Below are 57,671 nucleotides of genomic sequence, written 5' to 3'. Positions count from 1 at the left end.
GGTAAAGCCCGTATTGATATCAAGTATAATCACTCGTGGGGTACATTGTCTCACAAGGTTCCACAAGCAAACCGTAAAGAACGTTTGTTGTACGACCAGTATCGTAAAGAGTATTTTGAAACATACGGCGGAGGTAATCCGGATGAAAGTAGTGATATACTGAATGATCCGTTGAACTCTTTCTTTAATGTGGATAACGATTATCTGGACATGATTACAAGCACTGCACAAAAAGATCAGGTGGATATCAGTGTAGGTGGTGGTACAAAGAAACTGAAATATTTCATCAATACCGGTTATTATAATGAGAAAGGTATTATTTCCAATACAGGTTTCCAGAGATTAAATACTCGTATCAACTCCGATTATTCACCGACAGACTGGATGAATATGGGTAGCCGTATTTCTTTGACTTATTCTAAAAAGAAAGGTCTGAATGAAGGTACTTTATTGAGCGCAGTGTTGACTCGTCGTCCTTATTTCAATACTTATTATCCGGATGGCTCTTTGGTCGGAGTGTTTAACGGTCAGAAGAACCCTATTGCGCAGGTCAATTATACCACCGACTTTACTGATTCTTATAAGGCTAACTTCTTCCAGTTCTTTGAAATCAAATTCAACAAGTATTTGAAGTTTAGAGCTAATATTAATGCCAACTTCTATCTGGATAAACGCAAAAAACTCGAACCGAGTCTTATCACCGATGAATGGCAGAAACAGAATAAAGGTTATTCTTATAATTACCTGAACTGGAACTGGATGAATGAAGACATCCTTACTTATGCACGCAAAATAAAAGATCATAATTTTACGGCCATGGTAGGTGTTAGTGCACAGCAGTGGCGTTATGAAAACGAAACATTTGTGGGGATAAACTCGTCTACAGATTTTATCTATACAATGAATGCTTTTGCCGCAAACCTGGATTTGTCATCTACAGGCTCCACATTAAGCAATCACTCTATGGCTTCCATTTTTGCCCGTGTGACTTATGATTATAAAGGAAGATATTTGCTCAATGCCATTATGCGTCGTGACGGTTCTTCTCGTTTTGCCAAAGAGAACAAATGGGGTAATTTCCCTTCCGTATCTGTGGGATGGCGCTTCTCGGATGAGAAATTCATGAAATTTTCGAAAAAGTTTCTCGAAGATGGTAAGATCCGTGCAAGTTTCGGTATCACGGGTAACGAAGCAATCGGCAACTACGACTATATCTACTCTTATTCTCCGAATTCTATTTATGACGGAGTGGGTGGCGTTATTCCGACTCGTATCGGTAAAGACAATCTGAAATGGGAGGAAACTAAACAATTCAACCTTGGTCTGGACTTGAATTTCTGGAATAGCCGTTTGACAGTCACTGCCGATTATTACGATAAATATACAGACGGTTTGCTGGCAAACTACCAATTGCCTAAAGAATCCGGTTTTGCATATATGAAAACCAATGTCGGTGAAATGAGTAACCGAGGCTTTGAAATAGCTGTTACCGGTGATATTATCCGCACGAAGGACTGGAAGTGGAATGCTTCTTTCAATATCTCCAGAAACATCAACCGTATTGAGAAGCTGTCTGAAGGTAAGGCATATATGGAAGGTGATATCTGGTGGATGAAGGAAGGTGGCCGTGTGGGTGACTTCTACGGATTTAAAAGCGCCGGTGTCTTTGCATACGACGAATCGAATGCTTTCACTGATAAATGGGAACAACTGACTCCGGTGTTTGAGAATGGTGTATTCCAGTACAAATATTTGTTGGATGGAAAAGAATATACAGGTAATATTCGTCAGAAGACGTTGCCGAACGGCAAACCGTTCCGTGGTGGAGATTACAACTGGGAAGAACCGGAAGGAACCCGTGATGGTGTGATTGATGATAATGACCGTATGGTGATCGGTAATGCCATGCCTGATGTAACCGGTGGTTTGAATACAACGGTGACTTGGAAGAATTTGAGTTTATACTTAGGATTCTATTATTCATTGGGAGGACAGATTTATAATGCAGCCGAACATAATCGTAATATGTTCAAATACACCGGAACTACTCCTTCACCGGAAGTCATCCATAATATGTGGTTGCATCCGGGTGACCAGGCAATCTATCCGCGTCCGTATAATGATGATTACAACAATGCCCGTATGGGTAACTCGTTCTATCTGGAAGATGCTTCCTTTATTCGTTTGCAGAACATACGTGTAGCATACGATCTTCCTGAAAACTGGATAAAGAAGCTGATGTTGAAGAATATAAATATCTACGCTTTTGTAAACAACGCCTTGACATGGACCAACTATTCGGGATTCGATCCTGAATTCTCTACCAACAATCCTCTGCAGGTAGGTAAAGACTCTTACCGTTATCCGAGAAAGAGAGAATATGGTATTGGTTTTTCTGCAAACTTTTAATTGAAGATATCGTATGAAGAATATAAAATATTTTGTTGGAGCTGTATGCCTGGCTCTATCGTTGAATAGCTGTTCAGACTTTCTGAATGAGGAACCGGTAAGTGAAATTCCGGCAGGTGACATGTGGCAGACTGCCCGTGACGCTAAGGCAGGTATAAATGAAATCTATGGATTGTTACGTTCCACTTTACGGGAGAACTATTTCTATTGGGGGGAGTTCCGTTCGGATAATGTAGCTCCCGGAGCACCGGTAATGGCCGATCAGGCACGTGTTATCAACAACCTAATGTCTACGGATGAGAAATGTGCAAAGTGGACGACTCTGTATCAGATGATTAACCAGGCAAATCTGGCTATTAAATATGTTCCTAATATCAGTATGCCTGATGTGGCAGACCGAAATGACTATCTCGGACAAGCTTATGCATTGCGTGCTTTGGCCTACTTCTATGCTATCCGTGTTTGGGGAGACGTACCTTTGTTTACAGAACCTACTGAAAAGTATTCGGAAGCCATCTACAAAGAGCGTACGGATAAAAACTACATTTTGGAACATGTCATTCTTCCGGACCTGAAGAAAGCGGAAAGCCTGATTAACCGTAACAAGAATTACGAACGCAAACGCATTTCTATCTGTGGCGTATGGGCCATCATGGCGGATGCTTATATGTGGGCTAAAGAATATAATCTGGCCGACCAGACCATCGATAAGATGGCGACTATCGCTTCTAAAAAGGGCGGTCGTTTTGTAGACTTCGAACCTAACATTGCTACTTGGCATACCATGTTTACGGAAGAGCTGACTAATAAACCTTCTGATGATACACCGGAAAATGATGAATATAACTCCAGAGAGTTTATTTTCCTTGTTCATTTCAACATGGATGAAGTCGGCACGAATGGTTACAGTTACATGTATCAATGGTTTTCCGGTTCAGGGAATCGTGCGGCAGTCATGTCTGATAAGTTTATGAGTATCTTTGATGAAAAGGATATGAAAGGTGATTTACGCAAAGATTATACGGTGAAGAATTACCAAAATGGAAATGAATTGCGTAAATATATGGCAGGTGACATCAGTAACTCTTTGAATAAGACATGCGAAGTAGCCTATCCAATCTATCGTTACACAGATATGATGTTGTTGCAAGCTGAAGCTCGTGCTCATCAGGGAAAATGGGGGGAAGCTTTGGATTTAGTAAAAACTGTACGTGACCGTGCCGGATTGAATACACTGACTGAAAATGATTTTGCTTCAGAAGAAGAGGTAGTCAATTATATCTTGCGTGAACGTCAGGTGGAGTTAGCTGGCGAAGGACGCCGTTGGTTTGATTTACTGCGTACCGAAAAGTGGAAGGAAGTGATGAAACCTATTAACGGAATGGAGCAGGATGGCAATGAACTTTTCCCGATCCACTATTCACATATCTTGGAAAATCCGAAGATTGTGCAGAATACGTATTATGGTAATACTAACAACTAAAAAAGGTAGAAGCAATGAAAAAGACAATATTATATAAGACTCTTTTCTTTTGTTGGACAATTTTGGCATTGACCGGTTGTGATCTGGACTTGCAAAAGAACTATGATTATGAGCCTTCGGTGGATGATCCGTATGTAAAAGTGACAGCGTGGGAATATTTTCAGGATCACAAAGATATGTTCTCGGAGTTGATAGCAGCTATTGAATATACAGGCTTAAAGGACTATTATACCCAGACTGATAATAAATATACTTTTCTGGCTTTGAATAATGCCGGTATGCAGCTTTATCGGGAGAATGAATTTGCAGGCGTAGCTTCCATTACAGATTGTGATAAAGAAAAGGTGAAGAATATGTTGCTTTATCATATTGTAGATGGAGAATATAGTTCTTATGGGCAATTGCAGGTAGAACCGATGTTCGTCTTAACTATGCTGAAAGGTGAGACTGGATTGATGACAATGTCTGTTTGGAAAAATCCATGGCAGGCTGCAGTAGGTAAGATTCTGGTGAATCAGACCGGAAGCAACGGAAAATCTCCGCAACGACAAGCTAAGACTAGCAATATTCTGCCGACAAACGGTGTGATTCATATATTTGAGAACTATTGCAAATATTCCAAATAACCACAGTTAATTAAAAAGAGAACTAATTATGATTCGTAAAATATATACCTTATTAATATTAGGACTTTGCTTGGGCTTTGCTGCCTGTGGCGACGATAATGATGGATTGGATCCTAATGCAGCGGCTCCTGTGATTAATTTTCCTATGGAGCAGCTGGACGTTGATTTGAATAAAGTAGACAATCTGCCGGTAGTGGCTGTTATTAAATCACAGGCAGGGCTTCAGAGCGTGACAATGAAATTGCAGACGGTGGAGGGAGTGACAGAATATAAAACTGTAACCGACTTTTTCAATCCCAACTCGTATAGCTTGTCTGAAAACTTGGAGTACAATGCAAATTATGAAGCTTTTATCATTGAAGCTACAGATAAACTGAATCATGTTACGAGTGGGACTTTACCAATTGCTGTTACCGATGTAATGGCACGTCCTGTCATTACATTCGATCCGGAAGAGATTGTATATGATGAGATGGATGAAAATCCGGTAATTCCCCGTACTACTTTCGAAGTTGTTTCGGAAGCCGGCTTGAAGGTTGTGGAAGTGTATTTGGTATCTGCCACCGGACAGGAATCAAAAGGAAGTGTGGAACTGAATGGCAAAAAGGATTTCTCGTATGACGAGATGATTAATTACAAAGAAGGCGATAAAGGTTTCAAAGTAAAAGCAGTGGATATATATGATAATGTGACCATTTCAACTTTACCTGTGGAATATAGAACAGTGCCAATACCTGTATTGACTTTGCCTGAATTGCCTATTTTTGCTACAACAGATGCAAAACAGGGAGTGCCGGTGAAGGTCGAATCTGTACGAGGAGTTCACGAAGTAATTATTTACCGTATTGAAAACGGACAGGAAATCGAAGTCTTACGGGAACAGAAGAATGGTGAGAAACAATTGGATTACACTCCGGAAATTGATTTTACTGAAACTACGTCTCAAATTAAAGTGGTGGTTTCTGATGGGAGAGTGGGAAAAGAAGCTGTCGGAACTGTGAAAGCATATGTAAATATGGATGTTGCCACAGTGAATATATCTAGTAAGACTTTTGCTAATAGTGCGCACGAAAAATATCCGGATGCTTATGGTTTGTTATCTTTCAAAGATTTAAAAACGTATTCTGTTGATTATGCATTAGCTAGTGCGGATAATGCGAAGAATGTTGATTTGAAATTCTATTGTATGGGAAAAGGTAAGGACGTTCCTTCAGAGCCTCGTCTGTATTCTATAAATGCTACAAAAACAAATGAATATACAGGCTCCGGTGGGGTATCTTTGAACACCGCGGCTGTGAAGAATAAGACTATGATAGCTAAACTTTCCGGCTTTGATTATGATAATGCAACAGTTACTTCTATAGCTTCTGAAATATCAGCTAGTTTGATTGTGAAAGAAGAACTGATTCCTATAGCGGAGGGAGATATTATTGCCTTTAAAACAGCATCGACTTCTGCAGCAGGTGGAAACAGAATCGGAGTGATGAAAATCATTAGTATGACACCATCTATTGGTGAAGGTGTACTGAAGCCCGGAGATACAACAGCTCGTGTATTAACTGTTGAAATCAAATTCCCTAAGAAGAAGTAAGCAGGGTAGTATTACCTACCGCCTGAAGTCTTAATAGAAAACTTCTTTTCTATTAAGACTAAACTTCCCTTTCATTAGGAGTAAAGTTGCTCTCTGTCCGATACAAACTATAAATGAAGCTTCCGTTTTTATAAATGCAAGTTGCGTTTATAAAAACAAAACTTGCAATTATAAAAACAAAGCTTGCGTTTATAGTTTATAATAAGGATAAAAGAAGTTTGCAACAAGGGGGAAGGAAGTTCTCTCCTTGTAGAGAATAACTTTTCTATTAATAGCCAACGCGAGAGTTAGTAACAGCTATCCCGGTGAACCGTAGATAGAGTATACGAAAGATGCGACTGATAACAAATACGATGGTTAAGTAATAATGTGCAGTAGCTGAAAGTAATATGAGAAAACATATAATATATAGGTATTTCCTCTTTTTATCTTTGGTCGGACTGATGCAGTTGACGTTTAGCTGTTCCTCCTCTTCCAACGAAATAGAACCTTTGAAACCGGAAGGAGAAGATACTCCTTTGGAAAAAGATGAATATACTTTTATGAATGTAGAATACCGGAAGTGGCAGAACGGAACTTTCCAGGCATGGACAACGGCAGATTCAAGGGAAACACGTACCATTGATAATATGAATTGGTATACTCCCTCTTCGGATTATAGCCGGACTGCATGGGGAGGACGAATCGGTTTACAACCTTCATCTGTGGTTGGAAAAGAAGGCTTTTTCCGAGTGGCTAATTGTGGAGGTCGTTCTTATTTGCTCGATCCGGATAATGGAGCTGTTATCATTCATGGAATTCAGCATGTTCGTCCGGGAGAATCTACTGCTCATAAGAAGGCTTTCGGTACTCGATACGGTAGTGAGGCGCGATGGAGTGAAGAGACTGGCAGACTGTTAGCAGACAATCATATAAACTATATTTCGTATGGCTCGAACCGTATTGAAGTATTTCCTGCTGCAGTACGTGGTAACTTGTTGACCCCTAAGACGCAAAAGATTGCTTATGCAGAGAATCTGTATCTGCTTCGTACCTTTATGTGGGATATGAGTAAGAATTTGGGCTACGCGTTTGATGATGACAAATATAATCGCTTAGTTCTTCTTTTTGAACCCACATTTGCTACGTACATAGATCGTCTCGTACAAGAAAAGTCAGCTTTATTTGCCGGTGACCGGCATTTTATAGGTTTCTATCTTGACAATGAATTGCCATTTGCCAGTTATCAGAATGCTGACCCTTTGCGAGGAATTGATCTGAAACATTTCTTGTCTTTGCCCGAACGCTATAAAGCTGCTCGTGAGTATGCCGAAAAGTTTATGCGGGATAACGGTATAGCTTCTACCGGAGTGATAACCAAGAAAAATCAGGAAGACTTCCGGGGGATGGTTGCTGATTATTATTATCAGTTGACCACCGCTACCGTCAGACGATATGATAAAGAGCATTTGATATTGGGAACACGTCTGCATGATTGGAGTAAATATAATCAGAAAGTGGTGGAAGCGTGTGCTCGTTATTGCGATCTTGTTTCCGTCAACTATTATGCACGTTGGCAACCGGAGGCAGATTTCTTGGCAAACCTGAAAATCTGGTGTGGAGCGAAACCTTTTTTAGTTTCAGAATTCTATATAAAAGCGGAAGATGCCAGTTATCAAGGAACTGGATATGCTAATACTGAAGGAGGTGGCTGGCTGGTGCATACACAAAAAAATAGAGGTGAGTTTTATCAGAACTTCTGTCTTCGTTTGCTTGAAACTCATAACTGTGTGGGCTGGGTACATTTTGAGTATAATGATGGTTACGATTCTAACGGAAAAGCTTCTAATAAAGGAGTGGTTTCCATCGAATACGAACCTTATGAATCTTTTCTGTCGCAGATGCGGCAGTTGAATCTTTCAGTTCATTCATTGATCGATTATTACGATACAAAATCGGTTCAATAGATTGACGGAAACTTTAAATAGACAAATTGAATATTTAGAATTAAAATAGTTATGACCATGAAGAAGTTTAGTTTATTTGCAATCCTTTTAGGATTTAATATAGCTTTGGGAGCATGTTCCGATGATGATGCCGCTCCTGTAGTAAAAAATGAAATCTTTCAACTTCCGGAAAAGGCTTATGTACTGGCGGAACAATCCAGACGGGCTATTGTCATCAGAGATGCGGAGACGCACCGCAATATTTGGAGTTGGGATCCTTATACTGCCTGTGTTCCTGCTGCACAGCAGGGTTGGTTTGTTAATCCGAGTGAAGTAAAACCGGTTTTCAATAGACGCTATATCTTGATGACTGCCTCCGGCGGAGCTGTGGCTTTAATCCGTTTGTCCGATCATAAATTAATGTTCTACGCAAATTGCGGACAGAATCCCCACTCTGCGGAGGTATTGCCCGATGGAAATATCGTGACGGCAGAATCTAAATCCGGTGAAATCAATACCTTTGTGGTTGACACGGTTAAGGTATTGGGAGCAAAAGCTAATACGGTGAAGTTGGGTAATGCGCATAATGTTGTTTGGGATAAGAAAAGATCGTATCTTTATGCTACAGCTACCAAAAAAGAGGGAGTGACTGCATTATTCCGTTTTAAGTACGATGGCAACCGGAGTAATCCCAAGTTAATAAATCAGACTACCCTTTATACATTCAGCAATGAATCGGGTGGGCATGATTTGTTCCCGGTATATGGTGAAGAAGATAAATTATGGCTTACTGCTGCTTCGGCTGTCTATAAGTTTGATTTGACTGGAGTTACCGACGCTACGACTAATGACTCTACTGAACCTACTTGCGAGAAAGTTTACAGCATAGCCGATATAAAAAGCATCTGCAACGGACCGGACGGAATCCTGATGCTGAAACCGACTGAAGAATGGTGGGCAGAAGGACTTGTAAATGAGAAGGGAGAAGAACTTTTCAAAATGGACGGAGCCAAGATTTATAAAGGCCGTTGGATGATAGACAATCTTTTCAGTTATCCGGAAAAGCATGATTTCGTGTTGAGTGAGGACTGATTAAGTATGGTGGAAGATTGATTAAGTACATAAGTTGAATAATTAAGTTTGGAACAATGAGGAAACTTCTTCTTTTTTTATTGGTATCTATCGCATTACCGGCCTTGGCGCAGAATGGAAAGAAAGTGTATGCCGACTTTCACGGAGTGCGCTATACCCGGCAGCATGACGGAAAGCTGGGGCGTTGGGAGATGTATGCCAATACGGAAAAATCAAGTACCGGAAGAAAGTCGCTGTGTTATAATGCCGACCTGATAGACAGCGAAGGACGGCATGAGATAGCGGCAGTGGCTTATCCCCAAGTCGGAATGCAGTCCAATCTCGATCCCGATTATATCGAATATCAGATATTGTCGGCAAAAGCGGCTAAGATAGATGGATTCTTTATCGAATGGGGGTTCAAGCCTCACGAAAATGACATCTTGCTGCGTGAGATGCAGAAAGTGGCAGCAAAGTATGACTTTGAAATCGGCGTAAACTGGTGCGACGGTTGGTTATATTATGACTGGATTACGAAGATTTATCCGGAAGTTAACACCCGTGAGGCAAAGACCGAATACATGGCCAAATGTTACCAATATCTGGTGGATAGCGTCTTTACCGGTCCTACAGCTCCTATGGTGAAGGGAATGCCTGTTTTTTATCATTTCGGTCCCGGAGCGAAAGTGGATGAATATAAGAAAGTATTATCATTGGCGAAGTTACCGCAAGGAATGAAGCAGCCGGTTGCTTTACGCCGTTGGGCAGATTGGGGAAAACTGGAAAATGATAAATATATCCCCGTCACTCGTAGCGATGAAATGGATACCTGGAAAGAAGTGGGAGAAATACCGACTGCATGGCTTCCTGCCCGTGTCCGTACAAGAGATCAGGCACATGCCGAATGGGATAATTACGCCACTCAGGATGATGTTATTGAGTTTATGAAACCTTTCCGTGATTCAATTTGGCATAGTAACAATCCTGCTTATACCATTAAGTCGGGATTTGCCATGCCGGGAATGGATAACCGGGGATGTGCGGGCTGGGGACGTGGACACTTCTATTATATCCCACGTAACAATGGAGAAACTTATCAAAGTATGTGGAAGTTCTGTATGGCAGAGAAGGACAGCCTGGACATGATGTTTATCGCTTCGTGGAGTGACTATACCGAAGGACACGAAATAGAGCCGACCATTGAAAACGGTGACCGTGAACTACATACGACTTTAAAGTATGCGGCGGAATTCAAAGACGAACAGGCGGACGAGCGTGGATTAACCTTACCTTTAATGCTTTTCCGGCTGCGAAAAGAAGCCCGTTTCCTGGAAAAGACGAAGATGGACGTATCCGCTTGTCAACGTTCGCTCGATAAGGCAGCATTGTTGATTAGCCAGGGACGTTATCCGGTGGCAATAGGCTTGTTGTCACAAATAGAAAATGATGTCAAGACGGCAAAATCCGCTTTGGCGGTTGAGATGATGCGTTTGCGTGAGTCGGACATGAAGATTCAGGGAAAGCGAAAATCCGGTGGTTACAGTGCCGAAGAAACTCTCTCTATCTCTTTGCCCAAAGAGCTGGTTTCCAAATTACAAATGAATAACTATGTAGGGTATCTCTATTTTGAATACCTGGACAAGGGAAATGAATCTCTTTTTATACGTTCATCTACACAGCGCGAACCGAAAGAGCCGTTTAAAATTGTGTCCCGGATACGTACCGACAACACGGGTGAATGGAAAAGCGCAAAAGTAGAATTGTATAAGGATAATATCGTGAATGGATTCAATATGCCTACTTTCTATTTAAAAGGAAATGTCGTAGTCCGTAATTTGTCATTGGGCTATACGATCTACACAGTCAAATAAATGCATGGATGAAGAGTTTAAATAATTGGTTATTAGTTTTATCTGTACTATCCTGCTTCGGATGTTCCTCTCCGGTCCATGAAGATGACAGGGGATGTGCTTTCGTATCTGACAGTATTCAATATCGGGTTGAGTTTATGTCGGCGGGGTGCGTGCGGATTCTGTCTTTTCCCGAAGGTGATACACTGGTAACAAGAAGATTGGTGGTCGATTCGGAAAAGCCGGCTTTTAAAGATTATAAATGGGAAGATACGGGACAGAAGCTACTCTTTCGCACCCGTGAACTTTCCGTAGTTTTTGATAAGGCAGATGTGGCTTTCACTTTTCAGGAAACATCCACAGGTAAGTTATTACTAAAAGAGAAAGGGGATAGAAAGGCACGGAACTTCAAACGTTCGGTTGCCGGAGGTGAACAATGTCTCGAAGTCACTCAACGCTTTGTTCCTACCGAGGATGAGGCCATTTACGGACTGGGACAGTATCAGAATGGAATCATGAACTATCGGGGGAAATCTGTACTTCTGTTACAGGCCAATATGGATATTGTCAATCCGTTCCTTATTTCGACCAACGGATATGGTGTCTTATGGGATAATTATTCTTCTACGAAGTTTGAAGATACGAAGGAGGGCTACTCATTTACTTCCGAAGTAGGTGATGCCTCCGACTATTATTTTGTCTATGGTAAGAATATGGACGAAGTCCTTGCCGGTTATCGGGAATTGACGGGGGACGTGCCGATGTTTGGAAAATGGGTGTATGGCTTCTGGCAGTCCAAAGAACGATATAAGTCGTTCGATGAATTGAAGGCAGTCGTTAAAGAATACCGTAAACGGGGAATTCCGTTGGATAACATTGTGCAGGACTGGGAATATTGGGGAGACAAACCTCATTGGAACAGCCTGACCTTCCATCCGGCAAACTTTAATCATCCCCGTCAGGTTATTGATGAACTGCATCAACAGGACCATGTTCATTTTATGCTTTCCGTATGGCCCGGATTCGGACCGGAAACGGCTGTCTATCAGTCTTTGGATTCTATCGGTGCATTGTTTAGTGAACCTACATGGGCAGGTTATAAGGTTTTTGATGCCTACAATCCTGTCGCGAGGGATATTTTCTGGCAATACCTCAAGAAAGGACTCTATGATATGGGTGTGGATGCTTGGTGGATGGATGCAACGGAACCATCTTTCCGGGATGGATTCACACAGTTGAAGCAGGAAGAAAAGACCAAATCGGCAGGTAATACTTATCTGGGTAGCTTCCACCGTTATCTGAACACTTATTCTTTAGAAATGCTAAAGGACTTCTATCAACGCCTGCGCGCCGAGAGCGATCAGAAGCGTATATTTATCCTAACTCGTTCCGCCTTTGCCTCGCAACAGCATTATGGTACAGCCGTATGGTCGGGTGACGTTTCGGCTTCATGGGAGAATATGCACAAACAACTGGTTGCCGGCTTAAACTTGTCTATGTCCGGTATTCCGTATTGGACTTCCGATACGGGAGGATTCTTTGTCACAGAACGGGATGCAAAATATCCCGACGGACTGAAAAGTAATGATTATAAAGAGTTATATTCCCGTTGGTTCCAGTTTAGCGCATTTACTCCTATCTTCCGTGCTCACGGTACGAATGTGCCGCGTGAAATTTGGCAATTCGGTGAAGAGGGGACATTATCTTATGATAATCAAGTGAAGTATATTTATCTGCGTTACCGTCTGTTGCCATACATTTACTCAATGTCCCATCAGGTAACCGCCAATAATTATACCATGTTGAGAGGTTTGGCAATGGATTTCACAACAGATACCCGGACATTTGATATTGATAATGCCTATATGTTCGGTACTTCCTTATTGGTGCGTCCGGTATTTCATCCGCAATCGGAAGAAAAGAACATCTGTATTTATCTGCCGGAACATAGCGGTAAATATTGGTATGACTTCTGGACCGGAGAAGCTTTTGAAGGAGGAAGAGAACAAATGCAGACAAATATCCTCGACATACTTCCGCTCTATGTGAAGGCTGGTTCTATCTTGCCTTTGGCAGAAGTGAAACAATATGCGATGGAATATCCCGATCGTGAACTGGAATTGCGTATCTATGGAGGAGCGGATGCTGCTTTTTTATGGTATGAGGATGAAGGTGATTCCTACCGCTATGAAGAGGGCGTATGTTCGAAAGTGCCGATGCAATGGAAAGATTCGGAACGGACATTGACTATTGGACTGCGTGAGGGAACTTATCCCGGTATGCCGGAACAAATAAAAATGCATGTGAAATTATATCTGCCTGAAGGTGCAGCTCTTGATAGCAAAGAGTGCGTCTACACAGGTAGAGAAGTAAAAATAAAGTTTTAATTATAAGTATATATCGATTATGAAGAAGTTTCTCTATATTTTTATTCTATTGTTTATTGTGGGATGGGCACAGGCGCAACAGCGTGTGGTATACACAATCAACGACGGATGGAAATTTACAAAAGGATCTCCGTTTGAAGCGCAGCTGGCCGGCTGTGACGACTCTTCTTGGGAGACGGTCAATATACCTCATACATGGAATAATAAAGATGCAGACGACGAAACTCCGGGATTTTATCGGGGACCGGCTTGGTACCGGAAACAATTGTTTGTAGATAAAAGCCAGGAGGGACGTCAGGCAGTGATCTATTTTGAAGGAGCCAATCAGGAAGTGCGATTTTATCTGAACGGTCAGTTCGTGGGAGAACACAAAGGAGGGTATACCCGTTTCTGTTTTGACATCACTTCCCATTTGCGTTATGGACAGGAAAACCTGTTTGCCATTTATGTGAACAATGTCTATAATCCGAATATTCCTCCCTTATCTGCCGATTTTACTTTCTTTGGCGGTATCTACCGGGATGTCTATCTGCAGTTTATGAATCCGGTACACATTGCAACGAATGATTATGCTTCGTCAGGAGTTTATATCCGTACACCCGAAGTGAACAACTCCGCAGCCTCGGTAGAAATTACTACATTACTGACGAATAATACACTCCAACCTGCAGAAATCAGGGTGGAAAATATAATCTGCGATGCGGATAGTAAGGAAGTGAAAAAGACTCATGCGGAAATAAAGCTGGCATCCGGTGAAACAAAGACAGACATCTCTAAAAAGATAAAAATAGATTCGCCCCGTTTGTGGGATATAGACGATCCTTATCGGTATATGGTATATACGCGTATTCTCGATAAGAAAAAGGGTACTTTGCTGGATGAAGTGGTGAATCCGTTAGGCTTGCGCTGGTTTAAATTTGATTCGGAAAAGGGCTTTTTCCTGAATGGCAAAGGACGTAAACTAATCGGAACTGCCCGGCATCAGGATTATTTTCAGAAAGGAAATGCCTTGCGCGATGAGTTGCATGTACAAGATGTACTGTTGTTGAAAGAGATGGGAGGGAACTTCCTGCGTGTGTCACATTATCCCCAAGATCCTGTAATCATGGAAATGTGTGATAAACTGGGTATTGTGACTTCGGTTGAAATCCCCGTTGTCAATGCTGTTACGGAAACTGAAGAGTTTTTGCAGAACTCCGTTGAGATGGCTAAAGAAATGGTACGTCAGGATTTCAACCGCCCTTCTGTTATGATTTGGGGGTATATGAATGAGATTTTTCTGCGTCGCCCTTATACCGAAGGCAAGCAATTGGAAGATTACTACCGCTTTACTGAAAAAGTAGCCCGTGCCTTGGAAGCGACCATCCGCGAGGAAGATCCTTCAAGATATACCATGATGGCTTATCATAATATGCCTCAATATTACGAAGATGCCCATCTGACCGAAATTCCGATGATTCAGGGGTGGAACCTGTATCAAGGCTGGTATGAGCCGGATATCAATGAGTTTCAACGTTTGCTCGACCGTGCCCATAAGGTATACAAGGGAAAAGTGTTGATGGTTACGGAATATGGACCGGGAGTAGATCCGGGACTTCATTCCTACCAGCCGGAACGTTTCGACTTCTCACAGGAATATGGTTTGGTGTATCATAAACATTATCTCCGTGAAATGATGAAACGTCCGTTTATTGCCGGTTCCAGTCTGTGGAATCTGAATGATTTTTATTCCGAATCCCGTGTCGATGCTGTTCCTCATGTAAACAATAAAGGAGTTGTCGGATTAAACAGGGAGAAGAAGGATGTTTATTGGTTTTATAAGACAGCTTTGTCGCGTCGTCCGATACTTGTTATAGGTAATCGGGAGTGGAAAAGCCGTGGGGGAGTGGTGAATACTGTACAGAAAGAATGTATTCAGTCTGTTCCTGTATTCTCCAATGCGGAAGAAGTAGAGCTGTTTGTGAACAATAAGAGTCTGGGAAAGAAAAAGGTGGAAGATAATTATGCTTTGTTCGATGTACCGTTCGTTGGTGGGGAGAATCTCCTGGAAGCAGTTGCCGTGGCTGGTGATAGCAAATTGCGGGATATGCTCCGGATTCAGTTCCAGTTGGTAGGCTCACAGTTGAAAGACGAAGCAATTCCATTTACGGAAATAAATGTAATGTTGGGTTCTCCGAGATATTTTGAAGACCGTACAGCAAATGTAGCATGGATTCCCGAGCAGGAGTATAAGCCCGGTAGCTGGGGATTTGTAGGCGGAACTTCTTATCGTCGTAAAACAGGATTCGGCAGTATGCTTGGTTCGGATATTGACATTCTGGGAACGGATATGAATCCAATCTTCCAGACTCAACGTGTTGGAATAAAATCTTTTAAAGCTGATGTACCGAATGGAGAATATTCCGTATATTTGTACTGGGCAGAATTGGAGTCGGACAAAGAGAGGGAAGCGTTGGTTTATAATCTGGGAGCTGACTCGGAACAGACGTTTGCCGGAAACCGTAGCTTCGGAATTTCAATGAATGGAACGACTGTTTTGGATGATTTCAACATAGCTCGTGATTACGGATATGCCCGTGCTGTTATCAAGAAGTTTGTAGTAACGGTGAAGGATGGAAAAGGATTGAGTGTTGACTTTCATAAAAAAGAAGGAGAACCTATTCTGAACGCTATCCGTATTTATAGAAACTATTAATCATAAACACTGTCAATATGCTTAGGTCTATTTATTTACTGTCTTTTCTCCTCCTGCAATCTTTATTTGCTTTTGCCGGGAATGTAAAGGAGAATGTTCCGTCTTCTTTTGACTTGTATGTATGCATCGGACAATCCAACATGGCGGGGCGTGCAACATTAACTCCGGAAGTCATGGATACCCTCCAAAATGTGTATCTATTGAATGATAAGGGGAATTTTGAACCGGCAGTAAATCCTCTCAATCGTTATTCTACAGTTCGGAAAGATTTGTCAATGCAGCGTTTGGGACCGGCTTACGGCTTTGCTAAAGAGATGGCCCGACAAACGAAACGTCCTGTCGGACTGGTAGTAAATGCGCGTGGAGGCTCATCCATCAACTCCTGGCTAAAAGGGAGTAAAGACGGATATTATGAAGAAGCTCTTTCCCGGGTTCGGATTGCAATGAAGCAGGGAGGTGTTTTGAAAGCAATCCTTTGGCATCAGGGAGAAGCCGATTGTTCGAATCCGGAAGCGTATAAACAGAAACTGATTTCTTTGGTGAAAGACTTGCGGGAAGATCTGGGCATGCCGAATCTACCGGTTGTTGTAGGACAGATTTCTCAATGGAACTGGACAAAAAGAGAAGCTGGTACAGTCCCCTTTAATCAGATGATTAAAAAAGTTTCTTCATTTATTCCCTATTCCGATTGGGTATCATCGAAAGGATTGGGATGGTATAAAGATGAGAAAGACCCTCATTTTAATACGGAAGCACAACTGTTATTAGGAAAACGTTATGCGAAAAAGATACTGAAGTTTTATAAACATCAATAGGATACCCTTTTTCGAAGGAACATAAAAGCCGGCTGATCCCTCATGAATCAGCCGGCTTTTGTATGGTGAATAACTAAATACTGCCTTGTTGATAGAAAAGGAGTCTATATGCTTAATTGTCTTGTTATAAGCAAATTAACCTGTTAATAACTTTGTTGATATCCTTGTTGATAACTGAAATTAGGTTGTGAATAAAACCAGTAAAGAAGAGTCGTCATAAAAAAGAAGAACCGCATTTCTGCGATTCTTCTTATCTTTAGTTGCGGAGATCCGACTCGAACGAATGACCTTTGGGTTATGAGCCCAACGAGCTACCAACTGCTCCACTCCGCGATGTTTAACGGGTGCAAAGGTACGGCTTTTTTTGAAACAAACAAATAATTTGCTGAATATTTTTCGAGTAAATCATCATTTTTTTCTTATTTAGTTGAGAATGAATGAAATAATGATGAAACTTTTTCTTAGCACCTATTAATATACAAATGTTAATATTCTCTCTATTTTCTTGTATGGTCTAAAGAAAAGAATTACTTTTGCTCAAAATATTCAGCAATGTGCAATTTGTAACCTATGACCGTATCCAAGACAAAAGCCAAATTAGTAGATGTAGCCCGTCAGCTTTTTGCGAAGATGGGAGTAGAAAACACAACTATGAATGATATCGCTCTTGCTTCTAAAAAAGGTAGACGAACGCTCTATACTTATTTTAAAAGTAAGGATGAAATTTATTTGGCTGTTGTGGAATCGGAATTGGATATTCTGTCGGATATGATGAAGCGGGTGGCCGAGAAAAATATCTCACCGGACGAGAAATTGTTGGAGATGATATATACCCGGTTGGACGCGGTAAAAGAGGTGGTCTATCGAAACGGAACATTGCGTGCTTATTTCTTCCGTGATATATGGCGGGTGGAAAAAGTTCGCAAGAAGTTTGATGCAAAGGAAGTCCAGCTCTTTAAAGCTGTTCTTCTGGAAGGACAGGCAAAAGGAGTTTTCCATATTGACGATGTGGAGATGACTGCCGACTTGATACATTATTGTGTGAAAGGAATTGAAGTTCCTTATATTCGAGGCCATATAGGTGCACATCTGGATGAAGATACAAGAAATAGATATGTGTCCAACATTGTGTTTGGCGCACTGCATAGAACAGAAATTTAATTAAATAACTTTTAGTATGGGATTATTAGACGGAAAAACAGCCATTGTAACCGGTGCTGCTCGCGGTATTGGTAAGGCTATCGCTCTTAAGTTTGCTGCCGAAGGCGCAAACATCGCATTTACTGACCTTGTCATTGACGAAAATGCAGAAAATACAGCTAAAGAATTGGAAGCAATGGGCGTGAAAGCCAAAGGTTACGCTTCTAACGCGGCTAACTTTGAAGATACTGCAAAGGTCGTTGAAGAAATCCACAAGGACTTCGGACGGATCGATATATTGGTAAACAATGCCGGTATCACTCGTGACGGTTTGATGATGCGCATGAGCGAACAGCAATGGGATATGGTAATCAACGTGAACCTGAAGTCTGCATTTAACTTCATCCATGCTTGTACACCTATCATGATGCGTCAAAAAGCTGGTAGCATTATCAATATGGCCTCTGTTGTAGGTGTTCACGGAAATGCAGGGCAGGCTAACTATGCTGCTTCCAAAGCAGGTATGATTGCATTGGCTAAGTCTATCGCACAAGAGTTGGGCTCTCGCGGCATCCGTGCCAACGCTATTGCTCCGGGATTCATCCTGACAGACATGACAGCTGCTCTTTCTGACGAAGTAAGAGCTGAATGGGCAAAGAAAATTCCTTTGCGTCGTGGTGGTACTCCTGAAGATGTGGCAAACATCGCTACCTTCCTGGCTTCTGATATGTCTTCTTATGTATCAGGTCAGGTGATTCAGGTAGATGGTGGTATGAATATGTAATCGAACAGAATGACTGTTGTATACGAAGACAACCATATCATTGTAGTCAACAAGACCGCTTCCGAGATTGTCCAGGCAGACAAGACGGGGGATACGCCGCTTTCGGAGACTGTGAAACAGTATCTGAAAGAGAAGTATCAGAAACCCGGAAATGTTTTCCTCGGTGTGACACACCGGCTGGACCGCCCCGTAAGCGGTCTTGTTATTTTTGCCAAAACGAGTAAGGCATTAACAAGGCTCAACGAAATGTTTCGCACCAGTGAGGTGAAAAAGACTTATTGGGCGGTTGTGAAAAATGCTCCGCAAGAACCGGAAGGTGAACTGGTACATTTTCTTGTACGTAATGAAAAGCAGAACAAAAGTTATGCATACGACAAAGAAGTGCCGAACAGCAAGAAAGCGATCTTGCATTACCGGTTGATCGGTCATTCGGAGAATTACTATTTGCTCGAAGTCGATTTAAAAACCGGACGTCATCATCAGATTCGTTGTCAGCTGGCAAAAATGGGATGCCCTATCAAGGGAGATTTGAAATATGGCTCTCCACGCTCCAATCCGGATGGGAGCATTTGTCTGCATGCCCGGAGAGTACGGTTCATACATCCTGTCTCAAAAGAACTGATAGAGCTTGAAGCTCCTCTTCCCGAAGGGAATTTATGGAAAGGATTCGCCATAGATTAACACGGATTTCCACAGATTCATTTATTATGTTATTTAGTAGACGGTACGCAGTTTTTCTGTGGAAAACCGTGTAAATCTGTGGTTGGAACTTGCCAAAAGAGTAAACCTGCCTGCCATTTTTCTTGTAAACTCTAGCGACAGTTAGTTAATTCCTAAATAGGTAGTATATTTGCATCATTCGCTAACTATAATTTTCAATCATACCAAAGAAAAATACGAATGAAGGCATTTAAACTACTTGCACTTACTTCTTGTGTCTTGCTTGCAGCGGGAAATGGAGTAGCGCAACAGAACTATTCAAAAAGTGAAGGATTATTGCAGTACGTCGATCCGTATATCGGATCCGGTTATCATGGACACGTCTTTGTTGGGACGAGTGTTCCGTATGGAATGGTACAGCTGGGTCCTACCAATATCCATAAAGGTTGGGACTGGTGCTCGGGTTATCATTATTCCGATAGTATTTTAATTGGCTTTTCACATACCCATTTGAGCGGTACGGGCTGTACTGACTTATGTGATATTCTCATCATGCCATTGAATGAGATCCGTACTCCCAGAGGCAATCAGGATGATATACGTGATGGGTATGCTTCCAGATATTCTCATGCGAATGAAATCGCCCGTCCCGAATATTACTCTTTGCTTCTCGACCGTTACAATATCAAAGCCGAGCTGACAGCTACAGATCGTGTAGGCTTCCATCGTTATACTTATCCTGAAGGAAAACCGGCTTCCATATTAATCGACTTACGTGAAGGAAACGGATCGAATGCTTACGACAGCTATATCCGTAAGGTAGATGATTATACAGTAGAGGGTTATCGTTATGTGAGAGGCTGGAGTCCTTCCCGCAAAGTTTATTTTGTGTTGAAAAGTGATAAGAAGATAGAGCAGTTTACTGCCTATGATGATAATACCCCGCAACCTTGGGACCAACTGAAAGTGGCATCGGTGAAGAGTGTCCTCACTTTTGGTAACGTGAAGGAAGTGAAGATAAAAGTCGCCCTTTCTTCTGTCAGCTGTGACAACGCAGCGATGAACCTGCAATCCGAACTTACTCACTGGGATTTTGATAAGGTGGTGGATATGAGTGCCGACCGATGGAATAAGCAACTGGAGAAGATGACAGTAGAGACTGATGATGAGGCTTCCAAACGTGTATTCTATACCGCCCATTATCATACTATGATTGCCCCTACGCTTTTTTGCGATGTGAATGGAGAGTATAGAGGGATGAATGACATGATTTACACAGACCCGAAGAAAGCCAACTATACGACTCTTTCTTTATGGGATACCTACCGTGCATTAAATCCTTTGATGACTATTACTCAACCTGAAATGGTTGACCATGTAGTCAATTCGATGATTTCCATCTATCGTCAGCAGGACAAACTCCCTATCTGGCCTTTGATGAGTGGAGAGACCGATCAGATGCCGGGGTATAGCTCCGTGCCGGTGATTGCCGATGCATATCTGAAAGGATTTACCGGGTTCGATGCGGAAGAAGCATTGCAAGCAATGATAGCTACAGCTACTTATGAAAAGCAGAAAGGAGTACCTTATGTAGTCAAAAAAGGCTATATCCCTGCCGACAAAGTTCATGAAGCTACTTCCATAGCCATGGAGTATGCAGTGGACGACTGGGGAATTGCCGCTATGGCACGTAAGATGGGAAAGACAGAAGATGCTGAAACATTCTCAAAACGTGCTCATTATTACAAGAACTATTTTGATTCTTCTATCCATTTCATTCGTCCGAAACTGGAAGACGGCTCTTGGCGTACTCCTTACGATCCGGCACGTTCCATCCATACTGTTGGAGATTTCTGTGAAGGAAACGGATGGCAATATACTTTCTTTGCTCCACAAGACCCCTATGGGCTGATTGCCTTGTTTGGCGGTGACAAACCTTTTACAACGAAGCTTGATGGTTTCTTTACCAACACCGACAGTATGGGTGAAGGAGCATCGAGCGACATAACCGGATTGATCGGACAATATGCACATGGAAATGAACCTAGCCATCATGTTGCTTATCTTTATGCGTATGCCGGTGAACAATGGAAAACGGCGGAAAAGGTTCGTTTTATCATGAGCGATTTTTACACAGACCAGCCGGACGGTATCATCGGTAATGAGGATTGTGGCCAAATGTCTGCCTGGTATCTTCTTTCATCTATGGGACTCTATCAGGTGAACCCGTCGGATGGTGTATTTGTTTTCGGTAGCCCTTGTTTTAAGAAAGTAGAAGTGAAGGTACGTGGTGGTAACACTTTTACTGTAGAAGCACCCAATAACAGCAAAGAAAATATCTATATCCAGAAAGTGTATTTGAATGGCAAGCCTTATGATAAGAGTTATATCACTTATCAGGATATAATAAATGGCAGCACATTGAAGTTTGTAATGGGGAAAAAGCCTAATAAGAATTTTGGTAAGGCTCCGGCAAACAGACCGCTTGTTTTGAATAAGATAAATGGATAAAGATGGCTTACTTATAAAAGACAGCTAATTGTTGAAAGGAGGAAGAAGCCTCCGACAATGAAAGAATAAAGCTGGTTCTCAATATTCAATTCAGTTTTCAATAGGTATTATAAGGCTTTCCGATTGTAGCATTTAATTCTGCTTCGGAAAGCTTTATTTTATACTAGAAACGGCTGAAAAGCAAATCCTTAACAAGAACTTACTGTTTTCAGCCGTTTTGGGGAATATAGTTTTAAGAAATAAGTTAGTCCTGATTACATCTTTCCTTTAAAAAAGAATGTAATCAAGACTATTTTTATAACTATGGAAGCGGATCAGATTTTGCCGGTCGTTTCGGATCATAAACGGCTACTCCTACTTTGGAGTCAGCACAACCATAATACAAATACCATTTGTTTTTGAAGTAGACCATTCCTTCTATAAATACGGTTCCATCCACATATTGCCCACTCTTTTCAAAGCTATCCATCGGACGGAAGAACGGTTCATCGAGACGGGTGATAAAGCGGGTAGGATCATTGGCGTCGAAGAGTGCTTGTCCGGCAGCATAGACATTGGCGGTATAGCGTTTGTCACCTCTTCCTGAATGGTTCTTACCATTATAAAGAAGGACAATTCCTTTCGGAGTGTAGATAGCCGGAGGCCCACATTCGGTGAGATGGCTGTCGAAGTAGCCGTCACGGGGAGAAAACAGCTTCTTTAGGGAACCGTCAATGTTGACAATCGGTGTCCAGTGGATTAAGTCATCGGAAGTAGCTGCGAATACATGCTCCTCTCCCCAGTACATAAAGTATTTCCCGTTGACTTTCTTGATAACCTGTTTCCCTTTAACAACTTCGGTCAGGATAGAGCCGGACTTACAACCCAGGTTGAAGAACTTTCCATCAAATGCTTTGGCAAAAGCAGGACCGTGTTTTGTCCAGTCTTTTAGGTTGCGGGAGGTCGCTACTGCCAGGCGAGGTACATGGCGATTCCATTGGGTGTACATCATTACATATAATCCGTCATCGGTTACGGCAATTCGTGGGTCTTCGCAGCCGCCGGGCCATTCCAACTCTTTTTGTGAATCATTATCCGGATAGAATACAGGAGTCTTTTCCCGTTGGAAATGTGTGCCGTCGGTAGAAGTGGCATAACCGAGGCGAGAAGTCCGGTGTCCGATACCGACACCTGATTTATCCTCTGCACGGTATAACACGACAATCTCACCATTGTAGAGTGTAGCAGCCGGATTGAATGTATCGTTCGATTCCCACGCAATAGAATCTTTGGTCAATGGACAGTAAAACTTGGTGTTTTCTATAGGAGATATTACCGGATTGACATTCTTTGGACGTTCAAAACCACCGAAAGCCCAATCGGGTAATTTGTTCTCTTTGTGATTGGAAGACTGTCCGTAGGCAGTACAGGTCATCATGGTTGTAGTAAGTAGGAATAAAAAAGTTGATTTCATATTGTTCATATTATATGGGTCATTTATTTTTTAGGAGTCATATACTCTCTACATATAAATTGGAAAATAAATAAAATGCTGTCATCTGTCACCTGATTGGGCATAAATGATTGATTATAAATATACTGCAGTGTGACAGCATGATGTGACGGCAAGGTGACGACAACTTTGCTGTCACCTTGTTGAAAGTAAGGATTTTATTGCTTCTCTGCTATGTGGGCACTTATTTTTCTATCCGGAGCGGTATTCAAGGATTATCAGACTATTACGGAAGAGAGAGTTTCAGTACTTGAAACTAAAAGTTCTATTGCTTGAAACTTTTGTTTCGTCAGCGAGAAACTCTAGTTTCTCTTACTTGAAACTGTGGTTTCAAAGGCGTGAAACTAAAGTTCTTCAACCTTGAAACTACTTTGGAAGCGTAAGCTTCAAGGTTAGAAACAGTTATCTCATAAGCAGGAATACAATAAAAACATAATAGAAGACTATTGAATACTATTTAGTAAGTCTACCTTGCCTTCATTCACGAGTTTTAGGATTAGTTCTCCAAACAGCGTATTTTGCCATGCAAACCAGGAACGAGTAAAGTTCTTCGGGTCGTTCTTGTGGAAAGATTCATGCATGAACCCTGTTCCGGCATCCGTATCCATCAGCATTTTGATGCAGGTCTTGATTTCTGCGTCGTTTTGACTGGTGAATGCTTTCATCATAATACTCATGGGCCAAATCATATCATATCCGATGTGCGGACCGCCAATTCCTTCGCCGGCAGTACCTTTGAAGAAGTAAGGATTATCTTCGCTCCATACAAACTTACGGGTATTCTGATAAATAGGATCGTTCACTTTCACATCCCCAAGATAAGGCAGGGCAATGAGACTCGGCACATTGGCATCATCCATTAACAGTTGATTGCCGAAACCGTCCACTTCGAAAGCATAGATTTTGCCATATTTCGGATGATTGTAAACCGCATACTGTTTCAGGGCTGCTTCCACTTCGTTAGACAGTGTAGTACATTCTTTAGCTAAATCAGGTTTCTTGTTGACCGTATTCAGAATTTCGGCAGCTTTGCGCAATGAAGTTACAGCAAAGAAGTTGGACGGAACGAGGAACTGGAAAGTTGTAGCATCATCCGAAGGACGGAAAGCAGAAGCAATCAGTCCGACCGGCTTTACAGGATTACCCCAGCCGTCGTTGGTCATCGTATCGAGTGCACGTTCCGTTTTGCGTTGGAAACGATAAGGACCTTTCGGGTCTTCTTTTCGTTGCTGTTCCTTAAACGTTTTCAGAACCTTGGCGATGGCTGTAAGCCATTCGTCGGAGAATATACTGGCGTCTCCCGTCGTCTTCCAGTAATGATAAGCGAGACGGATAGGATAACAGAGCGAGTCGATTTCCCATTTGCGTTCGTGCAGTTCGGGCTTCATGTCCGTAAGGTCGCTCATCCATTCGCCGCCTTCGGAATTCATGTTGAAAGCATTGGCATACGGGTCGATATTGATACACTTGAACTGACGTTTGATAACGCCGGCGAGCATTTTTTTCAGTTCTGCGTCTTTGTTGGCGAGTTGCACGTAAGGCCATACTTGTGCACCCGAATCGCGCAACCACATGGCGTGGATGTCACCTGTATAAACAAACGTATCGTCTTTACCGTCAAAATGAACAGTAGTATCCAGGGTGTTCGGGAAACAGTTTTCGAACATCCATGCCAAGCGGGCATTCGTCAGCAGTTGCTTGATATGCGCAATCTGTTGTTCCACAGCTTGCGAGACAAACAGACGTTTCGATGCTTCCGGACGGTTCGTCTGATAGTTGTTGATTTTGGTATTATCTTGTTGGATGACAAAATCACTGTTCGTTATAGCCTGCATATTGCTAGCACCAAAGAGTGCTATGGACAAACAAAAGGCTTTAGTTATATTCATGGTAATAGTCTTTTTTTGTTGATTAGTATTGATTATGAAAGTGTTGCGGAGAAGAAGTGTTAAATCTCTGCAAAGAATTCAATAAGACAGGCATTGTCGAGCAGCCATTTATACTGCTCCTTGTTATGTCCCGACCAATCCCTGCCTAATAATCCGTTTTCATCCCGGTAGTTTTCCCAGGCGTGAAGCGCATTTTCCACCATCGCATTGACATACGCCGGATTCTTGTCAATCTTATACAGAGCTTTCAGTCCTCTGAATAAGATCACGTTAAACCAGGCCATGTCTTTATGCACTTTGACAGTCGGGTCTTTCTTGTCGGCTTTTGTGCGGAAAAAAGCATCAGTTCCTGCGGCTGTCTGCTGTGCATCGCGCAAATACTGTTCATCTCCCGTTTCCTCATAGAGCAATACACCCGCCTGAATCATCTGTCCACTGTTGTAGGCGTACTTCTCTTTGGAAACTTTCCCTTTCAGGTTGATGTTATCCCAGTAAAGATGGTCGGTAGGGTCGCACAGATGCTTTTTCGTCCAGGCATACGTCTCTTTTGCTTTTTCGAGGTATTTGGCATCCTTCGTCAGCCGGTACAACTTGACACCGAGCACAGTAGACGGTGCATTGGAACAAGTATGCTTCGCTTCCTTCTGCTGTTCACACCAAAAAATACCACCACCCATCTCGTCGCTCCATCCACTGTAGATATATTGATACAATGCAACGGCTTTTTCCAAAGATGCAGGCTTGTGAGTCAGTTGGTAATAATCGCAATAGTCCAGTGCAATCCAGATGTTATCGTCATAATAACGTCCGTGCTGCCCGTACTTGGTGGGGTATGACTGATAACAGGCCGGCAAGCGACTGTTATCCCAATACTGCTCCATTCCCGGTAGAATTCTTTTCTCGAGAATCTTTTTGTACTTCTTGTTTCCGGTCGCTTTGTATAAAGCCACACAACCCGACATCATCCCGGAATACGGCCATAGAAAAGAAGCCTTCAGCGTTCCGTTCTGCTGCGTTCCGCCCGCCAGATAAGTGATTTTTTGGTCGGGATTGACAGGATACGTTTCTGTTAGTAGTCCGTCATTCGTCTGATAGAGATTCAATACATTAGATAGAATCGAGTCGGCAATAGAAAGATAACGGGTATTTCCCGGTGTCTTTCCCACTGCGGAAGTAAGGCAAAATAACATACAGGCTACAAAACATATATTTCTCATAGGAATATCGGGTTGTGTGGTGAAACTTTCAGGTTATAACTAGATACAAAGATTATTTCTGCTGACGCTGGTCGAACTCCAGTTCCACCTTTACGGGGAAATGGTCTGAAGGAGTGCGCGCCTGATAAGTCTTGATGTCGATTTCTTCCGGGCAATCGTTCGCCTGCTTCTTTTCTCCCTTGCCTACGATGCTGCGGTAAGTATCAGTCAGCACACCATATCTTTTCACTTGGAAAGACGGAGAAACGAATATATGGTCGATACGGCTTTCCGTAAAGCTGTTCGGGTCGAAGTCGTTGAACGTGCCGTTGATAGCATAGCGGAAGCCGGCCTTCTCGTAAGAGTCGCACAACACCCCTTTGCTCACAAAAGCATCATAAGACTGGTGGGTCTGGTCGACATTGAAGTCTCCCGTCAGGATGGCCGGAAGCTCTTTGCCTTTGCCAAGTTCTTTCATCTTGTCCTGTACGAGGAATGCACTTTCCACACGTGCCTTCTTGCCGATATGGTCCATGTGCAGGTTGAAGAAAAGGAATTCGAAGCCGGTATCTTTGCATTTGAAGTGTCCCCAACTGCAAATACGCGGCAACACGGCATCCCATCCTTTGCTCGGCACGTCGGGAGTTTCCGACAACCAAAAATCACCTTTCTCTATCACGTCAAACTTGTCTGTGCGATAGAAAATAGCAGAATGTTCACCTTTCTCTTTGCCGTCGTCGCGACCTACACCGATATAATCATAACCGGGTAATGCTTCTTTCATATCTTTCAGTTGATGAATAAAGCACTCCTGCGTGCCGAAAATATCGAAATCGTGGTATTGCACTATTTGGGCAATGACCGGGTAACGTTGTCCCCAACCGTTTCCGTTGATTGAATCGCCACCGTTGGCGTTTCTCAAATTGTAGGAGGCAACGGTGATAGAAGTAGGCTGATAGTTACTTTGACAACCGCAAAAGACGATCGCAACAAGGGCAATTAGTAAAAGGTTTTTCAGTTTCATGTTTTTATAGTTTGTTTGGTAGATAATTCATTGATCTCCAAAAGTACAATATTTTATTCAAACGAAAGAGAGTAAGGTACATCTTTTTCTGTGGTTCCCCGTTGTTTATTGGGTACGGGGCTCATTTGAAATTGAATATTAGCACCTTTAATCAGCTGGTCATGTGTAAGGAAATTACGGGTTTGTGATTTCCCGTTTACTTTCATTTCCTTGATGTAGCGGTTGTCAAGCTGGTTGTTATCTGCCTTGATTGTGATGGTCTTTCCGTTCTCCAGATGTAACTTCGCTGATTTGAAAAGCGGGGTTCCTATGATATATTCATCCGTTCCCGGGCAAACCGGATAGAAACCGAGTGCGGAGAATACATACCAGGCGGAAGTCTGTCCGTTGTCTTCGTCACCGCAATAACCGTCGGGACCGGCGGTATATAGCTTGTTCATAATCTCACGTATCCAGTATTGGGCTTTCCAGGGCTCGCTCGAATAGTTGTAGAGATATACCATGTGCTGAATAGGCTGGTTGCCGTGCGCATATTGCCCCATGTTCATTACTTGCATTTCACGCATTTCGTGAATCATGCCGCGGCTTTCCATTCCCAGTTTACCCGGGATGACAAAGACGGAATCCATCATCGCGTTGAATTCTTTCTTGCCTCCCATCAGGTTGATAAGTCCTTGCGGGTCGTGGAATACGCAGAAGCTCCAGTGCCAGCTATTCCCTTCGCAAAATTCACCGCTCCAGTCCACTGCATCGAAATTCGGATTGAATACGCCTTTGTTGTCTTTGCCAACCATCAGTTTGCGTTCCGGGTGATAGACATTTTTGTAGTTCAGCGCGTGTTTCTTATAAATGTCGATTTCGCTCTCCGGTTTACCGAGTTTCTTGCCTAATGTATAAATTGCCCAGTCGTTATATGCATACTCCAGTGTACGTGCAACGTTTTGTCCTATGCCGATATTGTTGGCAACATATCCCAGTTGGTTGTAAGACTCGTAACCGAGACGCCCCGAAGCAGTCCCGCGAAGATGTGCATTTGCTCCATGCTTCAATGCTTCCCAAAGAGTTTCGATGTCATACCCGCGCAACCCTTTGATGTAAGCGTCGGCCACTACGGAAGCCGAGTTGTTGCCTACCATACAATCCCGATGTCCCGGGCTAGCCCATTCCGGCAGGAAACCGCTTTCCTTGTAAGTATTTACCAGCCCCTCCTGCATCTTTTGATTCATTGACGGATACATTAGGTTGAGGAAAGGGAACAAGCAGCGGAACGTGTCCCAGAATCCGGTGTCGGTAAACATATAACCGGGACGCACTTCGCCGTTGTAGGGGCTGTAATGCATGACTTGTCCCTTAGCATCTATCTCGTAGAAACTGCGTGGAAAAAGCATGGAACGGTATAAACAGGAATAGAAGGTGCGTAAATTATCGATATTATCGTCTTCTATCTCTATTTTACTCATTTCACGGTTCCAAATCTCTCTTCCGTTCGCTACCAGTTGGTCGAAACTGTTTTTGCCAAGCTCTTTGAGATTCAACTCCGCCTGTTCGGGGCTGATAAAGGAGGAAGCAACACGTGCGTGTACGATTTCTCCCTTTTTCGTGGCGAATCCGATCACGGCCCCTGTGTGGTTTCCTTTTGCTTCTGTTTCATTCGGAAGAATGTTGTTTTCGAAAACTGTGGAAACGAATGTGAACGGTTTGTCGAATTGAATCACGAAATAGTTTTTGAAGTTTTCCGGCACACCGCCGCTATTCTTGGTTGAATAGCCGATAATCTTGTTTTCTTCCGGAATCACTTTCACATAAGAACCTTTGTCGAAAGCGTCTACAATCACGTAGGCATTCTTTGTCTCCGGATACGTGAAACGGAACATGACGGCACGCTCCGTAGGAGCAAGCTCGGTTGTTACATCATGGTCGGCAAGGTATACCTTATAATAATAAGGTTTGGCAACTTCCGCTTTGTGAGAGAACCAACTGGCACGTCGGTCTTGATCGAATACCAGTCCGCCGGTGATAGGCATGATGGCAAACTGCCCGTAGTCGTTCATCCAGGGACTGGGCTGATGTGTTTGTTTGAATCCCCGGATTTTGTCGGCATCATACGTGTACGCCCAACCGTCTCCCATTTTACCGGTCTGCGGTGTCCAGAAATTCATTCCCCACGGCAATGCCGTAGCCGGATACGTGTTTCCGGTAGACAGTTCAAACTTGGACTGAGTGCCTACCAGTGTGCTGACATAGTCTACCGGATTCTTAACGGCAGAAGATTGCAGGCTGTACAACACGGCACCTCCAAGAAATAGCAAGTGTTTAAATGAAAAATGTGTTTTCATGAACAAATGAATTTATAGATTTGAAAATAATTTCTACGACGAAAATAGGGAGAAAAGGAATGTGCTTCTAGTAATAGAGGGGCTAAATCGTTTCTTGTCGCTGAAATTAACTACTCTGGCACGGAGCTTTACTTATATTCCGGCCAAAAAAAAGCTCGGAATGTTTTTTTGTTTACCTTTGTCATATAGCAAATCTAAGAATAATACACTATGGGAAAACAGTTGGTTTTTATTCTATTCTTTTTTCTTAATCTGTTGATAAATAACGCTTATGCTTATAATTTGAAGCAAGTTGCAGATAAAGAGTATATGTCTAATAGTTCGATTACATCTCTGTGCCAGGATGAGCGTGGATTGATGTGGATCGGGACCTGCGACGGGCTGAATATTTATGATGGACAGGAGATTGAGGAATTTAAGACTCGTGACAAGGAGGATTACTTATCTGGTAATCTGATTGACAATATTGTGTATACGGGCGAAGATATTTACTGGATTCAAACCTACTATGGGCTGAACCGTTTGAACCGGAAAACCAATACAATCACTCACTATAATGAATTTCAGAAACTCTTCTTTATGAATAAGGATAGTCATGGTAATCTGTTCATTATCCAGGATAGTAACTGCATCTATTATTATCATAAAAAAGAAGGAGTCTTCAAGAAAATCAATATCACGGGAATCCCGATTTCCGATATCGTAAACTTCTTTATCGACGGTAACAACCGGATGTGGGTAGTCATGAAAGGATATAACCGCTGTTATGATATACAGCAGGAAGCCGCATCGGGAGATATCACCCTGTTACCCCAGAAAACGAACCTGATTTATCAGACTTCCTTGATTTATTGTTTCAATGACGAGCAATCTCTTTATTACATAGACAAGGAATTTAATTTCTATGCTTTCCATATTCCGACCCAGAAGAATGAGTTTATTGCCAATCTAGGTAAAGAAATACAGGAACGTGGTAAAATTTCTTCCATCGTTCATTATCATAACAGCTATTTTGTGGGCTTTTTGATGGATGGTATTCTGCTGTTGGAGAAACAGAAGGAGACGAATCATTATCAAATTCAGTCGTTACCTATCAACAGCGGTGTATTCTGTCTCAAGAAAGACCGTTTTCAGGATGTTGTTTGGATTGGTACCGACGGGCAGGGTGTTTATCTTTATTCGAACCCGCTTTATTCTATCAAATCAATGGTGCTTAGCAATTATACCGAGAAAATAGAACGCCCCGTGCGTGCCATCTATCTTGATGATGAACGTACTTTCTGGGTGGGAACCAAAGGAAACGGAATTCTTAAAATCTATGATTACGAATTCGATAAAAACATCTCCGACTGTCGGGCGGAGGTGTTGACTACCTCTAATAGTGCTTTGAATAGTAATGCCGTTTATTGTTTTGCCAAGAGCCACCGGAATTTGCTTTGGATAGGAGACGAAGAAGGATTAACTTATTATTCATATCGGGAAAAACGTATCAAGAGTATACCAATACGGATCGGTAACGAAGATTTCAAATACATCCATGACATTTACGAAACAGCAGATTCCGAACTGTGGCTGGCGAGTGTCGGCATGGGAGTGGTGAAAGCTCGTATTGCCGGAACACCGGACAATCCGGTGATTGTGGATGCGCAACGTTACATCATCAATGACGGCGAACTGGGATCGAACTATTTCTTTACTATTTATGCGGAGAATGAAGCCAACCTGTTGTTTGGCAATAAAGGATATGGGGTATTCCGCTATAACGAAACGACGAATGGCCTGGAACCGGTGTCTACTCACAAATACGAAAACATGACCCTGAATAATATTCTCGCTATCAGTAAAGACAGCAGCAATAACTATCTTTTCGGAACGAGCTACGGATTGATAAAGTACACATCGGAAACCTCTTATCAGCTCTTCAATGCCAAGAATGGTTTCCTGAATAATACCATTCATGCAATTCTTAGAAACTCGTCCGACGACTTCTGGTTGAGCACCAATCTTGGATTAATCAATTTCGATACGAAAAGGAATGTCTTTCGTTCATACGGTTTTGGAGATGGTTTAAAGGTGGTAGAGTTTAGTGACGGAGCCGCTTTTCGGGATTCCCAGACTGGTACTCTGTTCTTTGGCGGAATCAATGGAGTCGTAGCTATCCGGGCGGATGGCCGTCCGGAGCAGCTTTATATGCCTCCTGTTTATTTTGATAAGCTGTCTATCTTCGGTGAACAATACAATCTGGGCGAATTTCTCACCCGGAAAAAAGAAACTGAAGTCTTGAATTTGCAGTATGACCAGAATTTCTTTTCTGTTTCATTTGCCTCTGTGGATTATCTAAATGGTAATAACTGTACCTATTTCTATAAACTAAAAGGATTGAGTGACCAATGGGTAAACAATGGTTCGGAAAGCGGAGTCTCTTTTACGAATATGGCTCCCGGCGAATATACCTTACTGGTGAAATATTACAATAGTGTTTTTGATAAAGAGAGTGATGTCTATTCTCTGGTGATTCGTATAGGTGATCCGTGGTATGCTTCCTGGTGGGCTTATTTGATTTATGCCCTGTGTCTGCTTTTACTGGCAGCCTTGCTGATACGTTCCTTTATCCTGCGCTCCAAACGTAAAAAGCAGGAATTGCTGAACGAGATAGAGAAACGCCATCAAAAGAATGTCTTTGAGTCCAAACTTCGTTTCTTTACTAATATCGCACATGAATTTTGTACTCCGCTGACTTTGATTTATGGTCCTTGCGGACGAATCCTTTCATCGAAGGGACTTAGTAAATTTGTCGTAGACTACGTACAGATGATTCAGACGAATGCGGAGCGTCTCAACAACCTGATTCATGAGTTGATCGAATTCCGTCGGATTGAAACGGGAAACAGGGAAGTGCGGGTTGAATCATTGAATGTGTCTTCCATTGTGAAAGGAATAGCCAAAACGTTTGTTGAAATGGCTAAATCCAGAAACATCACTTTCTTGAGCAAGATACCCGAGCAGGTGATGTGGAACTCGGACAAAGGATTCCTGAATACGATCATTATTAATCTGATTTCTAATGCCTTTAAATATACTCCCGACGGACAGAGTATCAAGATTGAAGTGGATACGAGCCGGGAAAATATGCTGGCTCTTCGTGTAGCAAATGAAGGAAGTACCATCAAGGAAAAGGATTTTCAGTATATTTTTAATCGGTATGCCATTTTGGATAATTTCGAGAATCAGGATGAAAAGAACTTTTCACGGAACGGACTGGGGCTGGCTATTTCTTATAATATGGCTAAGTTGCTGAATGGTACATTGAAAGTGGAAAACACTTCTGACGGATGGGTGATGTTTACATTAACCTTGCCGGTCATGGAGCTGACTACCGGAGTGTCGGAAACCAAACGACTGATGGCGGAATATATCCCCAAGATAGATACTCAACCGATATTGAAACTTCCCCAGTATGAGTTTGATAAGATGCGTCCTACGCTTTTGGTTGTCGATGATGAAATCGAAATGCTATGGTTTATTGGAGAAATCTTCTCGGCTGACTTCAATGTGGTAACCTTGCAAGATCCCGAACGGCTGGATCAGGTGATGAATGAGGTTTATCCGAATGTGATTATCTGTGATGTCATGATGCCGGGAATGGGTGGCATTGAACTGACCAGGCGGATTAAATCGGTGAAAGAGACGGCGCATATTCCTATTATTGTGGTTTCCGGACGACACGAGATGGAACAACAGATGGAAGCCCTTTCTGCCGGTGCGGAAATGTATATCACAAAACCGTTTAGTGCGGAGTATCTTCGTATCTCTGTCTGTCAGGTGATAGAACGGAAAGAGGTGTTGAAAAATTATTTCAGTTCGCCGATCAGTTCTTTTGAAAAGTCGGACGGGAAGTTGACGCATAAAGAGTCGAAGAAGTTCCTTCAGTCGGTTTTGAAGATTATCAATGATAATATAACGAACAAAGATTTGACTCCGCGTTATATCGCCGATCGACTGGCAATCAGTCCCCGGAGTCTTTATCGGAAGATGGAAGAGATAGGAGAGGATAGCCCGACCGATCTGATTAAGGAATGTCGTTTGCACATAGCGAAAGATTTATTGCTGACCACTAAAAAGACGATTGATGAAATTGTATTCGATTCGGGATTCTCGAACAAAGTTACTTTCTTTAAGGTGTTCCGTGAAAAGTATGAGTGCACGCCAAAAGAGTTTCGGATGAAACATTTGGAAGAGGTTCAGCAGTAGCCTGTGGCGGGAATTTTTAAAGAAAAAGAAGAAGTAAATATCCGTGTTAATATAGTAAATATCCGTGCCAAAAGGTAAAAAAGGATAGTTAATTTTCTTTTGGTAGAGTTTAGTGATTTTATCTTTGTCTCATCGAAGTTTTTAAGTAGATAAACTTGAAAAGTATTAATTTATTAATCTTTAATCTAATGAAAAGGAAACTTAGTTTTTTATTTCTTTCAGCATTGACCATTCCATTTTTTATGGTATCGTGCAGTGATGATAAAGAAGAACAGGAAGTGAAACCGGCAACAGATCTGGTTGTCGATAATAATTCGGTGACACTACTACAAGGAGACGAAATTACGGTGAGTATCACCTCCGGTAATGGCGATTATTATGTGAAGCCATTTGATGAAAACGTGGCGACGGCTACAATCAATGGTAATAAGGTGACTATTAAAGCTACCGAAAATAGCCAGTTGGAAGAAAATAACCGTACGGAAACTACTATATTAATAGTAGATGGACGTAAGAAAGTGGCTAGAGTGCTGGTTCGGGTAGCAAAACTCTGGGATTTGACGGTAGATGCACCGGAAGAAGGTTTTGACCTTTTTATCGGTGAAAAGAGACTGGTGAAGATTTTGACCGGTAACGGAGATTATCAGATTTCCATACCGGAAGGTGCTGATAAGTTTTTGGAAGTGGGTGAACTATCCGGACAAGTTATTCCGTTGACTGCCAAGTTCGAGACTGGAGCCGATCCGGTAAATATTACGATAACAGATAAGAAAGGTAAGACAATCACTATTCCTGTGGTAGTGAACATCGTGGATCTGACACTGAAAAGTAATGAAGCCACTTTTGCCGAACCGGATGCCGAATCTCAATATATCTCTATTGAGAGAGGTAATGGCGGATATAGTTTCACTTATCAGGTGGGAGACAGCGAGCCTACTACGGATGCAACGATTGTGGAAGCTACTGAAAAAGAGAACCTGATTACCTTGAAACCCAAAGCTAGAGGTGATGTGAAAGTGATTGTGACAGACCAGAAAGGTTCTGTGGAGGAGATTTCGGTGAAAATGAATCCATATAACCTTAAACTGGAAAATGAAGCAACTTCTTTAATCATCGGTGGTTATGAGGCATCTACAGAAATAGCTATTACCAGAGGAAATGGTGATTATAAGTTGGCACAACTCACAGATGATAATAAAACCTATTTGAAAACCGCAGAATTGATTACGGAAGACGGGGCTACCAAGTTAAAACTAACAGGAAAGAAGCTCGGGGCTACCACACTGGAACTGTCTGATGCGGCAGGTCAGAAATTGACGTTACCAGTTTATGTGAATCCGGTATGTTATCGTATGGAATATGACGTATGCTTTAAAATTGATATTAAAAAGTATGCCGAATCACATTCAGAGGTGAAAAGTATGAATCAGCTTACTTTTGAGGTTGTGTTCTACCCGACTTATACTCGTTCTATGCAATCGTTTATAGGTTTGGAAAGTGTATTCCTGCTTCGTGCAGAAGCTAAGGATGTGAATCCGCGTTTTGAAATAGCCACTAAAATTAATGGTAAGAGTGATCCCCGTTTCCGTAGTCAGCAAACTATTTATTGCGATGATTCGGAAGGTGGACGTAAGACTCCGGGTAAATGGTATCATATAGCCATTGTATATGATGGAACGAAATCAAGTACTAAAGAGGCTTATAAAATGTATATAAACGGGGTGAGAGAAACGTTGACTCCTGCAGATAACTCTTATGAGGATTGTGCCCCTAATTCATCTCTCAATCTGACAGATGTAGGTGGAAATGATAAAGCACTGTTGATTGGACGTTCCGGAGATTCATATCGGGTAGGATATTGCAAAGTTTATCAGGCACGGATGTGGAAGAGAGCGTTGGACGAAAGTGAAATTAAAGCGAATATGTGCAAAATCCTTAATGCAGAAGAACACTCTGACTTGATGGGATATTGGGTATTCTCGAAAGGTGTCGGAGGTACTACAGTTTTTGAAAATTGGGGAAATGGCGGCAGCGGATTGGATGCGCAAGTTTGTTTGCAGAATATAAGCGAAAATAAACCTGCCTGGGGAGCGGAACTTCCTGCAACTTATAATGGAGATAAGAGCCGCTTTGAACCAATTGAATGTCCTCATTCATACTAAAACTAGGAATATAATAATATGAGAAACAATATGATAACAAAAAAACTAATCAAATTTGCCCTGCTGTTTTTTCTTATCGGACTGACGGCTTGTGACAATAAACTGAATCCGGGATTTGATCCGGATGATTATGAACCGATTGTTCCGCCTGAACCTGTTAGAACAATGGATGCAATGGCTAGTGGCGAGCGAGTAGTACTTTCGGGTGCTTCGTTGACGGATATTGTTCTGAAATGGACGCCTACCGAGAAACACGGAAATACAGTATATCGTTATGAAGTATTGATTGATACGATCGGGGGAGACTTTACCAAACCGGTAGAAACGATCTTTTCTGACAATAACGGTTTGGAATCGCAGTTGACTTTAACCCATTATCAGGCAAACACAATAGGTAAACTGGCTAAATTCCGTTGCAATACCAACGGCACACTGCGTTGGAAGGTGCGTGCTTATTGCGGATTGGATCAGGCTCTTAGTAGTCTGGAAGGTTATTTCGTAATTTTTATGATGGACGGCATTGATGATATGCCTTCTGAAAACGAGCCGGTTTATATCACTGGCGTGGGCACGGAAGATGATGGTGATGAAGCGGAAGCACAACAAATGCTCCGTCAGAATGAAGGAATCTATCAGACTTTCACTCAATTGAAAGCCGACCAGCCATTTATATTTATGTCTACTGTAGAAGGTCGCAAATGCTATTATTATGTAGACGACAACGGAGTGTTGCGTGAGCGTAATGATGGTGAAGACTATACAGTTACGGTTCCTCAATCAGGCATCTACCGGATTACCATCAATATGGGTGAACAAACGATCAGTTACGATGAAATAGGAGCTGTATATCTTTATAACCATTCGGGTGGGTATAGACAGGATTTCAACTATCTGGGATATGGCAAATGGGGTGTGAAGAATTATACTGCCCGGAAACAAACGGAAAGTTGGGCAGGAAGCGGTGAAACCCGTCATAGCTTTAAGATGGAAATCAACGGAACAACCTACCGTTGGGGACATAAGGAGAAAGATAAAGGGCAACCGAATCTGACTACCGACAACAGCTATTATAATTTATATCAACTGGCATTGGGCACAGATCCATGGGATTACAGTTTCCGTTTCTGCGACGAATTACTGCAATGGGGCGAAAAGCAGGGAAATGTCTATTATGCTACGGTGAAAACCGATGTAACCCTCTATTTCAATGCAGAGTTTGGAACGTACACCCACCGTTGGGTAGCTTCGGAAACGAATGAAGATTAAAACTGAATAATAATATGAAGAACTATATAGTATCATTATCAAAAAGAGCTTTGTTGTTAAGCGGTGCACTGGCAATATTTACAGCTTGTGACGACGGCGATCTGGGAGACATCTACAAAGGTAATTCATCCGGTGAATATGTGTCGGATGTGAACTGGACAGATGCAGCCGACAAAAGTACGGGAACTTATATCAAATATTTCTATGAGAATGCCAGCGGACGGGATACCTTTTGCGGAAGCATTTACTGGGAAAAACCGAATACACCGGAAACCGGAGAACCGGCAAGCACGGGCGGTAGCGGCGGATGGTCGCAGGGACATGCATTGGACATCGTGATCGATGCTTATATCCGTCACGCAAACAATCCCGAATATCAAGCTCATTTGTATGAAAACATCATGAAACCTTTCCTGCCGGCTTTTGATGACTGGAATGAACATTGCGGTTATGGTGGCAAAGACTTCTGGAATAACTTCTATGATGATATGGAATGGATGGCACTGTCTTGTCTGCGGGTTTATGAATTGACTGGCGATCAGGATTACTACAGTGCGTTGATGAAGATGTGGAACCATATCAAGGGAGCGAAGAATGACTATAAAGGGGTAGGAGGAATGGCATGGAAAACGGATGCGCCGGCTTCACGTATGTCTTGTTCCAATGGTCCCGGTTGCCTTCTGGCTATGAAATTGTATCAACTTACCGTTAAGGAGGCTAAAGACGGCTGGGAAGAGCAGGCTGCTTATTACCTGAACTTCGCCAAAGAGGTATACAACTGGATGACGGCTTATCTGTGTGATATTTCCACCGGACAGGTATATGATAATCTTAGTATTAAAGATGACGGAACACCGGGAGATCCTGATAAAGTAGCCTTGTCTTATAATCAGGGAACATTTATGGCGGCTGCCCTGGAGCTGTACAACGCTACAGGTGAGGATGAATATCTTCGTAATGCGGTTGCTTTCGGCTCTTACCAGGTGAATAAGAAAATGGATTCCAACTATCCGGTATTCAGTGGTGAAGGAAATTCGGGAGATAATCTTTTATTCCGTGGAATATTTGTCCGTTACTTCCTGGATATGGTGAAACAGCCGACTAACAGCCTTTATCCGGAAAAGACCAAGAATAAGTTTATCGCTGCATTGCGCAGCTGTTCTGATGTGCTTTGGACGTTGGCTCATCCCGAAGGCTATTATGTGTGGGAGTACGACTGGGCAAAAGCACCGACCTTCGGTAATCGTGACAACAGGGAAGATCGCCTGACAATCTCCTTGAATGCGGAAGTCCCGGGAGCAACAATGATTGAAATCCGTGCTCGTTATGAAGACTGGGTACAAGGTAAAGCAACGGAAAAGGCCAACTGGGTCGGACCGGATTTCGGTAAGAAAGCAGAGGAATAAGATTGATTTATTACACATAGAAAATCGAAAAGAAAGATGATACATATAAAAAGAAATATTTGTCTGGTGGCTGTTTCTTGCACTCTTCTTGCAGGTATACCTTTGCAGGGTGTGGCGCAAACGGGAAGAACGGCAAAGGTGCAGGCCACACAAAACCATAAAATAACAGTGTCGGGTACGGTATTGGACAAGACGACAAATGACCCGTTGATCGGTGTGTCTGTTGTCGTGAAAGGGGTGGCCAATGCAGGTACGATTACAGATATGGATGGTAAGTTTACATTGAAGCTGCCTTATGCGGAAGCTCCGTTGGTGTTTTCTTACCTGGGTTACCAGCCACAGGAAATTGTTCCCGGTGCAAAGAAGGAACTGACTGTCTTACTACAGGAAGATACGAAAGCCTTGCAGGAAGTGGTTGTGGTAGGTTATACCAAACAACGTAAAGAAACGATGATCGGTTCTGTTGCTACCATCACGACAAAAGATCTGACGCAAAGTCCTACTGCCAATATCAACAATGCGCTTGCCGGACGTCTGCCGGGGTTGATTGTAAACCAGTATGCGGGTGGTGAACCGGGTGTGGATCAAAGTGAATTGTTTATCCGTGGTAAGGCAACTTACGGTAACCAGAGTGCCATTGTCATTGTCGATGGAATCGAACGTGACATGAGTTACCTCGCACCGGATGAAATTGAAACATTCACTATCCTGAAAGATGCTTCCGCCACTGCCGCTTATGGTATCCGTGGTGCAAATGGTGTAATCGTTATTACTACCAAACGTGGTAAGGCAGCGGAAAAGGCAACCGTGAACCTGAAAGCCTCTATCGGTATTAACCAGCCGATCGGTTTCCCCGAATATTTAGGCTCTGCCGATTATGCAACTTTATATAATGAAGCCAGATTGAACGATGCCAAGATGACGGGTGCAGACATCAGCAGTTTGAACCTTTTCTCTCAACAGGCGATTGACAATTTCCGCCGTGCGAAAGGAGACAACTCCGATGGTTTGGGATATGACTGGGATTATTATGATTTTGCCTTCAAACCCGGTTTGCAGGAAGATGTCAGCCTCTCCATCCGTGGAGGTACGGACAAGGTACGTTATTATGTATTGGCCAATTACTTTTCACAAGGCGGTAACTACAAATATTCGAATGCCGGTGAATATGACTCGCAAACCAAGTTCACCCGTTACAACTTCCGTTCGAACATCGATATCAACATTAATCGTTATTTGAGTACCCGTTTGGATTTGGGGGCCCGTATTACCGACCGTAATGCACCGGGTACAACAGCCGGTCGCCTGATGACCATCTGTGCTACCCAGCCTCCATATCTGCCCATCCTGGTGGAAGAAAATGCGCATCCGCAGAATGAGGAATACATTCAGCAAAATCCTCGTGGAATGCTTTATGGTGACAATATCTACCGTTACAATCTTCTGGGTGAATTGAGCCGTACCGGTTATCTGAATGAAAAGAACACGTATCTGAATGGTAGTTTTGCCATGAATCTGGATATGGAATTTCTGACGAAAGGATTAAAAGCGGAAGTGATGTTCTCTTATGATGCTTCTGAAGGACGCTGGATTAATCGTAAACTGGATACTTACAAAGACGGTTATCGTGAATATCCGAAATATGCGACGTTTATGCCGATCGAAGGTTCGGATGCTTATATGGCAGGCGGACACTATACGGGTGCTTACAAAACGGGTAACAAATATGATATTGACCAGACTATTGGCAACGGATTCAGTCATAACGCTTCTGACGGACGTACTTATATACAGGCACGTTTGGATTACAACCGTTTGTTTAGCAACCGCCACGAAGTGACCGCCATGTTATTGGCAAACCGTGGTAACCGTACTGTTAACAATGAACTGGCTTATCATAGCCAGGGTATCACCGGACGCTTTGCTTATTATTATAATCAGAAGTATCTGATGGAATTTAACTTCGGTTACAATGGTTCCGAGAACTTCGCTCCGGGCAAACGTTACGGGTTCTTCCCAGCTGGTTCAATCGGTTGGGTAGTCTCTGAAGAGGAATTTATGAAAAAGGCTTCCTGGATTGACTTCCTGAAAGTAAGAGCCTCCTATGGTTTGGTAGGTAGTGACAACGTCAGCAGCCGTTTCCCATATCTGGCTTTCTACGGTGGTGGCAGCGGTTATGATTTCGGTAATAACTTTGGTACGAATGTAGGCGGTACTTCCGAAGGTAATCTGGCTAATGCGAATCTGACTTGGGAGAAAGCCCGTAAACTGAATGTCGGTATCGACTTTACTACCCTGAACCAACGTTTGGCATTGACGATAGATGCATTTTATGAATATCGTTTTGACATTATTACAGATATGAATAGTGACGGTATCATGGGATATCCGGATATTGTAGGTAAAGATGCAGCTTTACAGAATCTGGGTGAAGTAAGCAACCGCGGTGTGGATATCGAATTGAGCTGGAATGATAAGATTGGAAAGGATTTCCGTTACTATATTCGTCCGAACCTGACTTTCTCCCGCAACCGTTTGGAATATAAAGCGGAAGTTGCCCGCAAGAACTCCTGGCGTAAAGAAACCGGTAAACGTTTATACGAAAACTTCGTCTATGTGTTCGATCATTTTGTAGCCGATCAGGAAGAGGCTGACCGTTTGAACAAGATCGGTTATCAGCCGTGGGGACAATTAATTCCGGGAGATGTTGTTTATAAGGATTTGGATCGTAACGGAGTGATTGATGATGAAGACCGTACAGCAATGGGAAATCCGCGTAGTCCGGAACTGATGTTCGGTATTCCTTTCGGTTTCCAGTATAAGAACTTTGATTTTAGTGTATTATTGCAAGGTGCGACAAAATCATCTATTCTGTTGAATGGGGCTGCTGTATTTGACTTCCCGCAATTTGAACAAGATAAGATCGGACGTGTGAAGAAAATGCATCTGGACCGTTGGACACCGGAAACGGCTGCTACTGCCAAATATCCGGCATTGCATTATGGAACACATGATAACAACAAGAATGGAAACAGTAGTTTGTTTTTGTATGATGCTTCCTACCTGCGTCTTAAGAATGTGGAAATTGGTTACAATGTATCACCCAAATTATTACGTAAATTCCATGTGCAACAGGCACGTATCTATGTACAAGGTCTGAATCTGTTGACTTTTGATAAACTGGGTGATGTGGATATAGATCCGGAAACGAAATCCGGAGACGGAGCTTCCTGGTATCCTATTCAAAAGGTATTCAATTTTGGTATTGATATAACATTCTAAATAAGATAGAAATATGAAAAAGTTATATAGATTTTCAGCAATTGCTTTATTGGTCCTGCCGTTGGTCTTTACTTCATGTAGCGATTACCTGGATCGGGACGATGATGATAATATTACGGAAGCGGACGTTTTTGCCCGTTACGAAAAAGTGAACGGTCTGGTTTCCGACGTATACGCGGCTGCAAAGAAAGCAGACCGTCCGCTGGTGTTCTTCGAGCACTTCAGCAACAGTGCCATTACGGACGAATGTGAAGGAACCAACGTAGAGGGAAACATTACGAATAACTTCAATAACGGTGCCTGGAACCCGAATTCTTTGCCCGGTAGTGTAGGGCAATATTGGGAAGCTCTTTATGAAGGAATCCGTAAAGCGAACCTGATTATAGAAAATGTACAGAAGTATAACACGCCCGACAACCCACAGCAGGATGGTGATCTTCGCAACCGTATCGGTGAGATGTATTTCATGCGTGGTTATTTCCACATGCTGTTATTGCGTATGTATGGCGAAGCTCCTTATATTGACCGTGTGATTAATGCCGGAGATAATATGGACTTCAAGAAAGAATCTGTTCATTCGATGGTTGAAAAGATTGTGACAGATGCGCAAACTGCTTATGGCATGGTTCCTAATAAATATGTGAAAACTTCCGAGAATTTTGGTCGTGTGGATAAGGGAGCCTGTCTGGGATTGATTTCTTTTGTTCGCTGGGTAGCGGCTACTCCGTTGTGGAACGGTGCTTCTCAATATGGATACAACTTGCGTCGTGTGTTTGAAAATGAGTATGCTTATGATGCTACTCGTTGGAGAAAAGCCAAAGAAGCGGCTAAAGCCGTTCTGGATTTCGAAGTCGGCGGAACCAAGCGTTATTCTCTCTATACGAAACATGATGCAAATGATTTCAAGGATCCGGCTGACGGTAATCTGAATGACAGCCGTGTATATGCTCGTTTGTGGGATATGTTTTATGATATGGATGCCTTTGCCAATGAGTATGTGTTCTTTATGACGAAGAGCAAGGATCAGGCATGGCAGGGTGATATTTATCCGCCCAGCCGTGAGGGAAGTTCGCGCCAGCAACCGGTGCAGGAACAAGTGGATGAATACGAATATATCGTAGGTGATTATGGCTATCCGGTATATTCGGCAGAAGCCCGCAAAGGTGGCTATGATGATACTAATCCGTATGTGAAAGGTACTCGTGACCCGCGTTTCTATCGTGATGTAATTTATCACGGAGCTCCTTACCGTAATAATAAGAACGAGTCGAAAACGATCAATATGGCGAGTGGTTCCGATAAGATTGGTGCTACCAATGCAACTACTACCGGTTATTATTTACGTAAATTCCAACAGGAGTCATGGAACAAATCCGGTAACTTCAGTATCAATGCGCCCGCCATCTGGCGTCTTCCGGAGTTTATTTATATTTATGCAGAGGCTTGTAATGAATTGGGCGAGGATATCGATGAAGCTTATAAATTGGTGAATACGGTTCGTGAACGTTCTTTTATGAAACCGATGCCGCCGGAAGTAAAGACTAATCAACAGTTGATGCGTGAATACATTCAGCGCGAACGTCGCGTGGAACTTTTTTATGAAGGAAAACGTCCGTGGACTTGCCGCTTGTATCTGGAACCCACCAGTAAGGAAGAGCTAGCAAAGGAAAGCCTTTGGAAATCGAGCGGGAGTGACAATTCAAAACGTACACAGAAATACTGGGCTGCCAATAACGGTGCATTGCCCCGTTGCCAGCGAATGATTAACGGAATGCGTCCGGTGCAGGATGAGAATGGGGCCATTACGGTTGACGGTGTGAAATATAGAATGGAGCGTTTCTGCGTGGAAGAACGTACGTTCTCTATTCAGCATTATCTGTTCCCGATTCGCCAGAGTGAGTTGCAGAAGACACCGACCATTGAACAAAATCCCGGATGGTAAACCGGTAGGAATGTATAACTTTAAAAAGAAAATCAGATGAAACGAATCTATACATATATGTGTCTGTTGCTTTTGTCGGTATTATCGTTTGCTGTTACAGGTTGTGATGACGATGACGACGACGATGTGGCTAAAGACTTGATAGAGTTGATTGTGAACAAACCGGTAATACGTATCGGGCAGAATGAGGAAGCCAAAGTGAATGTAGTGGTTGGAAACGGAAACTATACCGTGAGAAGTTTCAACACTGCCATTGCAACGGCTACCGTTTCCGGCGAATTGATAACTGTAAAAAGTGGCTCACAGAATGGGGCCACTACCGTCGAAGTAATGGATGGAGAAGGAGTAGTTGCCAATATTTCTGTGAATGTAGGTGTATTTGAATTGGAAGTGAATGAACCGGAGGTGATCTTGGAAGTTGCCGGTGAAAAGCAACTGATTGTTAGCATGGGAAACTTTTCCAGCAATGATGAATTGTCTTATGAGGTGGAGGATGAAACGGTTGTCAGCATGGTTAATACAGATCAGTTCCGTCCTTTCTATACTTTGACAGGTTTGAAGAACGGACATACAACAGTGACTTTTACAGACCATAAAGGAAAACAGGCAGTAGTTCAGGTGACGGTAAATCCGATTTCTATCGATGTCTCCAACCTGACACCGAGAGTGGGAGTCAACAATAAGATCATGATTACGGTAGAAAAAGGGAACGGAGGTTATAGTCTGACAGCAGAGGATGAAGAGATTGTAGCTATTCAGCAGGTGGATGACACTCGTTTCAATTTAATAGGTAAAAAAGCGGGTATCACTACCGTGTTTGTCAGAGACGAAGCGGAACAGGAATTAAGTCTGACCGTTACGGTGGTACAGGCAGATAAAGTAGCGAACCTAGGTAGCGGTAATTACTTTAAAGTACCGTTTGAATATAATGGTACGGCAGATGAATCGCTAAAGAATTTGAGTACGATCACATTTGAGGCTCGTTTCAATATTGAGTCGTTGAATGGCAATGACAATGGAAATGCCCGGATTAATACGGTGATGGGTATAGAGAAGAAATTCCTGCTGCGTGTCGACGTGCATAAGGGAGGAAGCAATGATGAAGAACGTTTCCTTCAGCTTGCTGCAGATGATAAAGGTAGTATTCGCTATGAGGGCTCTACTAAGATAGAAACCAATAAGTGGTATGATGTGGCTGTGGTATTGGATAATAGTAAGAGCGGAAGCGAACGGATTGCATTGTATGTAAATGGTGTCAGAGAAACGCTTCAATTATCAAACGGTACGCCGGATGATTTGAAAGAGATCAATCTTACTTCTGATTTCTACATCGGCCAGTCTGATGGTAAACGCCGGTTGAACGGAGCTATCAGTTATGCCCGTATTTGGACAAAAGCCTTGTCGGATCAACAGATCTCCGAGCAGAGCGGCAAGTTGTTGAGTGAGGATAAGGATGGAATGGTAGCTAATTGGTTATTCAATAATGGAAATGGTAATACCAAGACATTTGTGTCCTTGGCAGGAAAGAGCTTCGAAGCAGAGGCGGCAAATATTGTTTCAAGTTGGAAAACAGATCCGATATTGGAAACAAGTACTCCTACAGAATAATTGTAAGAAGATAGGATAATAAAAAAGCCATCCCCGGAATAGACGAAAGTAGGGATGGCTTTTTTTGTAGTGTGCTTACTATTCTTCGGCAGACTATGTCCTGCATGTTGTTGGCAAGGTTATTCCTTGACAGGCTCAGCCGGTTTGTCTTTTGATGTAGTGTCTGTGACAACTGTATCATTGACATTGGCGGCGAGTGCAACCAGTGATGCCTTTGCAGGCGCGTCTTCTTTAGTTACAGTATCTTTTACTACTGTATCATTGACAACTGTTGCATTGATTTCTGTCGGGGCTGTCACAGCTTCTGCAGAACTCTGAGCCTTTACAAGGAATGAACCACCACAAACAAACATAAACATTGCTACTACTAATACTAATTTTTTCATAATCGTTTGCTTTAATGATTATTAGACATATGTTTTCAATTCTCTACCTTTGTGTTAAGGAATCGGTTATTGCTTTTCGCTAACGTCTAATTAAAGATCAAAGCGCGTGCCAAAATTAGATAATGTATGATAAGTGATTGATAAATAAGGGAATGAGGAAGATGATGCTAATTAGGATAGTGGGGAAGTATGTGTGGAGTGTGTGGAAACTGTGGCGGGGAGTGTGGAATTATTCCACACTCCCCGCCACAGTTCTTTTATTTAGGTAATCTATTTACTTAATTTCATCCGGCCAGGGACAAGGTTTACCTGTCGCTTTGAAAGTCGGTCGTTGTGCATCTACTTTTCTTAGAAAGTTGCCTAGCTCTTTAGAAAGTTTCTTCACGATGTCCGGATGCTGTGCACTAAGGTCGTTGCTTTCCCCTATATCATCAGGTATGTTGAATAACTCTTTCTTTCCTGTTCCATAGTAATAAATCAATTTCCAGTCACCGTTTCGAACGGCACAATTAAAGTTGATTCCGGGACCGTCATTTCCCCAGTTGTTAGGCATATTCCAGAAAAGACTCCGACCCTTAGCTGGGTTGCCTGTCTGTTTCAGCAGAGGGATGAAACTGATACCGTCTATCGGTTGAACTGTCTGGTAGTTCTTGACACCTGCCATTTCAAGAATAGTAGGGTAGAAGTCTTCTATCAACAAGTAGTTGTTGCATTTGCTTCCCGGAGCTACTACTCCCGGCCAACTGACAATCATCGGTTCGCGGATACCGCCTTCATAAGTAGAACCTTTACCACTGTTCAATGGATAATTCTGTGTATGCAGCTTGCCGTCACGCCATCCGGATTCGGATGCAAGTCCTCCGTTATCACTCATAAAAATGATAATAGTGTTGTTGGCTTCTCCATTCTTTTTCAGCCAGTTCATTAAATCACCTAAACTTTTATCCATTCCTTCAATCAGTGTGGCATAAGCAGCTTCATGGTCTGTCATTCCTTTTTTCTTGTACTTCTCATAGAAGCGCATATCTTTGTTCAAAGGAATGTGGATGGCATATTGCGACATATACAAATAGAAAGGCTGATTATACTTTTTCGCTTTATCCAGTGCTTTAATGGCTTCCAACGTCAATGCTTCAGTTACAAAGGTTTCCGTTCCCCAATATTTCTCTAATCCGGGAACAGACATCAGTGATACCGCTTTCCCATCTTTGGTATGTCCGTAGTTCTCTTCTCCCAGGTAACTGGCAAGTCCACCGGCCGCATGTCCGGCAATATTTACCTCGAATCCCCAATGATGCGGATCTTCCCCTGGAGTATCTATCGCTCCGAAATGGGCTTTTCCACAATGTATAGTATGATAACCGCTGTTCTTTAGCAGTTGCACGAAGGAGGTTCCTACGAAAGTATGATTAGTGCCGGACACTTGACTTACTCCATTGTAATTCCAGTCAGGGACTGCCAGAATGCTATCTTTACGGTCTGTCATTGTATTCTTTTGCAGCGTCCAGTTAGTTACTCGGTGACGTGCGGCGTTGGTTCCGGTGATGAGGCTGCACCGGGTAGGAGAACTGATACTGTTGGCATACGCTTGAGTAAACATCATTCCCTGTTTTGCTAACCGCTCCATATTGGGAGTCTCGTACAATTCGTTATAGTGTGTCTTCTGTGTCCAGAATGGGAGTGAAGTATCCTGCCATCCCATATCGTCTACCATAAAGAGAATGATATTCGGACGTTTGTCCGCGCGTTCTATTTGCATATTGCTTTGTGCTTGCAGATTGGTTGCTGCGAGTGGCACAAATGCAAGGGGTAATAATGTTTTTTTATTCATGGGGGTCATTTTATTCTATGGAATATGCATTAAAATTAATAATATCTGGTAATGCGATAGATTCGGTTAAAGATAAGTTCGAGCACTACAAAAAGGAATCATTTCTCACCGTGATGAGAATAAATACTCATAGTAATGAGAACTTTTTCTCATCGCATTGAGAAAATTTTCTCATAGGCATGAGAATACTTGAGAAAATGCAAGAACGTAACTTGTTACAAATCAATATTGTATAATTTCAATTTATTATATAAAGTCTTTCGATCAATATTCAGTAATTGCGCTGCTTTACTCTTATTGTTTCCTGTTTGGCGTAGCGCCTCCAAAATATGCTCTTTTTCAGTCTCTTCATTGCGTAATGCAATGCTCGTATTGCTGGATGCAGGAGTTTCTAAAAGCTCGGTCCCCAATTCCAATAAAGTAATGAAACTGCTTTGTGCCAATAAAGTTGCTCTTTTGACGATGTTCTTCATTTGGCGCAAGTTTCCCGGCCAATGATAATTCATTAAAGCTTGCGATGCTTTTGCATCGAAACCAATCAGGTGTTTATCCAGTTCCTTGTTTGCCTGATCGAGGAAGAAATTGGCAAAGAGCAGAATATCTTCTTTCCGTTCTTTCAGATCGGGCATACGGAGGGTAAATTCATTGATACGATGATAAAGGTCTTCACGGAAAGTACCTTTTTCAATGGCTTGTTCCAGATTCTCATTGGTGGCAGATACCAGACGAATATCTACCGATATCTCCTGTGTAGAACCTACCGGACGTATTTTTCTCTCTTGCAAGGCACGAAGCAGTTGTATCTGCACTTCATAACTAAGGTTTCCGATCTCATCCAGAAAGATAGTACCACCGTTGGCTGCAACGAAAGCACCCGTTTTATCTGTCAGAGCACCTGTAAACGAACCTTTCACATGACCGAAAAATTCGGAAGCAGCCAGTTCTTTGGGGATAGATCCACAATCTACGGCAATAAACGGTTTATCGTTTCGTTTGCTAAGTTGATGAATACGGTGCGCCACATACTCTTTTCCTGTTCCGCTGGAACCGTTGATAAGTACGGACATATTGGTCGGAGCTACCAGACCTACATAATTGTAGAGTTGTTTGGCTGCATCACTTTCTCCTTCCAGATAAGCACGATGATTTTCTGTTGAATCTTTAGATGAAGTAGAAGCACCTTTTTTAGAAGAAGATTTAGCAACGTTATGAGTAGCAAGACTCTTTTCAGACTGCAGACATTCAGAAATTTTCTTCAGTAATTCTTCCGGATTTACCGGTTTGGCTATATAATCACGTGCTCCCAGTTTCATTGCCTGTACGGCGGATTGTATATCCGCATAGCCAGTCATGATGATTAAAGGAATGTCCATGCCTTGTTCATTCATCCATTTCAGCAGATCGATACCTTCGTGGTCGGGTAGTCGCAGGTCTGATAAAATCAGATCGACGTTTTGGCTTTCGATATGTTTTCGGGCGCGGGCAATATTACTCACTGATGATACTTCAAAGCCCTTTTTGCCTAGCCAGGTTTTTAGCATCATTCCAAAAGTGATATCATCTTCAACGATCAATATGGAGCTCATCATGTCAGGTTTTGATTCTTTTAAGTCACAAAGGTAAGAGGATTTAGGCGAAAGTGGTATATTTGCAAACTTAAATTAAATAAAAGTGTTATGAAAAAGATTCTATTGATAATATTAACCATATCGTTTTGTGGACTTACTGCCTGCAAAACTGGAACAAAAAAAGGAGGAGACATGGATAAAGAAACGTTGGTAAAGATTGAAACAACTTTAGGAGACATTGAGGTGAAACTATATAATGAGACACCGAAACATCGTGATAATTTTATCAAACTGGTGAAGGACGGAGTTTATGAGGGCACACTGTTTCATCGTGTTATCAAAGATTTTATGGTTCAGGCCGGTGATCCGGACTCAAAGAATGCACCGAAAGGAAAAATGCTGGGTACCGGAGACGTAGGTTATACTGTTCCCGCTGAATTTGTATATCCTAAATATTTCCATAAGAAAGGTGCCTTGTCCGCTGCCCGTCAGGGAGATAATGTGAACCCGAAGAAAGAATCTTCCGGTTGTCAGTTCTATATCGTGACAGGTAAGGTGTTCAATGACTCTACCTTGCTGGGTATGGAAAGCCAGATGAATGAGAATAAGATTAATGTTATTTTCAATACGCTGGCACAGAAACACATGAAGGAAATTTATAAGATGCGAAAAGCAAATGACGAAAACGGTCTTTATGATTTGCAGGAAAAGTTGTTTGCAGAGGCACAGGAAATGGCAGCTAAACAACCGGAATTTCATTTCACTCCGGAACAGATTGAAGCCTATACAACGGTGGGAGGAACTCCGCATCTGGATGGCGAATATACTGTGTTCGGTGAAGTAGTGAAAGGTCTGGATATTGTGGATAAAATCCAGCAGGTGAAAACCGACCGTAGCGATCGTCCCGAAGAAGATGTAAAAATAACAAAGGTGACAATACTTGACTGAAATATATGAAAATCAACAGGCATATTCTTGATAATGGGTTACGTCTGGTACATTCGCAGGACGAAAGTACGCAGATGGTTGCCCTTAATATATTATATAATGTGGGAGCTCGCGACGAAGATCCCGAACATACCGGTTTTGCCCATTTGTTCGAACACCTGATGTTCGGAGGGTCGGTGAATATTCCCGATTATGATATGCCGCTTCAATTGGCGGGTGGAGAGAATAATGCCTGGACGAATAATGATATAACCAATTACTACCTCACTGTACCTCGTCAGAATGTAGAAACCGGCTTTTGGTTGGAATCCGACCGGATGTTGAGTCTTGATTTTAGAGAACGGAGTCTGGAGGTACAGCGGGGAGTAGTAATGGAAGAATTCAAACAGCGATGTTTGAATCAGCCTTATGGGGATATCGGACATCTTTTGCGTCCTCTGGCTTATCAGACGCATCCTTATCAATGGCCTACTATCGGAAAAGAGTTGTCGCATATTGCCAATGCTACGCTGGAAGAAGTGAAGGCATTCTTTTTCCGTTTTTATGCTCCTAATAATGCCATATTAGCTGTGACCGGTAATATCTCTTTCGAAGAGGCGGTTGCTTTGACAGAAAAATGGTTCGGCTCTATTCCTCGTCGGGAAGTTCCTCAACGGAACCTGCCACAAGAACAGGAACAGACGGAAGAACGGCGGCTGACGGTAGAGAGAAATGTTCCTCTCGATTCTTTATTTATGGCATACCACATGCCTGCCCATTGCCATCCGGATTATTATGCATTTGATATTTTGTCGGATGTGTTGAGCAACGGACGTTCCAGCCGGTTGAACCAGCGTTTGGTACAACAGAAACAATTATTTTCGAGTATAGATGCTTATATTTCCGGCAGTGTAGATGCGGGGTTATTCCATATTAGTGGTAAACCTTCGGCAGGTGTCACCCTGGAACAGGCGGAAGCGGCAGTGCGGGAAGAACTGGAACTGTTGCAGCAAGAATTGGTTGACGAACAGGAACTGGAAAAAGTGAAGAACAAATTTGAGTCCACCCAGATATTCGGCAACATCAATTATTTGAATGTGGCAACCAACCTGGCTTGGTACGAATTGCTTGGCCGGGCGGAGGACATGGAAAAAGAGGTCGATCGTTATCGGTCTGTCACGGCTGAACAATTGCGGGCGGTAGCTCAATCTGCTTTCCGTAAGGAGAACGGAGTAATACTATATTATAAGAAACAACAAAATTAAATTCTCCCTTTTTATAATCTATCAGTGAAAGGGGAAAGTCCCTTTGCCTGAAAATGGAGATACGTTTAGGTAACGGAAAAGTAAATGAGACATATTTATAGTACATATAAAGAGCATTATAAAGCACTAATTTTTCTCGGACTGCCGATTGTGATCGGTCAAATAGGAGTAATCGTTCTTGGATTTGCGGATACGTTAATGATCGGGCATCATAGTACGATTGAGCTGGGAGCAGCTTCCTTCGTCAATAATGTGTTCAATCTGGCGATTATTTTCAGTACGGGTTTTTCGTATGGGCTGACTCCCATTGTGGGAGGTTTGTATGGAACCCGCCAGTATGCCCCTGCGGGACAGGCTTTACGCAACAGTTTGCTGGCAAACCTGATGGTTGCATTGCTGCTGACTGTCTGTATGACTGTTCTTTATCTAAATATAGAACGTCTCGGACAGCCGGAAGAATTGATTCCCCTGATTAAACCGTATTACCTTGTTTTGCTCGCTTCACTAGTGTTTGTCATGCTTTTCAATGGATTCAAGCAGTTTACAGACGGAATTACGGATACAAAAACCGCTATGTGGATATTGCTTGGTGGAAATGTCTTGAATATCATAGGAAACTATATCCTGATTTATGGAAAGCTCGGATTGCCCGAGTTAGGTCTGTTGGGAGCAGGTGTCAGCACGCTGTTCTCGCGTATCGTGATGGTGATTATATTTATCATCATCTTTATGCGTAGTCCGCGTTTTGTCCGCTATAAGATTGGCTTTTTCCGTTTGGGATGGTCACGAGCTGTATTTGGGCATTTGAATGGTCTCGGATGGCCGGTTGCTTTTCAAATGGGAATGGAGACAGCCTCCTTTAGTCTAAGTGCGATCATGATCGGTTGGCTGGGTACTATCGCTCTGGCTTCTCATCAGGTTATGCTGGCTATTTCGCAGTTTACATTTATGATGTATTACGGTATGGGTGCTGCTGTGGCTGTTCGTGTCAGTAACTTCAAAGGTCAGAATGATATCATTAATGTACGTCGTTCTGCCTATGCAGGTTTTCATCTGATGATGACATTGGGCGTTGTGCTTTCTTTGATTGTCTTCCTTTGCCGGAATTACTTGGGAGGCTGGTTTACCGACAGTCAGGAAGTGGCTGCTATGGTGACCTCTCTAATCTTCCCTTTCCTCATTTACCAGTTTGGCGACGGACTGCAGATTACTTTCGCCAATGCTTTGCGTGGAATTTCAGATGTAAAACTAATGATGATTATCGCCTTTGTCGCCTATTTCATTATTTCTCTTCCTGTAGGTTATTTCTGCGGCTTTGTCATGGGATGGGGAGTAGTAGGTGTCTGGATGGCATTTCCTTTTGGTTTGACGAGCGCAGGATTGATGCTTTGGTGGCGTTTTCATCACATGACGAAACTCCCCGAACCTCACCCCAAAACCTGATGCTAAATACTTGATAATTAAAACTTAATACTTAACCCCAATGGCTTCCTTCCGTTTTACAAAGTTGAAAATAACCGCCGGTTACACTTTGTTGCTGGCGATCCTCCTTTTCTCGCTGGTGTTTGTACATCGTGAGATGGAAGCATTGTCGGCCGCCGACGATCAACAGAATTTAAGAACAGACAGTTTATTGACCCTTCTCCATGAGAAAGATCAAAACACGATTCAGATGTTGCGGGTGCTAAGTGAGGCAAACGACAGCCTTCTCTCTGCTTCGGAAATCGAAGAAATCATATCCGAACAGGATTCTGTGATTACCCAGCAACGGGTACAACATCGGGTCATCACCAAACGTGACTCGTTAATCACTACTCCTAAAAAGAAGGGATTCTTCAAACGACTCGCCGAAGTGTTTTCCCCTTCTAAACAAGACAGTGCCGTATTAGTAAATACATCGTTGGAAGTAGCCACTGATACCATTCTCCAACCGACCACTTCTAAAGATTCTCTTCAGCAGAAAATCCGCATGGCTACCGAAGAAAAACGGTTGCAACGGAGGAAAACAATCCGGCGTACCAGTACAAAGTACCAGCGGATGAATACGCAGTTGACGGCACGGATGGATAGCTTGATTAAACAGTATGAGGAAGAAATGACCTTGCGTGCCCGTCAGGATGCCGAACTTCAGCAGGAAGTGAGGATGCGGTCGGCACGTATCATCGGCGGTATCGCGGTTGGTGCCGTACTATTATCGGCTTTTTTCCTGATATTGATTATGCGGGATATTTCCCGTAGCAACCGTTACCGCCAGCAATTGGAGGTGGCGAATAAACGGGCGGAAGATTTGCTGATCGCCCGTGAAAAATTAATGCTTGCCATTACCCATGATTTTAAAGCTCCGTTAGGCTCAATTATGGGATATACCGAACTCCTGTCCCGATTGACAGAAGATGAACGGCAACGATTCTACCTCGACAATATGAAAAGTTCTTCAGAACATTTATTGAAGTTAGTCAGTGACTTGCTTGATTTCCACCGGCTTGATCTCAATAAAGCGGAAGTGAATCGCGTAACCTTTAACCCTTCCCAGCTATTCGACGAAATTTATGTCAGTTTCGAACCTTTGACCGCTGCCAAAGGTTTAGCCTTGCAATGTCACGTCGTCCCGGAACTGAATGGAAGATATATCAGTGATCCTTTGCGACTCCGGCAAATTGTGAACAACCTTTTGTCCAATGCCGTAAAGTTTACTCAAAAAGGAGAAATTAGCCTGACAGCCAGTTATGATTCTTCTAAGTTAACCATCGCCATTGCCGATACAGGAAAAGGAATGGCATCAGAAGATCGTGAACGTATCTTCCAAGAATTTACACGTCTTTCCGGTGCGCAGGGGGAAGAAGGTTTCGGACTCGGACTCTCTATTGTGAAGAAATTGGTAACTTTGCTTGAAGGAACCATTGACGTGCAAAGCACATTAGGAAAAGGGAGCTGTTTTACTGTAACTTTACCTCTTTATCCGGTAGGTAAATTCCTTGCAGAGAGCGAATCTCCGGAAAGTGAATCTTCGGAGAATGAAAGTCCATACGCTCTCAAACAGTCGGCTGCCATTCCTCCCATGAAAGTCATTCGTGTGCTTTTGATTGATGACGATAAGATTCAGCTGAATCTGACTGCCGCCATGTTGAAACAGCATGGTATTGATGCAGTGTGCTGTGAACAGCTGGAACAGCTGATTGAACAACTTCGCTCTTCCGTCTTCGATGTATTGCTGACAGATATACAAATGCCTGCCATTAACGGGTTTGATCTGGTAAAACTATTACGGGCTTCTAATATACCACAAGCAAAAACAATCCCTGTTATTGCTGTGACTGCCCGTAGTGAAATGGATAAAGCCGCTTTACATGAACATGGTTTTGCCGGTTGTTTGCATAAACCGTTTACAGTAAAGGAATTGTTGCTAACAGTAAATGAAGGTCAACTTTCGACCGATGAAGCGCATATAACAGAAGATATGCAACTAAATGTAAATGCCCTCACTTCTTTTTCGGAGGATGATCCTGAAGCTACACATTCCATTATCCAAACATTTATAGAGGAAACACAAAAGAGTGCTGACCGGATGGTGCAGGCATTAAATGCTAAGGAGGTGGATGAAATAGCTGCAATAGCTCACAAACTTCTTCCTCTTTTTACATTGATTGGAGCTGGGAATGCTGTAATTCTACTGAGTTGGTTGGAGGCAAGGCGTGGGGAGGACTTTTCTACGGAAATAAATGAAAAGGTTGAGAGCATTCTTCAAGAAATTCAGAAAATCCTGAAAGAGGTAAACGGTGTAGAGTGTTCGAATATTCTTAATTCTGAAATATGATTTAATGTTTATTTATTGTTTTTTTCTATCGTTTATTTCTATATTTGCTGTCTAAAACTTGCTAAATGATACGTGAGCCTGGTTTTTCTATTAATCGGAAAGATATATTTGAAAGATTGTTCAGTGATTATTACGGGATATTAGTATGTTATGCTCAAAAATATACGAAACGTGAAGATATAGCTGAAGATATCGTACAAGATGTATTTGCATCTTTGTGGGAAGAAAATCGTATATTTCCTTCGCAAGCGAATTTTCGTTCATTTCTTTATATTTCGATAAGAAATGCGGCTTTTGATTATTTGCGACATCAAAATGTAGAAAGTCGTTATATTGAAGAAGCTTTGACTGCAAATCGTTTCTTGTCGGATGATTCTTTTCAGAAAGAAGAAGTTTTTCGCTTACTATTTAAACAGATTGATTTACTTCCGGAACGTTGTCGGGAAATATTCTTGTTACATCTGGAAGGTTATGATAATGATGCTATTGCTAAAAAATTATCGTTGTCAATAGAAACTGTTAAAACTCAAAAGAAACGTGCAATGAAAACTCTTCGGAACAATCTGAAAGAGAAATTGCAAAAAAAATATCCAGATACCTCATTTTTTATTCTTTTCTTGTACCTCGATTTATATCTATAATCGTTTGTGTAATACAAATGATAATTAGATAGTATGGAGATTGAAAAACTAATTGTTAAATACTTGGTCGGGTGTTTATCTAAAGAAGAAGACCAAATTCTAAAAAAATGGTTGCAAGAGGATGAATCTCATCTGCGTTTTTTTCAGAAAATCAACTTGGATAAGACTGCTGTTGAGGATTATCGTCAATATCATCGTTTTGATGCTAAATCGGATGAGGCTTTCCGTAAAGTATGGACCTCTTTACATAAGGGAACTAGAAGGATATCAACGCAAAGAAAAATAGGCTTTTTTTCTCGTCGTTGGTTGAAGATTGCTTGTGCTCTACTGATATTGCTATTTTCTGTAGGGGGAGGACTCTATTTTTACTATGAGGCATCACGAATAACTCCTGGAGAGTCAAAAGCAATATTGACTTTAGAAGATGGTAGTGCTAAACAATTGAAAAAATCAGGGCAAGAACATTGGATTTATATAGGTGATACACCTATTGCAAGAGAGTATGATGGGATGATTGTTTATCATATCCCAGAAACATCAAAAGTGGAAATAAGTCAACAGAATACTTTGTCTGTTCCTCGTGGAGGAGAATTTCGATTAACTTTATCAGATGGAACAAGGGTACATTTGAATTCTTTATCAGAGTTGAAATATCCGGTTAGTTTTAAAGGTATGAATGAACGAACTGTAGAATTGAAAGGGGAGGCCTTTTTTGAAATAGCGAAAGATTCATTACATCCATTTAAAGTAGAAACTCAAGGAATTTTGATACAGCAGTTTGGGACGGCGTTTAATGTGAAGTCTCGTGTGAAAGGAAAAGTTGAAGTTGCTTTAGTGCAGGGTAGCATTGGAATTTATACTCAATCTCAAAAGTTGCATAAACTATCACCAGGACAGCTAGCCATATGGGATGCTTCTACGGATCTTTTATCAGTTGAAAATAAAGATTTGTTATTAAATACCGCTTGGCATTCTAATCGTTTTATTTTTTATGATGAGAGTCTGGGAAGTCTGATGGAAGAACTTGCATTGTGGTATAATGTAGATGTTGATTTCTTAGATAAATCATTGAAAGAACTTCATTTCACAGGCAGTTTATATCGATATGACGATATAGCTGTCATTTTGAATGCTATCGAAGAGACAGTAAATGTTGACTTTAAGATTTCCGGACTTCGTATTAAAATTGATCGGAAGAATAAATAATAATATATAAGTGATTATGAGAATTCTAATTATTATAATGTTGCTATGTACAACATTAGTCCCTAATTACCTGTATGCCATTTCTCATGAAAATTATAGTGAGGAATCGCTTCTGTTATCCGAAATTTCGGATAACAGAAGTTATCCAAACCAAAATATTATCCCAACTTGACTTTTTATTGTATTGAATATCAGTAAATTGTTATATTTTAGTAGCAGATAATAAAGAGTG

At 42.2% G+C, this 57,671-nt stretch carries 35 protein-coding genes and 1 tRNA gene (1 of these 36 running past the window's edge); 27 read left to right on the top strand and 9 right to left on the bottom strand.

The features are described from left to right. The 10 genes from N5O98_RS18940 to N5O98_RS18895 form a co-directional block, all read left to right on the top strand. A protein-coding gene (locus tag N5O98_RS18940; RefSeq protein ID WP_008024528.1) for a SusC/RagA family TonB-linked outer membrane protein crosses the window boundary here: on the top strand, positions 1-2,409 show its 3' portion. Its footprint begins 729 nt before the window's first position; 2,409 of the gene's 3,138 nt are visible here — the last part of the coding sequence; its start codon lies beyond the left edge, outside the window; the stop codon is at positions 2,407-2,409. 13 nt (positions 2,410-2,422) lie between these two features. Next, complete coding sequence (locus N5O98_RS18935) at positions 2,423-3,892, top strand: RagB/SusD family nutrient uptake outer membrane protein (RefSeq protein ID WP_004310457.1); 1,470 nt, start codon at positions 2,423-2,425, stop codon at positions 3,890-3,892. A gap of 14 nt (positions 3,893-3,906) precedes the next feature. Then, the gene (locus tag N5O98_RS18930; RefSeq protein WP_004310456.1) at positions 3,907-4,518 is read left to right on the top strand and encodes a fasciclin domain-containing protein; all 612 of its coding nucleotides are present in this window, start codon (positions 3,907-3,909) and stop codon (positions 4,516-4,518) included. A 28-nt stretch (positions 4,519-4,546) separates the two neighbouring features. Then, complete coding sequence (locus N5O98_RS18925) at positions 4,547-6,109, top strand: hypothetical protein (protein WP_004310455.1); 1,563 nt, start codon at positions 4,547-4,549, stop codon at positions 6,107-6,109. Positions 6,110-6,498: 389 nt separating this feature from the next. After that, positions 6,499-8,055 carry a hypothetical protein gene (locus tag N5O98_RS18920; RefSeq protein WP_004310454.1) on the top strand — a complete coding sequence of 519 codons (1,557 nt, stop codon included), beginning with the start codon at positions 6,499-6,501 and terminating at the stop codon, positions 8,053-8,055. Between the two features lie 57 nt (positions 8,056-8,112). Continuing rightward, positions 8,113-9,126 carry a DUF6528 family protein gene (locus tag N5O98_RS18915; protein ID WP_004310453.1) on the top strand — a complete coding sequence of 338 codons (1,014 nt, stop codon included), beginning with the start codon at positions 8,113-8,115 and terminating at the stop codon, positions 9,124-9,126. 56 nt (positions 9,127-9,182) lie between these two features. Continuing rightward, entirely contained in the window at positions 9,183-10,976 is a 1,794-nt protein-coding gene (locus N5O98_RS18910; protein WP_022199023.1) for a glycoside hydrolase family 71/99-like protein, read from the top strand. A gap of 8 nt (positions 10,977-10,984) precedes the next feature. Next, a complete protein-coding gene (locus N5O98_RS18905) occupies positions 10,985-13,342 on the top strand; it encodes a glycoside hydrolase family 31 protein (RefSeq protein WP_118161270.1) in 2,358 nt (785 codons plus the stop codon). Between the two features lie 19 nt (positions 13,343-13,361). Further along, positions 13,362-16,037: a glycoside hydrolase family 2 TIM barrel-domain containing protein gene (locus N5O98_RS18900; RefSeq protein ID WP_118161271.1), complete on the top strand. Its 2,676-nt coding sequence runs from the start codon at positions 13,362-13,364 to the stop codon at positions 16,035-16,037. Between the two features lie 17 nt (positions 16,038-16,054). Then, complete coding sequence (locus N5O98_RS18895) at positions 16,055-16,852, top strand: sialate O-acetylesterase (RefSeq protein WP_004299902.1); 798 nt, start codon at positions 16,055-16,057, stop codon at positions 16,850-16,852. Between the two features lie 260 nt (positions 16,853-17,112). Here the strand turns inward: N5O98_RS18895 and N5O98_RS18890 are convergent. Next, positions 17,113-17,185: transfer RNA gene (locus N5O98_RS18890), tRNA-Met, on the bottom strand. 237 nt (positions 17,186-17,422) lie between these two features. On the opposite strand from N5O98_RS18890, the gene N5O98_RS18885 reads away from it, so the two are divergent. The 4 genes from N5O98_RS18885 to N5O98_RS18870 all read left to right on the top strand — a co-directional run bounded on the left by N5O98_RS18885 (position 17,423) and on the right by N5O98_RS18870 (position 21,947). Further along, positions 17,423-18,013: a TetR/AcrR family transcriptional regulator gene (locus N5O98_RS18885; RefSeq protein WP_004299903.1), complete on the top strand. Its 591-nt coding sequence runs from the start codon at positions 17,423-17,425 to the stop codon at positions 18,011-18,013. A 16-nt stretch (positions 18,014-18,029) separates the two neighbouring features. Then, positions 18,030-18,776, top strand: coding sequence for a 3-oxoacyl-[acyl-carrier-protein] reductase (fabG, locus tag N5O98_RS18880; protein ID WP_004299904.1), 747 nt, complete (start codon positions 18,030-18,032; stop codon positions 18,774-18,776). 9 nt (positions 18,777-18,785) lie between these two features. After that, positions 18,786-19,457 (top strand): RluA family pseudouridine synthase, encoded by a 672-nt coding sequence (locus tag N5O98_RS18875; protein ID WP_004299905.1) that lies wholly within the window; start codon positions 18,786-18,788, stop codon positions 19,455-19,457. A gap of 219 nt (positions 19,458-19,676) precedes the next feature. Next, entirely contained in the window at positions 19,677-21,947 is a 2,271-nt protein-coding gene (locus tag N5O98_RS18870; RefSeq protein WP_118161272.1) for a GH92 family glycosyl hydrolase, read from the top strand. A 301-nt stretch (positions 21,948-22,248) separates the two neighbouring features. On the opposite strand, the gene N5O98_RS18865 is transcribed toward N5O98_RS18870, so the two are convergent. From N5O98_RS18865 to N5O98_RS18845, 5 genes are all read right to left on the bottom strand, one after another. After that, on the bottom strand, positions 22,249-23,409 hold the full coding sequence (locus tag N5O98_RS18865) for a glycoside hydrolase family 130 protein (RefSeq protein ID WP_182423462.1): 1,161 nt from the start codon (positions 23,407-23,409) through the stop codon (positions 22,249-22,251). A 473-nt stretch (positions 23,410-23,882) separates the two neighbouring features. Then, positions 23,883-25,328 (bottom strand): glycoside hydrolase family 125 protein, encoded by a 1,446-nt coding sequence (locus tag N5O98_RS18860; RefSeq protein WP_004304956.1) that lies wholly within the window; start codon positions 25,326-25,328, stop codon positions 23,883-23,885. Positions 25,329-25,387: 59 nt separating this feature from the next. Beyond that, on the bottom strand, positions 25,388-26,545 hold the full coding sequence (locus N5O98_RS18855) for a glycoside hydrolase family 76 protein (RefSeq protein ID WP_118161273.1): 1,158 nt from the start codon (positions 26,543-26,545) through the stop codon (positions 25,388-25,390). 52 nt (positions 26,546-26,597) lie between these two features. Continuing rightward, positions 26,598-27,548, bottom strand: a complete 951-nt coding sequence (locus N5O98_RS18850) for an endonuclease/exonuclease/phosphatase family protein (RefSeq protein ID WP_004304952.1) — start codon at positions 27,546-27,548, stop codon at positions 26,598-26,600. Between the two features lie 53 nt (positions 27,549-27,601). Further along, a complete protein-coding gene (locus tag N5O98_RS18845; RefSeq protein ID WP_004299912.1) occupies positions 27,602-29,884 on the bottom strand; it encodes a GH92 family glycosyl hydrolase in 2,283 nt (760 codons plus the stop codon). 210 nt (positions 29,885-30,094) lie between these two features. On the opposite strand from N5O98_RS18845, the gene N5O98_RS18840 reads away from it, so the two are divergent. From N5O98_RS18840 to N5O98_RS18810, 7 genes are all read left to right on the top strand, one after another. Beyond that, the gene (locus N5O98_RS18840) at positions 30,095-34,135 is read left to right on the top strand and encodes a hybrid sensor histidine kinase/response regulator transcription factor (RefSeq protein WP_118161274.1); all 4,041 of its coding nucleotides are present in this window, start codon (positions 30,095-30,097) and stop codon (positions 34,133-34,135) included. Positions 34,136-34,323: 188 nt separating this feature from the next. After that, a complete protein-coding gene (locus N5O98_RS18835) occupies positions 34,324-36,297 on the top strand; it encodes a LamG-like jellyroll fold domain-containing protein (protein WP_269495904.1) in 1,974 nt (657 codons plus the stop codon). 18 nt (positions 36,298-36,315) lie between these two features. Next, a complete protein-coding gene (locus N5O98_RS18830; protein ID WP_004299915.1) occupies positions 36,316-37,563 on the top strand; it encodes a SusE domain-containing protein in 1,248 nt (415 codons plus the stop codon). Between the two features lie 14 nt (positions 37,564-37,577). Next, positions 37,578-38,969, top strand: a complete 1,392-nt coding sequence (locus N5O98_RS18825) for a glycoside hydrolase family 76 protein (RefSeq protein WP_004299916.1) — start codon at positions 37,578-37,580, stop codon at positions 38,967-38,969. A 36-nt stretch (positions 38,970-39,005) separates the two neighbouring features. Further along, a complete protein-coding gene (locus N5O98_RS18820) occupies positions 39,006-42,251 on the top strand; it encodes a SusC/RagA family TonB-linked outer membrane protein (RefSeq protein WP_008649705.1) in 3,246 nt (1,081 codons plus the stop codon). A gap of 13 nt (positions 42,252-42,264) precedes the next feature. Continuing rightward, positions 42,265-44,193, top strand: a complete 1,929-nt coding sequence (locus N5O98_RS18815) for a RagB/SusD family nutrient uptake outer membrane protein (protein WP_118161276.1) — start codon at positions 42,265-42,267, stop codon at positions 44,191-44,193. Positions 44,194-44,229: 36 nt separating this feature from the next. Further along, the gene (locus N5O98_RS18810; protein ID WP_022276192.1) at positions 44,230-45,801 is read left to right on the top strand and encodes a LamG domain-containing protein; all 1,572 of its coding nucleotides are present in this window, start codon (positions 44,230-44,232) and stop codon (positions 45,799-45,801) included. 119 nt (positions 45,802-45,920) lie between these two features. On the opposite strand, the gene N5O98_RS18805 is transcribed toward N5O98_RS18810, so the two are convergent. The 3 genes from N5O98_RS18805 to N5O98_RS18795 form a co-directional block, all read right to left on the bottom strand. After that, positions 45,921-46,187 carry a hypothetical protein gene (locus N5O98_RS18805; RefSeq protein WP_004299920.1) on the bottom strand — a complete coding sequence of 89 codons (267 nt, stop codon included), beginning with the start codon at positions 46,185-46,187 and terminating at the stop codon, positions 45,921-45,923. A gap of 274 nt (positions 46,188-46,461) precedes the next feature. Continuing rightward, positions 46,462-48,018 (bottom strand): sulfatase, encoded by a 1,557-nt coding sequence (locus N5O98_RS18800; RefSeq protein WP_118161277.1) that lies wholly within the window; start codon positions 48,016-48,018, stop codon positions 46,462-46,464. Between the two features lie 215 nt (positions 48,019-48,233). Further along, the gene (locus N5O98_RS18795) at positions 48,234-49,607 is read right to left on the bottom strand and encodes a sigma-54-dependent transcriptional regulator (RefSeq protein WP_004324634.1); all 1,374 of its coding nucleotides are present in this window, start codon (positions 49,605-49,607) and stop codon (positions 48,234-48,236) included. Positions 49,608-49,694: 87 nt separating this feature from the next. Between N5O98_RS18795 and N5O98_RS18790 the strand changes: the two genes are divergently transcribed. The 6 genes from N5O98_RS18790 to N5O98_RS18765 all read left to right on the top strand — a co-directional run bounded on the left by N5O98_RS18790 (position 49,695) and on the right by N5O98_RS18765 (position 57,439). Next, entirely contained in the window at positions 49,695-50,534 is an 840-nt protein-coding gene (locus N5O98_RS18790; protein WP_004324635.1) for a peptidylprolyl isomerase, read from the top strand. Positions 50,535-50,539: 5 nt separating this feature from the next. Then, on the top strand, positions 50,540-51,778 hold the full coding sequence (locus N5O98_RS18785; protein WP_022199758.1) for a M16 family metallopeptidase: 1,239 nt from the start codon (positions 50,540-50,542) through the stop codon (positions 51,776-51,778). A gap of 84 nt (positions 51,779-51,862) precedes the next feature. Beyond that, the gene (locus N5O98_RS18780) at positions 51,863-53,221 is read left to right on the top strand and encodes an MATE family efflux transporter (protein WP_118161278.1); all 1,359 of its coding nucleotides are present in this window, start codon (positions 51,863-51,865) and stop codon (positions 53,219-53,221) included. Positions 53,222-53,261: 40 nt separating this feature from the next. Further along, positions 53,262-55,592: a hybrid sensor histidine kinase/response regulator gene (locus tag N5O98_RS18775; RefSeq protein WP_118161279.1), complete on the top strand. Its 2,331-nt coding sequence runs from the start codon at positions 53,262-53,264 to the stop codon at positions 55,590-55,592. 65 nt (positions 55,593-55,657) lie between these two features. After that, on the top strand, positions 55,658-56,233 hold the full coding sequence (locus tag N5O98_RS18770) for an RNA polymerase sigma-70 factor (RefSeq protein WP_004304929.1): 576 nt from the start codon (positions 55,658-55,660) through the stop codon (positions 56,231-56,233). A 33-nt stretch (positions 56,234-56,266) separates the two neighbouring features. Further along, positions 56,267-57,439, top strand: coding sequence for a FecR family protein (locus N5O98_RS18765; protein WP_004324638.1), 1,173 nt, complete (start codon positions 56,267-56,269; stop codon positions 57,437-57,439). The last annotated feature ends 232 nt before the right edge of the window (positions 57,440-57,671 follow it).

The organism is Bacteroides sp. LFL-34 (assembly GCF_027257075.1).
Lineage (GTDB): Bacteria > Bacteroidota > Bacteroidia > Bacteroidales > Bacteroidaceae > Bacteroides > Bacteroides ovatus.
The sequence above is the reverse complement of the archived record's forward strand: the minus strand, read 5'-3'. Positions and strand labels throughout refer to the sequence as shown.

Bases quoted from the DNA above. Each gene is read 5' to 3' on its own strand.
- N5O98_RS18935 (WP_004310457.1), top strand. From the start codon at position 2,423: ATGAAGAATATAAAATATTTTGTTGGAGCTGTATGCCTGGCTCTATCG.
- N5O98_RS18930 (WP_004310456.1), top strand. From the start codon at position 3,907: ATGAAAAAGACAATATTATATAAGACTCTTTTCTTTTGTTGGACAATT.
- N5O98_RS18925 (WP_004310455.1), top strand. From the start codon at position 4,547: ATGATTCGTAAAATATATACCTTATTAATATTAGGACTTTGCTTGGGC.
- N5O98_RS18920 (WP_004310454.1), top strand. From the start codon at position 6,499: ATGAGAAAACATATAATATATAGGTATTTCCTCTTTTTATCTTTGGTC.
- N5O98_RS18915 (WP_004310453.1), top strand. From the start codon at position 8,113: ATGAAGAAGTTTAGTTTATTTGCAATCCTTTTAGGATTTAATATAGCT.
- N5O98_RS18910 (WP_022199023.1), top strand. From the start codon at position 9,183: ATGAGGAAACTTCTTCTTTTTTTATTGGTATCTATCGCATTACCGGCC.
- N5O98_RS18905 (WP_118161270.1), top strand. From the start codon at position 10,985: ATGAAGAGTTTAAATAATTGGTTATTAGTTTTATCTGTACTATCCTGC.
- N5O98_RS18900 (WP_118161271.1), top strand. From the start codon at position 13,362: ATGAAGAAGTTTCTCTATATTTTTATTCTATTGTTTATTGTGGGATGG.
- N5O98_RS18895 (WP_004299902.1), top strand. From the start codon at position 16,055: ATGCTTAGGTCTATTTATTTACTGTCTTTTCTCCTCCTGCAATCTTTA.
- N5O98_RS18885 (WP_004299903.1), top strand. From the start codon at position 17,423: ATGACCGTATCCAAGACAAAAGCCAAATTAGTAGATGTAGCCCGTCAG.
- fabG (WP_004299904.1), top strand. From the start codon at position 18,030: ATGGGATTATTAGACGGAAAAACAGCCATTGTAACCGGTGCTGCTCGC.
- N5O98_RS18875 (WP_004299905.1), top strand. From the start codon at position 18,786: ATGACTGTTGTATACGAAGACAACCATATCATTGTAGTCAACAAGACC.
- N5O98_RS18870 (WP_118161272.1), top strand. From the start codon at position 19,677: ATGAAGGCATTTAAACTACTTGCACTTACTTCTTGTGTCTTGCTTGCA.
- N5O98_RS18865 (WP_182423462.1), bottom strand. From the start codon at position 23,409: ATGAACAATATGAAATCAACTTTTTTATTCCTACTTACTACAACCATG.
- N5O98_RS18860 (WP_004304956.1), bottom strand. From the start codon at position 25,328: ATGAATATAACTAAAGCCTTTTGTTTGTCCATAGCACTCTTTGGTGCT.
- N5O98_RS18855 (WP_118161273.1), bottom strand. From the start codon at position 26,545: ATGAGAAATATATGTTTTGTAGCCTGTATGTTATTTTGCCTTACTTCC.
- N5O98_RS18850 (WP_004304952.1), bottom strand. From the start codon at position 27,548: ATGAAACTGAAAAACCTTTTACTAATTGCCCTTGTTGCGATCGTCTTT.
- N5O98_RS18845 (WP_004299912.1), bottom strand. From the start codon at position 29,884: ATGAAAACACATTTTTCATTTAAACACTTGCTATTTCTTGGAGGTGCC.
- N5O98_RS18840 (WP_118161274.1), top strand. From the start codon at position 30,095: ATGGGAAAACAGTTGGTTTTTATTCTATTCTTTTTTCTTAATCTGTTG.
- N5O98_RS18835 (WP_269495904.1), top strand. From the start codon at position 34,324: ATGAAAAGGAAACTTAGTTTTTTATTTCTTTCAGCATTGACCATTCCA.
- N5O98_RS18830 (WP_004299915.1), top strand. From the start codon at position 36,316: ATGAGAAACAATATGATAACAAAAAAACTAATCAAATTTGCCCTGCTG.
- N5O98_RS18825 (WP_004299916.1), top strand. From the start codon at position 37,578: ATGAAGAACTATATAGTATCATTATCAAAAAGAGCTTTGTTGTTAAGC.
- N5O98_RS18820 (WP_008649705.1), top strand. From the start codon at position 39,006: ATGATACATATAAAAAGAAATATTTGTCTGGTGGCTGTTTCTTGCACT.
- N5O98_RS18815 (WP_118161276.1), top strand. From the start codon at position 42,265: ATGAAAAAGTTATATAGATTTTCAGCAATTGCTTTATTGGTCCTGCCG.
- N5O98_RS18810 (WP_022276192.1), top strand. From the start codon at position 44,230: ATGAAACGAATCTATACATATATGTGTCTGTTGCTTTTGTCGGTATTA.
- N5O98_RS18805 (WP_004299920.1), bottom strand. From the start codon at position 46,187: ATGAAAAAATTAGTATTAGTAGTAGCAATGTTTATGTTTGTTTGTGGT.
- N5O98_RS18800 (WP_118161277.1), bottom strand. From the start codon at position 48,018: ATGAATAAAAAAACATTATTACCCCTTGCATTTGTGCCACTCGCAGCA.
- N5O98_RS18795 (WP_004324634.1), bottom strand. From the start codon at position 49,607: ATGATGAGCTCCATATTGATCGTTGAAGATGATATCACTTTTGGAATG.
- N5O98_RS18790 (WP_004324635.1), top strand. From the start codon at position 49,695: ATGAAAAAGATTCTATTGATAATATTAACCATATCGTTTTGTGGACTT.
- N5O98_RS18785 (WP_022199758.1), top strand. From the start codon at position 50,540: ATGAAAATCAACAGGCATATTCTTGATAATGGGTTACGTCTGGTACAT.
- N5O98_RS18780 (WP_118161278.1), top strand. From the start codon at position 51,863: ATGAGACATATTTATAGTACATATAAAGAGCATTATAAAGCACTAATT.
- N5O98_RS18775 (WP_118161279.1), top strand. From the start codon at position 53,262: ATGGCTTCCTTCCGTTTTACAAAGTTGAAAATAACCGCCGGTTACACT.
- N5O98_RS18770 (WP_004304929.1), top strand. From the start codon at position 55,658: ATGATACGTGAGCCTGGTTTTTCTATTAATCGGAAAGATATATTTGAA.
- N5O98_RS18765 (WP_004324638.1), top strand. From the start codon at position 56,267: ATGGAGATTGAAAAACTAATTGTTAAATACTTGGTCGGGTGTTTATCT.